Source organism: Carnobacterium divergens DSM 20623 (genome assembly GCF_000744255.1).
Classification (GTDB): Bacteria; Bacillota; Bacilli; order Lactobacillales; family Carnobacteriaceae; genus Carnobacterium; species Carnobacterium divergens.
Genome location: NZ_JQLO01000001.1, coordinates 1,672,231 through 1,729,901 on the forward strand (window position 1 = coordinate 1,672,231; position 57,671 = coordinate 1,729,901).

52 protein-coding genes and 1 tRNA gene (2 of these 53 only partly in view) are annotated in these 57,671 nt (G+C 35.5%); 7 read left to right on the forward strand and 46 right to left on the reverse strand.

Annotated features, from left to right (window positions below; all coding sequences use genetic code 11):
* From rnr to rpoN, 18 genes are all read right to left on the reverse strand, one after another.
* Window positions 1-521, reverse strand: partial view of a ribonuclease R gene (gene rnr / locus BR52_RS08145; RefSeq protein WP_034571292.1) — the start only. Its footprint begins 1,894 nt before the window's first position; only the first 521 of its 2,415 coding nucleotides appear in the window; the start codon lies at window positions 519-521; its stop codon lies off the left edge, out of view.
* Between the two features lie 5 nt (window positions 522-526).
* Entirely contained in the window at window positions 527-1,282 is a 756-nt protein-coding gene (locus BR52_RS08150) for an alpha/beta hydrolase (RefSeq protein ID WP_034571295.1), read from the reverse strand.
* A 149-nt stretch (window positions 1,283-1,431) separates the two neighbouring features.
* Window positions 1,432-1,668 (reverse strand): preprotein translocase subunit SecG, encoded by a 237-nt coding sequence (gene secG, locus BR52_RS08155; protein WP_034571298.1) that lies wholly within the window; start codon window positions 1,666-1,668, stop codon window positions 1,432-1,434.
* A gap of 103 nt (window positions 1,669-1,771) precedes the next feature.
* Window positions 1,772-3,457 (reverse strand): peptide ABC transporter substrate-binding protein, encoded by a 1,686-nt coding sequence (locus BR52_RS08160; RefSeq protein WP_034571301.1) that lies wholly within the window; start codon window positions 3,455-3,457, stop codon window positions 1,772-1,774.
* Window positions 3,458-3,599: 142 nt separating this feature from the next.
* Window positions 3,600-4,202, reverse strand: a complete 603-nt coding sequence (locus tag BR52_RS08165; protein ID WP_034571304.1) for a short chain dehydrogenase — start codon at window positions 4,200-4,202, stop codon at window positions 3,600-3,602.
* A 127-nt stretch (window positions 4,203-4,329) separates the two neighbouring features.
* The gene (locus BR52_RS08170; protein ID WP_034571307.1) at window positions 4,330-5,574 is read right to left on the reverse strand and encodes a DUF1015 domain-containing protein; all 1,245 of its coding nucleotides are present in this window, start codon (window positions 5,572-5,574) and stop codon (window positions 4,330-4,332) included.
* Between the two features lie 15 nt (window positions 5,575-5,589).
* Window positions 5,590-6,774, reverse strand: a complete 1,185-nt coding sequence (locus BR52_RS08175) for a 3-phosphoglycerate dehydrogenase family protein (RefSeq protein ID WP_034571310.1) — start codon at window positions 6,772-6,774, stop codon at window positions 5,590-5,592.
* Window positions 6,761-7,861, reverse strand: a complete 1,101-nt coding sequence (gene serC / locus BR52_RS08180; RefSeq protein WP_034571311.1) for a 3-phosphoserine/phosphohydroxythreonine transaminase — start codon at window positions 7,859-7,861, stop codon at window positions 6,761-6,763. The genes BR52_RS08175 and serC overlap by 14 nt, the downstream gene beginning before the upstream one ends.
* Before the next feature lie 258 nt (window positions 7,862-8,119).
* Window positions 8,120-10,957: a sigma-54-dependent transcriptional regulator gene (locus tag BR52_RS08185; protein ID WP_034571315.1), complete on the reverse strand. Its 2,838-nt coding sequence runs from the start codon at window positions 10,955-10,957 to the stop codon at window positions 8,120-8,122.
* A 151-nt stretch (window positions 10,958-11,108) separates the two neighbouring features.
* The gene (locus tag BR52_RS08190; RefSeq protein WP_034571318.1) at window positions 11,109-11,309 is read right to left on the reverse strand and encodes a cold-shock protein; all 201 of its coding nucleotides are present in this window, start codon (window positions 11,307-11,309) and stop codon (window positions 11,109-11,111) included.
* 296 nt (window positions 11,310-11,605) lie between these two features.
* Window positions 11,606-13,585 carry an LPXTG cell wall anchor domain-containing protein gene (locus tag BR52_RS08195; RefSeq protein WP_034571321.1) on the reverse strand — a complete coding sequence of 660 codons (1,980 nt, stop codon included), beginning with the start codon at window positions 13,583-13,585 and terminating at the stop codon, window positions 11,606-11,608.
* Between the two features lie 349 nt (window positions 13,586-13,934).
* Entirely contained in the window at window positions 13,935-15,230 is a 1,296-nt protein-coding gene (gene eno, locus BR52_RS08200; RefSeq protein WP_034571324.1) for a phosphopyruvate hydratase, read from the reverse strand.
* A 125-nt stretch (window positions 15,231-15,355) separates the two neighbouring features.
* The gene (gene gpmI / locus BR52_RS08205) at window positions 15,356-16,885 is read right to left on the reverse strand and encodes a 2,3-bisphosphoglycerate-independent phosphoglycerate mutase (protein ID WP_034571327.1); all 1,530 of its coding nucleotides are present in this window, start codon (window positions 16,883-16,885) and stop codon (window positions 15,356-15,358) included.
* Window positions 16,885-17,640, reverse strand: a complete 756-nt coding sequence (tpiA, locus tag BR52_RS08210; protein ID WP_034571330.1) for a triose-phosphate isomerase — start codon at window positions 17,638-17,640, stop codon at window positions 16,885-16,887. The genes gpmI and tpiA overlap by 1 nt, the downstream gene beginning before the upstream one ends.
* A gap of 267 nt (window positions 17,641-17,907) precedes the next feature.
* Entirely contained in the window at window positions 17,908-19,092 is a 1,185-nt protein-coding gene (locus BR52_RS08215; protein WP_034571333.1) for a phosphoglycerate kinase, read from the reverse strand.
* A gap of 108 nt (window positions 19,093-19,200) precedes the next feature.
* Entirely contained in the window at window positions 19,201-20,205 is a 1,005-nt protein-coding gene (gene gap / locus BR52_RS08220) for a type I glyceraldehyde-3-phosphate dehydrogenase (protein WP_034571336.1), read from the reverse strand.
* 43 nt (window positions 20,206-20,248) lie between these two features.
* Window positions 20,249-21,289: a sugar-binding transcriptional regulator gene (locus BR52_RS08225; RefSeq protein ID WP_034571339.1), complete on the reverse strand. Its 1,041-nt coding sequence runs from the start codon at window positions 21,287-21,289 to the stop codon at window positions 20,249-20,251.
* A 374-nt stretch (window positions 21,290-21,663) separates the two neighbouring features.
* Window positions 21,664-23,025, reverse strand: coding sequence for an RNA polymerase factor sigma-54 (rpoN, locus tag BR52_RS08230; protein WP_034571341.1), 1,362 nt, complete (start codon window positions 23,023-23,025; stop codon window positions 21,664-21,666).
* Between the two features lie 147 nt (window positions 23,026-23,172).
* Here rpoN and BR52_RS08235 point away from each other — a divergent pair.
* From BR52_RS08235 to BR52_RS08255, 5 genes are all read left to right on the forward strand, one after another.
* A tRNA-Arg gene (locus BR52_RS08235) sits at window positions 23,173-23,244 on the forward strand.
* 68 nt (window positions 23,245-23,312) lie between these two features.
* Window positions 23,313-23,816, forward strand: a complete 504-nt coding sequence (locus BR52_RS08240; protein ID WP_034571344.1) for an NINE protein — start codon at window positions 23,313-23,315, stop codon at window positions 23,814-23,816.
* 78 nt (window positions 23,817-23,894) lie between these two features.
* Complete coding sequence (locus BR52_RS08245; protein WP_034571347.1) at window positions 23,895-24,401, forward strand: P-loop NTPase family protein; 507 nt, start codon at window positions 23,895-23,897, stop codon at window positions 24,399-24,401.
* Between the two features lie 145 nt (window positions 24,402-24,546).
* Window positions 24,547-25,140, forward strand: coding sequence for an ATP-dependent Clp endopeptidase proteolytic subunit ClpP (gene clpP / locus BR52_RS08250; protein ID WP_034571350.1), 594 nt, complete (start codon window positions 24,547-24,549; stop codon window positions 25,138-25,140).
* A 110-nt stretch (window positions 25,141-25,250) separates the two neighbouring features.
* The gene (locus tag BR52_RS08255; protein ID WP_034571353.1) at window positions 25,251-25,781 is read left to right on the forward strand and encodes a DsbA family protein; all 531 of its coding nucleotides are present in this window, start codon (window positions 25,251-25,253) and stop codon (window positions 25,779-25,781) included.
* A gap of 38 nt (window positions 25,782-25,819) precedes the next feature.
* On the opposite strand, the gene namA is transcribed toward BR52_RS08255, so the two are convergent.
* The 7 genes from namA to BR52_RS08290 all read right to left on the reverse strand — a co-directional run bounded on the left by namA (window position 25,820) and on the right by BR52_RS08290 (window position 33,265).
* On the reverse strand, window positions 25,820-26,848 hold the full coding sequence (gene namA, locus BR52_RS08260) for an NADPH dehydrogenase NamA (protein WP_034571355.1): 1,029 nt from the start codon (window positions 26,846-26,848) through the stop codon (window positions 25,820-25,822).
* 20 nt (window positions 26,849-26,868) lie between these two features.
* Window positions 26,869-27,816 (reverse strand): DNA-binding protein WhiA, encoded by a 948-nt coding sequence (gene whiA / locus BR52_RS08265; protein ID WP_034571358.1) that lies wholly within the window; start codon window positions 27,814-27,816, stop codon window positions 26,869-26,871.
* Window positions 27,817-27,847: 31 nt separating this feature from the next.
* A complete protein-coding gene (locus tag BR52_RS08270; protein ID WP_034571360.1) occupies window positions 27,848-28,843 on the reverse strand; it encodes a gluconeogenesis factor YvcK family protein in 996 nt (331 codons plus the stop codon).
* A complete protein-coding gene (gene rapZ, locus BR52_RS08275; RefSeq protein ID WP_034571364.1) occupies window positions 28,840-29,727 on the reverse strand; it encodes an RNase adapter RapZ in 888 nt (295 codons plus the stop codon). The genes BR52_RS08270 and rapZ overlap by 4 nt, the downstream gene beginning before the upstream one ends.
* Before the next feature lie 151 nt (window positions 29,728-29,878).
* On the reverse strand, window positions 29,879-31,603 hold the full coding sequence (locus BR52_RS08280) for a phospho-sugar mutase (RefSeq protein WP_034571367.1): 1,725 nt from the start codon (window positions 31,601-31,603) through the stop codon (window positions 29,879-29,881).
* A 191-nt stretch (window positions 31,604-31,794) separates the two neighbouring features.
* Complete coding sequence (gene trxB, locus BR52_RS08285) at window positions 31,795-32,742, reverse strand: thioredoxin-disulfide reductase (RefSeq protein ID WP_034571370.1); 948 nt, start codon at window positions 32,740-32,742, stop codon at window positions 31,795-31,797.
* Window positions 32,743-32,833: 91 nt separating this feature from the next.
* Window positions 32,834-33,265, reverse strand: coding sequence for a tetratricopeptide repeat protein (locus BR52_RS08290; protein ID WP_034571373.1), 432 nt, complete (start codon window positions 33,263-33,265; stop codon window positions 32,834-32,836).
* A gap of 252 nt (window positions 33,266-33,517) precedes the next feature.
* Here BR52_RS08290 and BR52_RS08295 point away from each other — a divergent pair, with 252 nt between their 5' ends.
* On the forward strand, window positions 33,518-34,867 hold the full coding sequence (locus BR52_RS08295; RefSeq protein ID WP_034571376.1) for an MATE family efflux transporter: 1,350 nt from the start codon (window positions 33,518-33,520) through the stop codon (window positions 34,865-34,867).
* A gap of 57 nt (window positions 34,868-34,924) precedes the next feature.
* Here BR52_RS08295 and galU read toward each other — a convergent pair whose 3' ends face one another.
* The 19 genes from galU to BR52_RS08390 all read right to left on the reverse strand — a co-directional run bounded on the left by galU (window position 34,925) and on the right by BR52_RS08390 (window position 54,723).
* Complete coding sequence (gene galU, locus BR52_RS08300) at window positions 34,925-35,851, reverse strand: UTP--glucose-1-phosphate uridylyltransferase GalU (RefSeq protein WP_034571379.1); 927 nt, start codon at window positions 35,849-35,851, stop codon at window positions 34,925-34,927.
* A gap of 33 nt (window positions 35,852-35,884) precedes the next feature.
* Window positions 35,885-36,889 carry an NAD(P)H-dependent glycerol-3-phosphate dehydrogenase gene (locus BR52_RS08305; RefSeq protein ID WP_034571382.1) on the reverse strand — a complete coding sequence of 335 codons (1,005 nt, stop codon included), beginning with the start codon at window positions 36,887-36,889 and terminating at the stop codon, window positions 35,885-35,887.
* A 23-nt stretch (window positions 36,890-36,912) separates the two neighbouring features.
* On the reverse strand, window positions 36,913-37,557 hold the full coding sequence (ppaX, locus tag BR52_RS08310) for a pyrophosphatase PpaX (protein WP_034571385.1): 645 nt from the start codon (window positions 37,555-37,557) through the stop codon (window positions 36,913-36,915).
* Window positions 37,558-37,578: 21 nt separating this feature from the next.
* Window positions 37,579-38,409, reverse strand: coding sequence for a prolipoprotein diacylglyceryl transferase (gene lgt, locus BR52_RS08315; RefSeq protein ID WP_034571388.1), 831 nt, complete (start codon window positions 38,407-38,409; stop codon window positions 37,579-37,581).
* Window positions 38,410-38,425: 16 nt separating this feature from the next.
* Window positions 38,426-39,361 (reverse strand): HPr(Ser) kinase/phosphatase, encoded by a 936-nt coding sequence (gene hprK, locus BR52_RS08320; protein ID WP_034571391.1) that lies wholly within the window; start codon window positions 39,359-39,361, stop codon window positions 38,426-38,428.
* Window positions 39,362-39,527: 166 nt separating this feature from the next.
* Entirely contained in the window at window positions 39,528-39,875 is a 348-nt protein-coding gene (locus tag BR52_RS08325) for a phage holin family protein (protein ID WP_034571394.1), read from the reverse strand.
* A complete protein-coding gene (locus tag BR52_RS08330) occupies window positions 39,875-40,195 on the reverse strand; it encodes a PspC domain-containing protein (protein WP_034571397.1) in 321 nt (106 codons plus the stop codon). The genes BR52_RS08325 and BR52_RS08330 overlap by 1 nt, the downstream gene beginning before the upstream one ends.
* Window positions 40,196-40,253: 58 nt before the next feature.
* A complete protein-coding gene (gene liaX / locus BR52_RS08335; RefSeq protein ID WP_034571400.1) occupies window positions 40,254-41,825 on the reverse strand; it encodes a daptomycin-sensing surface protein LiaX in 1,572 nt (523 codons plus the stop codon).
* Window positions 41,826-42,145: 320 nt separating this feature from the next.
* The gene (uvrA, locus tag BR52_RS08340; RefSeq protein WP_034571403.1) at window positions 42,146-44,989 is read right to left on the reverse strand and encodes an excinuclease ABC subunit UvrA; all 2,844 of its coding nucleotides are present in this window, start codon (window positions 44,987-44,989) and stop codon (window positions 42,146-42,148) included.
* 130 nt (window positions 44,990-45,119) lie between these two features.
* Window positions 45,120-45,761, reverse strand: a complete 642-nt coding sequence (locus BR52_RS08345) for an HD domain-containing protein (RefSeq protein WP_034571406.1) — start codon at window positions 45,759-45,761, stop codon at window positions 45,120-45,122.
* Between the two features lie 147 nt (window positions 45,762-45,908).
* Window positions 45,909-48,032, reverse strand: coding sequence for a heavy metal translocating P-type ATPase (locus BR52_RS08350; protein ID WP_034571409.1), 2,124 nt, complete (start codon window positions 48,030-48,032; stop codon window positions 45,909-45,911).
* 14 nt (window positions 48,033-48,046) lie between these two features.
* The gene (locus BR52_RS08355; protein WP_034571412.1) at window positions 48,047-48,355 is read right to left on the reverse strand and encodes an ArsR/SmtB family transcription factor; all 309 of its coding nucleotides are present in this window, start codon (window positions 48,353-48,355) and stop codon (window positions 48,047-48,049) included.
* Between the two features lie 121 nt (window positions 48,356-48,476).
* Window positions 48,477-49,145, reverse strand: a complete 669-nt coding sequence (phoU, locus tag BR52_RS08360) for a phosphate signaling complex protein PhoU (RefSeq protein ID WP_034571415.1) — start codon at window positions 49,143-49,145, stop codon at window positions 48,477-48,479.
* Between the two features lie 26 nt (window positions 49,146-49,171).
* Window positions 49,172-49,936, reverse strand: a complete 765-nt coding sequence (gene pstB / locus BR52_RS08365) for a phosphate ABC transporter ATP-binding protein PstB (protein WP_034571417.1) — start codon at window positions 49,934-49,936, stop codon at window positions 49,172-49,174.
* Between the two features lie 12 nt (window positions 49,937-49,948).
* A complete protein-coding gene (pstB, locus tag BR52_RS08370) occupies window positions 49,949-50,716 on the reverse strand; it encodes a phosphate ABC transporter ATP-binding protein PstB (RefSeq protein WP_051915747.1) in 768 nt (255 codons plus the stop codon).
* A gap of 80 nt (window positions 50,717-50,796) precedes the next feature.
* Window positions 50,797-51,681 (reverse strand): phosphate ABC transporter permease PstA, encoded by an 885-nt coding sequence (pstA, locus tag BR52_RS08375; protein ID WP_034571421.1) that lies wholly within the window; start codon window positions 51,679-51,681, stop codon window positions 50,797-50,799.
* Entirely contained in the window at window positions 51,682-52,602 is a 921-nt protein-coding gene (gene pstC, locus BR52_RS08380) for a phosphate ABC transporter permease subunit PstC (RefSeq protein WP_034571423.1), read from the reverse strand.
* 200 nt (window positions 52,603-52,802) lie between these two features.
* A complete protein-coding gene (locus BR52_RS08385; RefSeq protein WP_034571425.1) occupies window positions 52,803-53,702 on the reverse strand; it encodes a phosphate ABC transporter substrate-binding protein PstS family protein in 900 nt (299 codons plus the stop codon).
* A gap of 154 nt (window positions 53,703-53,856) precedes the next feature.
* Window positions 53,857-54,723, reverse strand: coding sequence for a phosphate ABC transporter substrate-binding protein PstS family protein (locus BR52_RS08390; protein ID WP_034571427.1), 867 nt, complete (start codon window positions 54,721-54,723; stop codon window positions 53,857-53,859).
* Window positions 54,724-54,999: 276 nt separating this feature from the next.
* Here BR52_RS08390 and BR52_RS13140 point away from each other — a divergent pair, with 276 nt between their 5' ends.
* Window positions 55,000-55,131, forward strand: a complete 132-nt coding sequence (locus BR52_RS13140; protein ID WP_255309860.1) for a hypothetical protein — start codon at window positions 55,000-55,002, stop codon at window positions 55,129-55,131.
* 322 nt (window positions 55,132-55,453) lie between these two features.
* On the opposite strand, the gene pnpS is transcribed toward BR52_RS13140, so the two are convergent.
* Window positions 55,454-57,229: a two-component system histidine kinase PnpS gene (gene pnpS, locus BR52_RS08395; RefSeq protein WP_236707162.1), complete on the reverse strand. Its 1,776-nt coding sequence runs from the start codon at window positions 57,227-57,229 to the stop codon at window positions 55,454-55,456.
* On the reverse strand, window positions 57,226-57,671 hold the 3' portion of the coding sequence (locus BR52_RS08400) for a response regulator transcription factor (protein ID WP_034571429.1). 271 nt of this gene lie beyond the right edge of the window; the window shows 446 of its 717 coding nt (coding positions 272-717); the start codon falls outside the window, past its right edge; its stop codon occupies window positions 57,226-57,228. The genes pnpS and BR52_RS08400 overlap by 4 nt, the downstream gene beginning before the upstream one ends.

The window sequence follows — 57,671 nt, forward strand, 5'->3', positions numbered from 1 at the left end:
TAGTTGCTTAACTTTTTATCTTGAGGCACTACGTAACCATATAAATCCGTTTCTTCAATTCCCTCTTCACTATAGGCATAAAATTCGCCTACAAATTGATGAAATTTACGCTCGATAATCGCTTCAACGGATCCTTCTGCTCCACGATCACGCCAAGGCTCTGCTACGCGACTAATGTCGATTTTTACAATATCGCCATCTAACGCAAAGTTCGTATGGCCTTGTGGAATGTAAACATCGTCATCCTCATCTTCAATTGAAACAAAACCAAAGCCTCGATCATTTGCACGAAAGATACCTTCTAATCCTGGTTTTTCTTTTGGTAACTTAAAATGACCTTTTTTATTCAACTCAACGGCCCCTTCTTGCTCCATTTTAGCTAAGGCTCCTACTAACAATTTAAAATCAGCCGCATTCGTTAGGCCTAAACTTTCACTAATATCTTTGACTGAAAAAGATTTTTTCTTACTATTTTCAAGGTAGACTAAAATCGTGTCCTTGATTGTTTTTTTATTTTCCATTTAATTTATCCCTCATTCCAAGATAACTGGTTTAAAAAGGCTAGCACATCTTTTTCAAGTTCGTGGTGAGCCTTTCCAACCGTTATCACATGACTACTATTTTCATACCAATGAAATGTTACAGCTGCATTGGTTAAAGCTTCTTTTAGTTGATAAGCGGCGTTTGCATCAATCAATTCATCTTTACCTGCTTGAGCAATGAAGAAGGCTTCTGTAATCGTTGAAAGCTTTTGTTGGATGCTTCGCGTGAATTCTTGAATCTCTTGTAGCTGCTGTTCGACTTCTTTTTGAATCGTAGGCAATTTTACATTGATTTCATCAGCTGATTCTCCAGCAATTTTTTTTACCGTTTTAACATAATTTAAAAATGATTTTAAAACCAGTGAATAGTCTCCCATAAATATTGGCGAGCAAAGAGTTCCACCACCAAGAACCCGTTCTTCTTCTATGGCTTTCGTTGCAAAAATACCACCTAGCGACAACCCCATAACGGCAATTTCTTGATAGCCTTTTTCGCGTAAAAAAGCGAGGGCTTTCTTAGTATCTTCCCACCAATCCAGAGGTGTTGCTGCTAAAATATCTTCTGGATTAAGCGTTCCGTGACCTGTAAAGTGCGGTGCGTACACCGTATAATTTTCTTTTTCTAACGCTCTACCTAGCATCCGCATATCTGCTGAACTGCCTGTATAGGCGTGTAATAAGAGCACCGCTCTTGGGCCATTTTCAAAGAAAAAAGGTTTTGGCAAGACAATCTTTGGCATGAAACTTCCTCCTACTCAACTCATTCTATCTTCTATTTTACTGTATTTTTCTTTAATTGTATAAAATTATTGTTTTAAAATCGATAAATTTCTCATTTTTACTAAAAAGAAAACCACCTGTTTAAAATACAGGTGGCTCATTAATTTGTTTATTTTGCTGTTAAAAAGGCAAGTGCGATGGTAAGAACGAAAAATACAATTCCTAACACAACTGTCACACGTTGTAATACGGCTTCAAATCCGCGTGCTTTTTGTTTTCCAAATAATTGTTCAGCTCCACCAGTTAAAGCACTGGACGCGCTGTTTGTTTTAGTTGGTTGCATTGTAACGACAATAATTAACAAAACTGAAACTACTAACATAGCAATTAAAAGTGCATTATACAAATTTATTGCCCTCCCGTCTGTTCTAAACATTTCATATATCTTAACTTTAGCATAGTTTTCAGAATATTACTAGTAAAGTTCGCTATTTTTTTACACCCTGTTATTATTTCTCTGTTACGTAGGCCCATTTATAAGAATAGTTCGCTCCAACAAGGTGACTGACGATTCCTTTCACATATGATTTTTCTAAAACAGCTCGGGAACGCTGGTAAATTGGCGCAATATTATAGTCATCTAACAGAATTTTTTCTGCTTCTTCCATATCACTCCATCTTTTGTCTACCTGAGCTAAATCAGTTGATCCAATTGCATCAACTAACGCATCATACTCCTTGTTAGAATAACTTGTTGTATTATAACTTTTACCTGTTTGGAAAATATCTAAATACGCCATTGGATCACTATAATCCGCACTCCAACCAGATAATTGAATGTCGTAGTCTTGTTTTGAATCTAGTTCTAACCGAACTTTAAATGGAACATTTTTTAAGCTAACTTTAAGTCCAGTTAAGTTTGACTCCCATTGACCTTGCATAAATTCAGAAGATTTTTTAGCACTGTCTGTATCACCAGAAAGTAACTCTATTGTTAACGTCTCTACTCCTAGTTCTTTTAAGCCTTTTTTCCAAGCCGCTTGTGCTTCTTTTTTATTAAACGTTTGAAGATCACCACTGGATTTTCTAAAATCAATTTTCCCATCAGGTGATTTTACTAAACCGGCTGGTATTAATCCATTCGCTACAATAGAATCATTTTGTAAAACGGTATCCACATAGGCTTTTTTATCGTAAGACAAAGCCAATGCTTTTCGAATATTTTGATTAGCTAATGGTGTTTTATTTCCAGCTTTTTCTTGATTGAATTGAAAATAAAAAACAGAAGATTCTGGAATAGATTTTAGATTAAGATCTTCCTGATAGTTAGCTAAATAGTCTCCATCAATCGTAGTGATATCTGTAGCATCACTATCAAATAAATTAATCCGAGCTGAATTTTCTTTGACAACATCGACATTAATTGTATCTAATTTAACAGTCTCCTTATCCCAATACATTTGATTTTTTTGATAGACCCACGTTAAACCCGTTCCGTCCCATTTTGTCAAAGTAAAAGGACCATTATAAATCATAGATTCACTTGTTGTTGAATACCGATTTCCTTTTTCAGCAACGTATTTTTGATTTTGTGGAAAAAAAGTTGGTGTTGTTAATAATCCTTTAAAATAAGGAACATTCGCAACTAACTGGATTTCTAACGTTTGATCATCTAACGCTTTAACACCGAGTTCATCAATCGATTTTTCGCCTTTTTGAATTTCGATTGCATTTGCTAAAACGCCCTCAAATAAGTAAGCAAATGCCGCTCCTGAAGCTGGATCAACTGTTTTTTTCCAAGCATAAACAAAATCATTAGCCGTAACTAGATCGCCATTAGACCATTTTGCCTCTTTTTTTAGTTTGAATGTATAGGTTAACCCGTCCTTGCTAATTGTTGGCTCTGCTGAAGCCATCCCTAATTCGACTTCTCCATCTTTAGTTGCTCGATAAAGCCCTTCAAAAACATTATTCATTACAACAGAACTCACTCCATCAACATTTAAGGCGGTATCCATCGAAGGAATTTCTGCTGTTTCAATAATGGTTAACTCCTGTTTTTTTGCTAGTGTTTCCTTTTTCACTTGTTTTGTTGACTGATTGCTGACCTCTTCTTTTTGATTCCCACCACAAGCTACTAAAATCGTCATTACTAACACTGTACTTGACACCATTCCCAGTTTTTTAACGTTCATCCAAGCACCTCTTTTTAATCTTATTTTAATCTAATTCTAATTTTAACAAAACCATTATTTAATTACAAACATTTTTTTATTATTAAAAAAAAGAAACTGACACGTTATCAAATTAATGAATGCCAGTTTCTTTTAATTTACTTTAATAAACTTCGTAACTTTCACCAGTTTGCAAACCTCGTACACTTTTAACAAATGCATTGGCTACCTTTTCAGCACTCACTGGATTGAATCCTACAAAGAAGTCTTGGTATTTATCCCAGGATTCTTTCAATACATTTGGACTAACCGTGTTGATGCGAATTCCTCTTGGCAATTCAAGCGCTGCTGATTTGGCAAAGGCTCTGACACCCCCATTGGCTAATGCAGCGGATGCCCCTTGATAAATAGGATCATCCATCATAATTCCAGTAACTAATGTAAAACTGCCTTTATCCTTAACAAAATCAGTTCCTAATAAAACAATATTTACTTGTCCTAACAGTTTATTTGTCACACTTACTAAATTGTCTTCAACTGTCATTTCTTTTAAGGGTCCAAAATGAGCAGCTCCTGCAGTCACAATCACAGCATCTATCTTGCCAGTTTTTTCAAACAACGACTGAATACTGTCTACTGAACTGATATCTACTGGGTATTCTTTCGAATGACGGCTAGCAATTAACACTTCGTAATGTTTTTCTAATTTCTTAGCTACTGCGGTACCGATGGTTCCTGTTCCACCAATAATCAAAGCTTTTTTCATCTGACAACGCCTCTTTTCTTTCAATAAAATTCTTCATTACTCAGTGTACGCCACTTTATTTTTTTGAACAACTTTTTTTACTCGTAAAAAAATAGGACTTAGACGGGAAAATCTAAGTCCTATCTTTTTAATGACTAGCTAAATCATGGATGAATAATCCACTTAACAATTTGGGTTCAAACCAAGTTGATTTAGGTGGCATAATTTTCCCACTATCCGCAACTTGAAGCAATTGCTCCATCGTCGTTGGAAACATAGCAAAGGCAACTGTAAAAGTACCGGCGTCAACTAAGCGTTCTAACTCCTCTAAGCCTCGGATTCCACCAACAAAATCAATCCGCTTATCTGTTCGGATATCTTCAATTCCAAATAACGGCGTCAACACTTCGTTTTGTAAAATCGACACATCAAGACGAGCCACCTCATCCGTTGGAATTGCTTCAGGCTTCACAGTGAGTTGATACCAAACCCCTGCCAAATACATGCCTATTGTTTTTTCTTTAGCTGGTTTAAAAACTTCCGTACCAACTCGACTCACGATAAATGATTTTTTCAATTCCTCTATAAAATCAGTTTTTATTGGAACATTTATCACTCGATTATAATCTAGAATTGCTAATTGCTCCTTCGGAAATAAAACAGATAAAAAAGAATTAAATTCTGCATCGTCTTTTGCATTTGGAAATGCTTCACGACGTTTGATTCCTACTTTCACTGCAGATTCCGTACGGTGATGACCATCAGCAATATACAAAGCATCGATGTCAGTAGCAAATAGTGTTGTCAAACGAGTAATCATGGCTTCTTCGTTGATAACCCAGATCTCATGAGTTACCTGATGAAAGCTTTCAAATTTATAGATGGGAGTATGTTTTTGCTGCCAGTCGGCAATCAAATCATTTACCGTTTCATTTTCACGATACGTTAAAAAAATAGGACTGGTATTGGCATCACACGCATCAACATGGCGAATGCGATCTAATTCCTTTTCTTCTCTAGTAAATTCATGTTTTTTTATTTTTCCAGCTATATAGTCATCGATAGACGTACACACCACTAATCCAGTTTGACTACGCCCGTTCATGGTTAGACGGTACAAGTAATAGTGTTCCTGCGAGTCTTGTGTCAGCCACTGCTTTAAAATAAATTCTTTTAAATTTGCTGCTGCTTTTTGATAGACGACTTCGGCATAGGGAGAGCTTTCTTTTGCCAAATCTACTTCGGCTTTATCTATGTGTAAATAAGAATAAGGATTTTCGCTGGCCAGTACTCTTGCCTCTTCCGTGTTTAACACATCATAAGGCAACGAAGCAATTTGTTTGGCGTAATCAGGATTCGGACGAATCCCTTTAAACGGTTTAATTTTAACCATAATTTCCTCCTAATTTCAAAAAGTGGGTTGCTGATTTTCTAATACTCTAATTTTAATAATATTTTCAACGGTTTTCAGTTTAGCTACAATTTTTTCTAATTGATCCGCTGATGTACCTTCTAAATCAATCAAAGTGTATGCATGTTCTCCCTTGCTTCGATTAATCATATTTACAATATTAATTCCATGATTAGCCAGTTCAATCGTCATCGTTCCTACCATACTCGGTACATTTAAATGAATCAAGGCTAACCGAATCGGTGCTTGAAAATCCATCTCAACCGTTGGGAAATTGACTGAACGTTTAATATTTCCAGTTTCTAAGAAGTACTTCAACGTTCTAGCAGCCATTTTTGCACAATTCACTTCAGCTTCAATGGTAGATGCTCCCAAATGAGGCAAGACTAGAACCTTCTCATTGCCGATAAACTGCTCGTCAGCAAAATCTGTAATATATTGCTTCAAATGACCATCAACTAATGCCGTCGCTACTGCTTTATTGTCTACTAATTCACCCCGAGAAAAATTCAATAAAACAGCCTCTTTTTTCATTAAAGCTAACTTCTCATGATTAATCAACTGTTTTGTTTGAGGCAACAAAGGAACATGAATGGTAATATAATCACAGGTTCTTAATACTTCCTCAATTGTTAGAGCACGCTTCACTCGACTTGAAATTGTCCATGCTGTATCCACTGAAACATAAGGATCATATCCTACCACATTCATTCCAATTCGGTAAGCATCATTGGCAACCATTGCTCCAATCGCACCTAAACCGATGACACCTAATTTTTTATCTTGCAATTCAGTTCCAGCAAATCGTTTTTTCTCGCCTTCAACAATTTCCTCAATATTGCTGCCCGTTACGGTTTTCACCCAATTGGCCCCTTCTAAAATCGGTCTAGCAGCTAATAATAAATTAGCTAAAACCAGTTCTTTCACGGCATTGGCATTCGCTCCTGGCGTATTAAAGACAACTATTCCTTTTTCAGTACATGCCTCAACGGGAACATTATTGACTCCCGCTCCTGCTCTACCTATTGCAAGAACGCTATTTGGCAACTCTTCTTCCGTAATTTTATGACTACGAATTAATAAGGCATCTGGTGTTTCACTTTGATTTAATTGGTAATGCTCCTCATTAAATTTTTTTAAACCGGCTTTAGCAATCGCATTATAAGTTTTAATTTGAAACATGTAGCGGCGCCTCCTCTGTTTTTTTAGTAAATGTATCCATAAATTCAATTAACGCCGTGACACCCTCAATTGGGAAGGCATTGTATAAACTTGCTCTCATTCCACCGACTGAGCGATGACCTTTTAAGTTCACAAAACCTGCTTTTTCTGCTTCTTCAACAAATTGTTTATCGATGGCAGCATCTCCTGTTACAAAGGGAATATTTGTCAACGACCGAGACCCACGCTCAACTGGTGATGAAAACAAAGACGATTGGTCTAAGTAATCATAAAGAAGCTGCGCTTTTTTTCGGTTGATAGCTTCAATTGATTTTACTCCACCCAGTTCTTTTAGCCATTCGAACACTAATTTTGCCACATAGATCGCAAAAGTTGGAGGTGTATTGTACATTGAATTATTTTTTTCTTGAACAGAATAATCTAACATCGCCGGCAGATTGTCAACTAAACGAATCAAATCCTTTCGAATAATTACTACTGTTAAACCAGCAGGTCCAATATTTTTTTGAGCTCCTGCATAAATAAGGCCAAAATCAGATACATCATATTCACTTGAAAGAATATTGGATGACATATCTGCAATAACAGGAATTTCTATCCCTGTTGGAACTTCAAAATAAGTCGTTCCTTCTATTGTATTGTTTGTTGTAATGTGTAAATAATCATAATCAGCTGTTACTGCTGGAATAGTTGGAACTTTTTTAAATTGATCTTGCTGTGAGCTTGCAATCACATCTACTGTTAAATCAGGTATTTTAAGTGCTTCTTCGATTGCTTTTTCAGACCAAGAACCACTATTTACATACGCTACTTTTTTATTTTGCGCAAGATTCATCGGTATCATTGAAAACTGCAAGCTCGCTCCACCTTGTAAAAAGAGCACACTGTAATGATCTGGTATTGACATTAATTCACGTAAAAGACATTCAGCATCATCAATAATTGCTTGAAAAAGGGAGGATCTATGACTCAATTCCATCACGGACATGCCACTGTCAGCATAATCCAACATTTCGTCTTGAACTTTTTTTAACACAGAACTTGGTAAAACAGCCGGTCCTGCAGAAAAATTGTACACTTTCTTCATCTTATCTTCCCCTTTATCCCTTTTTACATCCTCATTATTTTCTAACCAAAAAGAATGTATTTCTCATTATATCAGAAAAATACGAATAAAAAACAATAAAACGATAATTAATTACATACTTTAACAATTTAAACGGTTTTTTTAAATAAAAAAAGTAGCTATAACACGAAATACACGAATGATAAAACTATACCTTTTCTCATTTAATCAAAAAAACTGCTAAATCAAAAGAATGTTTCCTTTGATTTAGCAGTCTGCTTATTTTTGTTTTTCAGTTTCAAATATTTGTAAAATATAATAATTTTCGGCTTCTGGAATGTCAATATTCAACTTGGTTTTAATCGATTGATTGGCTTTTATGACAGCATCATAATAATCAGAAGCTTGATTGTCCATCTCGTCAACCACCGCCATTGTATCATTTAAAAGCGTTCGCTCAATTGCACCCGCAATGTGCATGACCAATCCAATAATAAAGCTATTACTAAAAGTCTGATTTTTTTCCTCTGCTACAATTTGGCAATAATCCCATAGCACATCAATCACTTTATGTGGATTAATAAAAGTGAAGTAGCCTTTCATATAATCTTCGCAAAGCTCTTTCGTTAATATTGGTACCACCTGTGTTGATTCTAAAGCTAGATTGGCTCCCACCAAATCACGAATTCGATCTGCACCTCCCCCTTGAATCAATTCATCCAATGGAATAAACGGAACATCCAGTGTTGGTTTCACCACTCCAGTAGTAGCAATAATTTGATATTCTTGGGCTAAGTTTTGAATTGTCTGATCGACATCAATTAGCGATAGCGGAATCACTGTAATCGAATCATCCATCAAACTCTCTAGCGCCGCTTCGATAATTTCTTTAATTTGCTTAGCCGTTCCCTCGCCTGTTGAACAAATCGTAATAATAGCTTTAGGCTTGTTAAATTCCAATAAGTCTTTTTCTGGAAGCTCTTCTGGATCAAAATCTAAAAACGTACTATATCCTCTAAATTGTTTCAATGAGTCAAAAATACTGATCAAATCGTTATCAATTAACGATGTTTTTCTAGCCGCCTCTAGTACCACAGGAGTAGTCACCATATCAATCGTCCGCACTTGTATACCCGTTTCTTCTGTAATCCTTGGGCCAAATGTGCTAAGTGAGCCCATATCGACTAATAACATCACGCCATTTCCTTCATCAACGGCTATTACTTGATCCTTAACTAAATCAAAAGCTGTATGAGGATTCATTTCAAGTGGCATATCTACCGAATGGATATTATTTGCACTTAATAATTTTGAGACGACCTGTACCATACTTGAAGCTGTGCTTTTTCCATGGGCAGCAACGACAATTCCAACTCGACCAGCTGTATTCTCTTGTTTTAAAGATGCCAATAACATTGTCAAATACCAACACTCTACCTCGGGTACATCCATTTGATATTTTTGATAAATGTGTTCTTTAATCATCAATGCCACTTGATATTCATCTTGATACTCGACAATTAGCTCTTCCAAATTATCGTTTTTGCTAATAGGTAGATCCCCTTCTTTTGCACGTTTAATAAACGAACTTAAGTGAAGACTCATAGCATAAAGAAAATTATCTTGAAATTGGTAATTTAATTTTTTTTCGGCTAATTTTCGAATTTCTTTTGTTAAGGTAATCACCTCGTCATCCACAATATCCGTCAAATTGCTTTCTTTATTATAAGACATTTGATTTTGTTTATAGAATGATTTTAAATGTAAATTGATATCTGTCGTAATAAAATTATTAATATGCTCTTTGTCTAAGCCTTCAGCCTTCAACAGGGCAGCTTTATCTCCAATAATTTCATAGAGGTTATAAGGCAATTCATAAGCATCTTCATGATTCACAAAGATCGAATCCTTTGGCAAAATTTTAATACGTGGTTCAAGGTATTTTGAAATTTCATTTAATTCGGTACGATTTTTGGCTAAATGAACTAAGCCTTCTTTTATACTAGCTGTCAAAGCTTCCATAGTAATATGAATCTCATTACTATTATCCATGCTATTTAAAAAACCTTTCGCGCAAGCCAGTTGAATATTTGATTTTAATTGCCCAATATTTCCATAAGTGACACTACCTAAAAGGGATTTTACTGCGTCTTCATCAATAATTATTTCTTTATTAATCCGTTTTGCTTCAATTGAAAGCAAGAGCTTTAATAACTGAATTTTTTCTTTGGCTGGACGTTCACTAAAAGCAGGCAATTGAATCGTAATTGGAATTCGTCTAACAAAGGTGGATAACAATGCTGATTCAGGATTTTCTGTGGTTGCGCAAACAATTCGCACATTTGAAGATACTTTTTCACCAGTATCTCCCATTTTTTGAAAAGTGCCATTATCCATAAAATAAAACAGCATTTCTTGACCTTCTGGTGGTAAGCGATGGATTTCATCAAGAAAGAGCATGTTGTTATTTGCTTTCATCAATAGACCGTCTTTAGCTTCACTTGCACCTGTAAATGCACCTTTGACATGACCAAATAAATGCGACATTAGCAATTGTGGATTTTGTGAATAGTCTGCACAGTTAAAGACAATCATAGCTTGATTTTCTTCAATAATTTCCTTATTTTGTGAGTATTGATACATAGCATTAGCAAAGAAAGTTTTCCCAGACCCCGTTGGTCCGATGATTAGACTATTTAATCCTTTAGGAGGATAAAATAATGCCGCTTTTGCTTGCTCCACTTGATTTTTCAAACTGCCCTTAGAGCCAATCATATAGTCAAATAGATCTTTATCATTAGACGATTTTGGTATTGAAATTTGTTTTTCTTTGTTTTTAGAAAGTAAATTGGTTTCTTTATAGGATACTACTTTCTTAGTTAAGGGCTTCCATTGTTGTGTTCCTTTATCAACATAGCGAACCGGGCGCCCCTCTAGCTTTATGATGTGTCCTTCACGAACAAGTAAATTAAGCTCTTTACTAACATTCGTCCGAACAATTTCTAACGCTTCTGATATCTCACTAGTTGTTAAGCCGCCCCCAAATTCAAGCTCTTCTTGACTGAGGTCTTCAGTGTTATCTTTTACATACTGATAAATACGATCCTTACGTTTCATTTCATCACCAGCCCCTACATTCAATTGTTCTAGTTATTATTTTAGATGAATTTTAATAAATGAGCAAGCTTTTAATGTTATTTAAAAAATTGTACAAAAAAAGAGCTTAGTAATAAATTACTAAGCTCTTTGAACAATTAAGTTTTAAAGCTTACGCTTTTTCAACGTTAGCTGCTTGAGGTCCACGGTTACCTTCTTCAACTTCGAAAGAAACTGCTTGTCCTTCTTCTAAAGTTTTGAATCCGTCTCCACCGATAGCTGAGAAATGTACGAATACATCGTCACCATTTTCGCGTTCGATAAAACCAAAACCTTTTTCTGCGTTAAACCATTTTACTGTACCTTGTTCCATAATAAAATTCCTCCTCATGCGCCGTATAGGCACTTAATTTATTCTTGCTTAACGGTATGAATCGGAATGTTCTGAAACAATTCTTTTCTTTACCTAACAAAAACACTAAAGTAAGTATAGCATGGATTTATTTATAATACAAGCGATTTTAACTACTTTTTGTAAAATAATAAAAAAAATAGTGGATTTTTTTATTTAAATGGAATTTTGATTATAATATTTAATTATGAAAGAGTATTATTTAAGAATAAAAAAGAAAGCCTTCCTTTTACAGAACAGGCTTTCTATCTATTTTATTATGAACGCTTTTTAACTCCTACTAGTCCAATCATCCCAATGAATGAACTAATTGCCAACCAAAAACTAGACTTGCTCTTAGTTTCTCCTGTTTGAGGGAGCGTTTCTGTTTTAGAAGTTGTTGCCTCTGGAAGAACATTTGGTTTTTGATTTGCTATCGGCGTTCCTTGATCCGCTGGTTTTTTTGGATTAATCGGTGCCACTGGTTGCGTTGGATCTTCTGGTTTAGGCTCTGCTTTTTTATTTATTGAAAATTTACCTTTGGAAGTATCCGTTAAGCCTTCTGGAGTAGTCTCTGTAAACGCAACCGTATAGTCACCATCGGCTAAGGCATCCATTTCTGATTGCGGAACTTTCCCACCTGTTCCTGAAGCTACTGGTTTGCCTTCTTTATCATAAATCACCCAGCCTAAGCTTGATTCAGGATGTTTTTGTGTTCCTGTTATGGATTCTGGGTTGACTGTTTTATCAACAGTCGTTGTTGTTTCTGGATGACGCAATTTAAATTCGTCTGATGAAGAATGCGTTAAGCCTTCTGGGCTTGTTTCAGTAAATTTAACTTTATAGTCACCATCTTTTAAACCTTCAATTTCGGATAAAGGGACTTCATTCCCCACTCCAGATGCTACTGTCTTACCGTCACTATCATAAATGACCCACTCAAGACTTGATTCCGGTAATTTTTGTGTACCCGTTACGGATGCTGGATTTACTGGTTTATCAACTATTGTTGTTGTTTCTGGTCGACGAATTTCAAATGTATCAGATGAACTATGAGTATCACCATCTGTACTTGTTTCGGTAAACTCAATTTTATAATCGCCATTTTCTAACTCTTTCATTTCTGATGACGAGACTTCGCTTCCTATTCCAGACGCTATCGGTTTCCCGTCCTTATCATAAATGACCCAACCTAAGCTTGAGTCTGGTAATTTTTGAGTACCAGTTAGTGATTCTGGATTAATTGGCTTATCGACTGTTGTAGTTGATTCTGGACGACGAATTTTAAATTCACCAGAAGAGGTATCTGATATTGCTTCTGGGCTCATTTCAGTGAATTTAACTGTATACTCCCCATCTGCTAAAGCATTAATTTCGGCAAATGGTACTTCATTACCTGAACCTGTTGCTATCGGCTGATTATTTTTGTCGTAGATAGTCCATGTTAACTCTGAATTCTCTATTTTTTTTGTCCCAGTTAATGATTCTGGATTAATTGGTCGATCCACAAGCGTCGTTGATTCTGGATGACGAAGCTCAAAATTGTCATTGGTTTTATTTGTTAAAGGATTGCCATGCATGGTTTTACCTGTAACCGTTGTTTCAATCGTATACTTGCCATCCCCTAAAGTTTGCATCTGTTCAGGCGTTACATCACCCGTTCCTTCTAAAATGAAGCCATTCTCACCTTTAATCACCCACTCAATAACTGCTCCTTCTTTCGCTGAGGAATGATCAACTGAGATTGGGTTGTACTTTCCATGAATTCCATTAATGGTTAAATTAATGTCGATAGATTCTTTGTTGACTTGAACAAGAGTTGTATTTGGTCTAACCGGAGCACCTATAAATTTTTCTATAGATACCTCAACATAGTAAATACCATCTGAATAAGTAGATAAGTCAATTACTGTATTATTTGTGTAATCTCCTGTATAAATAGCTGGTACCGAAAAATGCTCATCATAAATCGCGTAACTCATTGGTCCAGTATTATCTCCCTTATAATCAACTTGAAGAGAGTTTCCTTGATCTACTATAAACATCGCGTTACTAAATGACATGTAATATCCATCATTAGCTGTCAAAAACCATTCTCCAAAAGTATCAAGTCCACTACCACCTATACCTTCATATAGTAATGGATATGAACTTGAATTTGAACCAGATTCTCCTTCAGCATCTACTTGATTAGGAATATTTAACCCTATCAGCAGTCCACTAAATAAAACTAAACTCCCTAAATATTGCTTTTTCATAAAATTATATTCTCCTTCATTAAGTGATTTTTTACAGACATTTTTTGTCTACAAATTCATTTCGTAAAGAAAATTATAACACATTGAATTTAATTTTTATTTTTTACTTTTTCTTTAGTTACAGGCATAAGTTGAACATTATCTTTACTCGTAAAATCTTTTTTATACGCGGTAAGAACACTAATAATGGGAATTAATATGTTTTAAAATACAACTCACATTATAGTAAACTTTGAGGTCTACTCATCATTTAAATATCTTTTTTTAGCTAAAAAAAGATCCACCTTGTTTAATTAAACAAAGTGGATCTTTTCAAATTGCAATGAATGTTCATTACAATGAATAAAAATTATTTATTTTTTAAGTTGTAGAAAGAATCTAAACCTTGATAAACAGCTAAGTCGCCTAATTGGTCTTCAATTCTTAATAATTGGTTGTATTTAGCAATACGGTCTGTACGGCTCATTGAACCAGTTTTGATTTGTCCAGCATTTGTTGCAACAGCGATATCCGCAATTGTTGCATCTTCAGTTTCACCAGAACGGTGAGAAACTACTGCTGTATAACCAGCACGTTTAGCCATTTCGATAGCATCAAATGTTTCTGTTAATGTACCAATTTGGTTAACTTTGATTAAGATTGAGTTTGCAATACCGTTTTCGATACCACGAGCAAGTTTTTCAGTGTTTGTAACGAATAAATCGTCACCAACTAATTGAACTTTTTCGCCTAAGACTTCTGTTAAGTGTTTGAAACCTTCCCAGTCGTTTTCGTCAAGTCCATCTTCGATTGAGATGATTGGGTATTTAGAAACTAAATCTTCATAAAGTTTAACCATACCTTCAGCATCTAATTTACGTCCTTCAGAAGCTAAGTCATAAAGACCAGTTTCTTTGTCGTAGAATTCTGATGATGCAACGTCCATTGCGATTTTAACGTCAGAACCAGCTTTGTAGCCAGCTTTTTCGATAGCTTCGATGATAACAACGATTGCTTCTTCGTTTGATGATAAATCAGGAGCGAAACCACCTTCGTCACCTACAGCTGTGTTTAAACCTTTTGATTTTAATACTGCTGCTAAGCTGTGGAATACTTCTGCACCCATACGGATAGCTTCTTTAAATGATGGAGCTCCAACTGGCATAATCATGAATTCTTGGAAATCCACTTTGTTGTCAGCATGTGATCCACCGTTGATGATGTTCATCATTGGAGTTGGCAATACTTTAGTATTGAATCCGCCTAAATATTGATATAAAGGAACATCTAGGTAATCAGCAGCAGCACGAGCTACAGCGATTGAAACACCAAGAATAGCGTTTGCGCCTAATTTACCTTTGTTAGGAGTACCATCTAATTCGATCATAGTTTTGTCAATCGCCATTTGGTCGCGAACGTCAAAGCCTAAGATTGCTTCAGAGATAACTGTGTTTACATTTTCAACTGCTTTAAGAACACCTTTGCCTAGGTAACGAGATTTGTCTCCGTCACGTAATTCAACCGCTTCGTGTTCACCAGTAGAAGCACCAGATGGAACCATACCGCGTCCAAAAGCACCGCTTTCTGTGTAAACTTCAACTTCGATTGTTGGGTTTCCGCGTGAGTCTAAGACTTCACGAGCTAAAATATCTGTAATAAATGGCATTTTATTTCTCTCCTTTGAGTTTCAATAATTTTTTAGTGCCAAGGCGCATTCGTCCTTAGCTACATTTTAGTCAATTTTATCAATAGTTGCAATGAATTTCGTCAAATTCAAGGCAATCTTATCAATTATTTTTGAATTAAGCTTTCGCCAGTCATTTCTGCTGGTTTTTTAACGCCTAATAAGTCTAACATTGTTGGTGCTACGTCTGCTAAGCGGCCGCCTTCACGTAATGTAACACCTTTTTTAGTAACGATTACAGGAACCGGTACAGTTGTGTGAGCTGTATGCGGTTTGCCTTCTGGCGTTGTCATTGTTTCTGAGTTTCCATGATCGGCAAAGATGATTGCATAACCGCCTTTAGCAGTAATTGCATCCACTACGCGTCCTAAGTTTTCATCAACGGCTTCAATCGCTTTAATCGTTGGCTCTACCATACCAGAATGTCCTACCATGTCTGGGTTAGCAAAGTTTAAAATAATCGCATCATGCTTATCTGCTTCAATATCAGCTACTAAAGCATCGGTTACTTCGTAAGCACTCATTTCAGGTTGTAAATCGTAGGTTTCAACTTTAGGTGAGTTGATTAAAATACGATTTTCTCCTGGAAACTCTTCATTACGTCCACCGTTCATAAAGAACGTTACATGTGGATATTTTTCAGTTTCAGCGATACGTAATTGAGAAAGACCTTCGTTTGAAAGGACTTCACCAATCACATTTTTCATTTCGATTGGAGGAAATGCTACGTCTGCAACAATACTTGGATTGTATAAAGTCATCGTTACAAATTTAACGTTTTCCGCACGAGCGCCACGTTCAAAGAATGTCCATTCTTGATCTGTAAACGCATTTGACAATTGAATGGCACGGTCTGGACGGAAGTTAAAGAATACAACAGCATCGTTGTCTTCAATTTTCCCAACCGGTTGTCCGTCATTTCCAATAATTGCTGGAACAACGAATTCATCCATTTTGCCTGCTGCATAAGAGTCTTCAATGACTGCTTCTGCTGAATCGAACATTTTACCAGTTCCGTGTGCAATTGCGTTATACGCTTGCTCCACACGTTCCCAACGTTTGTCACGATCCATTGCATAGAAACGGCCAGATACTGTAGCGATTTCGCCATAGTTCAAGTCATTCATTGCATGTTGTAGTGTTTGAATATAACCTTTCGCTGAATCTGGTGCGACGTCACGACCATCTAAGAAAGCATGAACGTAAACATTTTTAACACCTTTTTCTTTAGCTGTTTTGATCAATGAAATTAAATGATTGATGTGGCTATGAACCCCACCATCAGATAAAAGACCAAATAAGTGTAAGCTAGAGTTATTTTCTTTTGTATGATCAAATGCACTGTTAATCGCTTTATTTTCTTGAAATTCACCGTCAACAATTGCTTTATCAATACGAGTTAAACTTTGATAAACGATACGTCCAGCACCAATATTGGTATGACCAACTTCTGAGTTTCCCATTTGTCCTTCTGGTAATCCAACATCAAGACCAGCAGCCTTAAGTTGACCATGCGGATAAGTTTCCCAGTAACGATCAAAGTTTGGTTTGTTCGCTAAAGCAACGGCATTTCCCACAGTTTCGTTACGCAACCCAAATCCATCAAGGATAATGATTGCAACAGGTGATTTACTCATTATTTAACGGCCTCCAATAATGCTAAGAAAGATTCTGCTTCTAAGCTGGCTCCTCCTACTAAAGCACCATCAATATCAGACTGTGCCATGTATTCTGCAATGTTTTCTGGTTTAACAGAACCACCGTATTGAATACGAACAGCTTCAGCTACTTCTTTTGAGTATAATTTTTCAACTGTTTGACGAACAACTGCACATGTATCGTTAGCATCTGTTGAAGTTGAAGATTTACCCGTTCCGATTGCCCAGATTGGTTCGTAAGCAAGTACAGAAACTGAAACTTGTTCAGCTGATAAGCCTTTTAAAGCTCCTTCAATTTGTCCAGCAACCCATGCATTTGTTTCGCCAGCTTCACGTTGTTCTAACGTTTCGCCACAACAAATAATTGGTGTCATACCATTTTTGAAAATAGCATGAGCTTTTTTGTTGATGTCTTCATCTGTTTCGTGGAAATACTCACGACGTTCAGAGTGACCAATGATTACATAGTCAACACCTAAATCATTTAATGCAGCTGGACTTGTTTCACCAGTAAAGGCGCCTGATTCTTCAAAATAACAGTTTTGTGCTGAAATTTTTAAATCTGTTCCTTTTGCTGCAGTTACTAATTCTTGTAAAAACAATGTTGGTGATCCGATTACTGAATCAACAGCTGAATTTGCAGGGATTTTAGTTTTAACAGCTTCTGCAAAAGCTAAAGCTTCTGATGCTGTTTTGTTCATTTTCCAGTTACCAGCGATAATTGGTTTACGCATAATGTGTTTGCCCCTTTAATTTTAATTTAAAATCAACAATAGGTCTTCTTTCTGACCGAATGTGAATCATGCTTCTAAAGCGCTGAGGCGCCAAGAATCAAAACTTCTTTTCGAAAGCCACAGTTCGTTCTTTTAGACCGAATGTGAATCATGTTTCTAAGGCGCTGAAGCGCCAAGAATCAAAACTTCTTTTCGGAAGTCACAGTTCGTTCTTTCGGAACGAATGTGAATCATGCTTCTAAGGTGCTGAGGCGCCAAGAATCATGATTATTTATCAGAAATAGAATCCACGCCAGGTAATACTTTACCTTCTAGGTATTCTAGAGAAGCTCCGCCACCTGTTGAAATGTGTGTAAAGTCATCCGCAAAGCCTAATTGCATAGCTGCTGCTGCTGAATCTCCACCACCAATGATTGTTGTTGCGTCTTTTAATTTTGCAATTGCTTCACATACGCCGATGGTACCTTTAGCAAAGTTGCTCATTTCAAATACGCCCATTGGTCCGTTCCATACAACTGTTTTAGCGCCTTGTAATTCTTTTGTAAATAATTCAACTGTTTTTGGTCCTACGTCAAGTCCCATCATGTTAGCAGGAATTGCTTCGTGGATTTCAGTTGGAATATCATTACTGAATTCTGTCGCACATACAGAGTCAACTGGTAAAATCAATTTGCCGTTAGCAGATTCTAATAATGATTTTGCTAAGTCGATTTTATCTGTTTCTACTAATGATTTACCAATTTCTTTTCCTTGAGCAGCGTAGAATGTATAAGTCATTCCTCCACCAACAAGAACTTTGTCAGCAACCTTTAATAGATTTTCGATAACGCCAATTTTATCAGAAACTTTTGCGCCACCAAGAATTGCCACTAAAGGACGATCTGGGTTTTCAACAACGCCACCGATAAATTTGATTTCTTTTTCCATTAGGAAACCAGCTGCTGATTCTAAGTTAGAAGCAATTCCAACGTTAGAAGCATGAGCGCGGTGAGCTGTACCAAATGCGTCATTTACAAAAACGTCGCCTAGTGAAGCCCAATATTTACCTAATTCTGAATCATTTTTACTTTCTTTCTTGCCATCAATGTCTTCAAAGCGAGTGTTTTCAAACATAACCACTTCGCCATCTTTCATATCAGCAATAGCTTTTTCTAATTCAGCTCCACGAGTTTCAGGAACGAATGTTACAGGTTTGCCTAATAATTCGCTTAGACGTTCTGCAACTGGACGCAATGTTTTGTCTGCTTTGTCTTCTTCTGTTTTAACTTTACCTAAATGAGAGAAAACAATGACTTTACCATTTTTTTCAAGAATGTATTCAAGTGTTGGAAGTGCAGCAACGATACGGTTGTCGTTAGTAATAACGCCATCTTTCATTGGTACGTTAAAATCAGCACGAACTAGTACTTTTTTATCTTTTAAATCTAAATCAGTAACAACTTTTTTAGCCATGAGAGAAGCCTCCTATTGTTTATTAAAGACATAAAGAAAAGCGGGAAGCGCGAAGCTCCCCGCTTTTCAAAAATGTCAGAATATGCACATTTTAAAATTAAGAAATAATTAACCTAATTTTGCAAAGTATTCTAAAGTACGGATAAGTTGTGCAGTGTATGACATTTCGTTGTCATACCAAGCAACAGTTTTAACTAATTGGTGATCTCCAACAGTCATAACTTTAGTTTGAGTTTCGTCAAATAATGAACCGAAAGTCATACCAACGATATCAGAAGAAACGATTGCATCAGTATTGTAACCAAATGATTCATTTGCAGCAGCTTTCATTGCAGCATTTACTTCTTCAACTGTAACTTTTTTGTCTAATACAGTTACTAATTCAGTTAATGAACCAGTAGCAACAGGAACACGTTGAGCAGCTCCGTCTAATTTACCTTGTAATGAAGGTAATACTAAACCGATTGCTTTAGCAGCACCAGTTGTATTAGGAACGATGTTTTCTGCAGCAGCACGTGCACGACGGAAATCTCCACCTGGGTGAGGACCATCAAGAGTCATTTGGTCACCTGTGTAAGCGTGGATTGTAGTCATAAGACCTTCAACAACACCAAATTTTTCTTCTAATACTTGTGCCATTGGAGCTAAACAGTTAGTAGTACATGAAGCACCTGAGATAACTGTTTCAGAACCATCTAAGATTTCATGGTTTACGTTGTAAACGATTGTTTTCATGTCGCCTGATGCAGGAGCAGAAATAACAACACGTTTAGCGCCAGCTTTTAAGTGTAATTCAGCTTTTTCTTGAGTTGTAAAGAAACCAGTACATTCAAGAACAATCTCAACACCAAGTTCGCCCCATGGAAGTTCTTCAGGGTTACGGTTAGCAAGAACTTTTACTTCTTTACCGTTAACATTGAAATAACCATCATGAACTTCAACGTCACCGTCGAAACGTCCTTGAGTTGTATCATATTTTAATAAATGAGCCAACATTTTTGCGTCTGTTAAGTCATTGATTGCAACAACTTCAATACCTTCTACTGCTTGGATGCGACGGAAAGCTAAACGTCCAATACGTCCAAAACCATTAATACCTACTTTTACTGTCATAACTAGATTTCCTCCTTTAGGAATTCTTGATTTATTATTTATTTTAAAGGGTTACCCCTTTTAAAATCTGGTTAGCTGCACCTTCGTCTGTAATCAACCATGTTTGACTTGGTGCGTTTTTCATATAAGCTTCTATTGCTGTTGCTTTTGACCTTCCACCAGCGATTGCCAGTACACAAGGAATCTTGGCTAAATCTTTCAATTGTAACCCGATGCGTGGAATTTTATAGACCACTTCACCAGCCTTGTTAAAGAAATATCCAAAAGCTTCACCAACTGCAGCTTGTTCTTTAATCAGAGCTAGAGCTTCTTCACTCATTCCTCTGCGTTCTGCCATTAGTTTGGCATCTCCAATACTGTGTAACACACATTTAGCCTTTGTGACCATTTTTAAAGTGTTGAAAACAGCTGGTTCTTGGAGTAATGGTTTATACGTTTCTTCACTGACTTGTTCTGGCACGTATAAAACTCGATTTTCGCCACCTGTATTTTCAGCCATTTGAGAACTTATCGTATTCGCTTGAATATTCACAGCTTCTCCAATGCCTCCTCTTGCAGGGACAAAGATCAGATGTCGATCGTTGGACAAAGCTTTTGTCATTTGGTCTGCAACCTTTGCCATTGTCGTTCCACCCATAACGGCAATAATATTGTCGCCACTTGGCAGTAGAAAATCCAATGATTCTGATGTTGCATGCCCTAATTCTTCCATGACTTTCCTTTGTTCTTCACTATCGCCTGAGACAATTATGCAATGTTCTATTTGGAAATAAGTAGCCAATTCCTTTTCTTTTTCCCGCATTCCTAAAAGTTGTCCCATCATTTGATCTAACTCATGATAGACGTCTTCCCCAGTAACGGTTAACTCCATTCCTACCTTTGAAGTTTTAATAATGTTTTGCTTTTTTAAAAAATCTGTTTCAGTACGTAAAACACGTTCTGTTACATTCATTTTCCCAGCTAAAACACGTCTACCGACTGGCCCCAACAAATAGATATTGCGCAAAATCTGATACCGTTCTCTAAGAGTCTCCATAATATCAGGTGCTACTTTTTCAATAATAGATAATACATCTTGCTGCATAAGAGTGCCTCTTTCTTCCTTGGTCGTTTAATGACCATGTAAGTCGTTTCGCGACCCTGAGTGCTTAAAAAAATGAAGAGATCCTTAATGAAACAAAAACATTCATTTGACTGTCTGTAGGTTTGTTGTCATTTGTCGCAGTATTTCGCCTACCGCTTCCATCTCTTACACTAATCATTTTAACAGCTTACAAGCTATCTTTCAACTATAAAGTGCTTATTTTTCTATTCCTAAAAAAAATATTAATTTTTGTGTCTATCTTGTGACTAAATTATTTTGTTTCTTTATAACTTAATTCTTGTTTTGTAATTAAGTCTAAAATAAAAACCTGTTTCTTCTTATAACATAGAATAAAAAAATCCACAGGTTTTTTATTAATCAAATCGTTTTCTTTTAGATGAAGAAGGAATGCCTAGAATATCCCGATATTTCGCAATCGTTCTTCTAGAAACGTCAATTCCTTCTTCTTTTAATTGTTCCACTATTTTTTGATCTGACAGAGGTTTATGTTTATCTTCATTTTCTACACAAAATGCGACTCTTTTCCGAACAGAATCTCCTGAAATTTCCAATTCGTCTTCAGAATTTTGTATTTTTGATTGTTGCGTTTTTAATGAATTTGTGAAGAAACTTTTTAATTCGAAAATACCAAAACTAGTCTCTAAATATTTGCCATTAATGGAGCGACTTACTGTCGATTCATGAATATCAAGTTTTTCGGATATCTCTTTTAAAGTTAATGATTTGATTGGATGTGCTGGGTTTAAGAAAAATTCCTTTTGGCGCTCAACAATCGCAGTCCCAACTCGAACAATGGTTTCTCCTCTTTGTTGCAAGCTTTTTTGAATCCACTCGTACTCATTAAATTTATCCTTCATAAATCGTCGTACATCTTTGTCTTCAAATTGAGACATTTCTTGATAATAATCCTTTTGAAAATGAACGACTGGCAAGCCTGTTTTAGCTGATAATACTTTGATTTCATTCTCTTTTGTGACACGTATAATTAAGTCAGGACGGATGTATTGTTCTTTTGTACCGTCATATAAAGCGCCTGGGCGTGGATTCAAGGTCTGAATATAATCTGAAATTTCTTGAATCTCAGCCAAACTAATATCGAATTTTTTCGTAATTTCTTTCCATTTACGATTTGCAAAATTTTCAAATTCTTCCTCTACTATCACATACGCCATATTAGGAGCAAAATCATCTCGCTCTATTTGCAACATTAGGCATTCTTGTAAATTTCTAGCGCCTACTCCTGCAGGATCTAATTGTTGTAATAACGTTAAGGCATCTAGCATTTGGATATCTTGTGCCCCCGTTGTTTTTGCAGCTTCCGATAATTCTATTTTTAAATAGCCATTATCATCAATATTTTCAGTTAAAAAGAAAACCAATTCTCTTAAATAAGTATCTCTCATTGTCAGATGAATTTGCTCCAACAAAAATTCAAATAAGGAAATGCTAGTATCTGGTACTTGATTCAAATAATTAAACTCTTCGTTATGTTGATAGTTCATTGTACTTTTTACGGGTTGAATAGCTGCCTCAGCATCATAATCCCGTTCAACGGTTACTTCGATTAAAGGATTTTCTAGCGCCTTTTGCTCTAAAAAGCTGGCCAGTTCTTCTGTATTATATTGTAGCATTTGAATGGATTGCTGTAATTGTTGTGTCATCGCCATTTTTTGGACTTGTCTTTGTTGTTGGCTAAACTTTTGTTCAAAATTCACAATCATTCCTCCTTCATATCCTTTCAAAATCTTCACTGCTATCATACCATATTTTGAAATTGAAAAGGAATTCATCTTTTTATAGCGTGCTTATAATTAAATCTTGTCTTTTCAACTAAATTCAGCTAAACTATAGTAGTTGATTTAGTCTCCTTAGTGTAATGGATATCACGTAAGATTCCGGTTCTTGAGATGAGGGTTCGATTCCCCCAGGAGACATAAAAACAGAGAACAGATTCATGTTCTTTTTTTGTGTCATTAACTATTTAGCAAAAAGGAGTTTTAAAATGAATAAAATTATCAAGTTAGAAGCTGATTATTTAGTCGTTGCAAAAGAAGATGGCACTACCATTCGTGTTCCATTAGAAACAATCGATTTTGACGCAGCTGTTGGGGACTTAGTTGAAATTTATTATGATGGTCCAAATGTCATTCTACATAGGCCTGAACAAAAAAAAGAAACCGTTCAAGACCGTATTAATATCAACATTGTGAATGAAACTTCTCAAGCGCAAACCCAAGCTCAAGAGCAGGGTCAACAACATACTCAAGTTCAACAAACTCCACAGTATAGCCAAGTTGGCAAATGGGTCAATAAATGGATTTATGTTCTTTTAGCTATTTTCCTTGGTGGATTTGGTGTTCATAAGTTTTATGCTGGAAAATCTGGAGCTGGAATTACATTTTTAATTTTCTGTTGGACTGGTATCCCTGCTATAATTGCTTTTTTTGAAGGTATCTTTGCCGCTTTCAAACCAGAAGATGCAAATGGAAATATTTTTATTCAATAATTTAATGGTTTTATAAATAGCTTATTTAAAGGATTTTCTTTAAATAAGCTATTTTACTTAGTAAAGGAGGTTAGTTTCATGACAAAAATTACGATTATTGGCCCTTCTGGGTCAGGAAAATCAACCTTAGCTAAACAACTAGGGGATTTTTATGAGGTTCCTGTCATTCATTTAGATTCACTTTATTTTAATCCAAACTGGCAAGAAATTGGCAAAAGAGCTCTTCTAGAAAAAGTAGCACCTCTTATTCATTCAAATCAGCATTGGATTATTGAAGGCAACTACTCAATCACTTGGCCTATCCGTTTCAACAATAGTGATACTATTATTTTTCTAGACTTCTCAAGATCTGTTTACATTCGCCGAATTTTAAAACGCTCCTTTATCTATCATGGAAAAGTAAGACCTGATATGGCAGATGGTTGTCCTGAACGTTTTAATTTAGACTTCTTAAAATTTGCATGGAATTATCCTACAAGACGAAAAGAAACACTAAAACAATTAGCCATGATTCCAAAAGAAAAAATCTTAACCTTTCATCATCCAACTGAATTAAAACACTACCTAGCTTCTTTAATGAATTGATTTCTACCTCATTTTAGCAACTAATAATTAATCGAACAAAACATTTGACCTTAATTGACCATTAGAGTAAAATACAACTAGTAACAGTTTTACTTTTTATGTTACAATAACCATGATTTGAAACCTTTAAAGGAGGAAATATAATATGAATTTAGTACCTACAGTCATTGAACAATCATCTAGAGGAGAACGCGCATACGATATTTATTCTCGTCTATTAAAAGACCGTATCATTATGTTAAGTGGACAAATTGATGATAACGTAGCAAATGCAGTTATCGCGCAATTGTTATTCTTAGATGCACAAGATTCTGAAAAAGATATTTACATTTACGTCAACTCACCAGGTGGTAGCGTTACTGCTGGACTAGCAATTTACGATACAATGAACTTCATCAAAGCAGATGTTCAAACAATCGCAATGGGAATGGCTGCTTCAATGGGAAGCTTCTTGTTAACAGCTGGTGCAAAAGGCAAACGTTATGCATTGCCAAATGCAGAAATTATGATTCATCAACCCCTAGGTGGTGCTCAAGGTCAAGCAACTGAAATTGAAATTGCTGCGCGTCACATATTAAAAACTCGTGAACGTTTAAATAAAATCTTGGCAGATCAAACTGGTCAACCAATTGAAGTCATCGAACGCGATACAGACCGTGATAACTTTATGAGTGCTGAAGAAGCAAAAGCTTATGGCTTAATCGATGAAATTATGGTTAACAGCTCTTCATTAAAATAATTTTTAACAAGGCTTGTAAAACGATTTTGTTTTACAGGCTTTTTTGCTACCCTTGTGTGTCCATCCGCGGTATAATTAAATTATGGAACTATTGAAGGAGGAATTTATTTATGGATATCAGTAAAATTAAAGCAAGCGAAGTTGGAACCGAGTTTGGTTTTAAAATTGGAGCAAAAGAAGCTCCTGTTAAAGTAATCGAATTTATCAATATTCGTTGTCCTTATTGCAAGAAATGGCACGAAGAATCAAAAGATGTGTTAACAAAATTTGTTGAAGAAGGAAAAGTTCAACGAATTATTAAACATTTTGATAAAGAAAAACCCTCTTTACAAAAAGGAAATGTTTGTCATCATCATTTAGACTATCAAAACCCTGAAAAAGCGCTAAAAGATATTGACTTCCTTTTTGAACATCAACACCAATGGGGTGACCTAACCAATGAAGAAGTCGCAACTTATGTTGAAGAGAAATTAGGTCTTAAAAATCAACCTAATGAAGCTCAAATCAACGGAATTATTGCTGAAGCTGAAGCAGCAAATATCTTCTTTGTTCCAACAGTTATTGTGGGGGATCATATTTTTGATGAACATATCACACCGGATGAATTGACCAATTTAATTGAAGAAGAACTTAAAAAATAAAAAAGAATCAAGCGATTACTCAATCGCTTGATTCTTTTTTATCTCCAACCACGTAAATATTGAACGGGTGTTTTGAGTTGATCTTTTGCATTCAATTCAATGGCAACCTCTCGAACCCAAAAAGGATTACGTAATAATTCTCGTCCAATAACCACCAAATCTGCTCGACCATTTCCAATTACTTCTTCTGCTTGTGCTCCATTTGTAATTAGGCCTACTGCTCCTGTCGCAATGCCAACTACTTTACGAATTTCTTCTGCATAATGCACTTGATACCCAGGAAATATGTTTGTCGGTTGAACATTTACTAAGCCTCCTGTAGAGACATCGATCAAATCAATACCTGCATCTCGCATCCATTTTCCAATCATTAAATAATCTTCAAGGTGAGCGCCATCTGCTTGGTAATCTTCTGCAGAAATTCGAACAAATAAAGGTTTCTCCCATAACGCTCGAACTTCAGCAATGATTTGACTTAAAAAACGATACCGGTTGCCAATCGGTCCACCATACTGATCTGTTCGCTTGTTCGTCAACGGGGATAAAAATTGATTAATCAAATAACCATGTGCTCCATGAAGTTCAATAACGTCAAATCCTGCTTTTTGACACCGGATAACGGCATCTTTAAAGGCTTTTACAATCTCTGTAATTTCATTTTCAGATAATGCTTCTGGTTGCTGATAGGCTTCACTATAGGTAATACTTGATGGTGCTACAATTGAATCAGGCACATCTGCTTTTCGTCCTGCATGATTTAATTGAATCCCTATTTTTGCACCCATTTCATGAACATGATCAACTAATTTTGTTAAACCTGCAATATGATCATCTGACCAAATACCTAAATCCTCCTGTGAAATTCGACCATTCGGCAATATCGCTGTTGATTCAACCATAATTAACCCTACTTGACCAAGAGCTCTTGTTCCATAGTGAGTTAAGTGAAAATCAGTCACTTTTCCATCTTGTTCAAAAACAGAATACATACACATCGGTGACATCATTACTCGGTTTTTAAATTCTACTGATTTTATTGTATAGGGCGCTAATAATTGTGACTTCATGATTGATTTCCACCTTTCTTTTATCCTTTGCTAACTGTGCTTTTTGCTTTTAAATTTTCTGCTACTTCATTTAACTTACGCAATCGATGGTTGATACCCGATTTGCTGATGGCACCACTTGGAATCATTTCTCCTAATTCCTTTAAGGTTACTTCTGGATACTCTAAACGAACCAAAGCAATTTCTCTTAATTTTTCTGGAAGTTTATCTAATCCCATCATCTCATCAATAAAATGTATACTTTCAATCTGCTTTCCTGCTGCATCAATTGTTTTATTTAAATTTGCATTTTCGCAATTCACTAAACGATTGACAGAATTCCGCATATCTCGAACAATTCGTACGTCTTCAAACTTTAACATGCCTGTAGTTGCACCAATCAACGCAAGAAAATCTGCTATTTTTTCAGCTTCTTTCAAATACGTGATATATCCATTTCGGCGTTCTAACGTTCGCGCATTTAACTCAAAATAGTTCATCATTTGACAAATATCATTGTTGTGTTCTTCATAGATGGAATAGATTTCTAAATGATACCGGCTTGTTTCAGGATTATTAACCGAACCACCTGCCAGAAATGCACCCCTTAAATAAGAACGAATTTTTTGAGGGTTTGTGATAATTTCATCTGCAATATGAGCATGAAAAAGTAGACCATCCATAATATTTAAGTCTGATAAAACTTTTTTTGTTCCTTGCTTTAAGCGCACAATATAGACATTATTTTTTTTTAATTTCATTTTGCGGCGAACCAATAGTTCACTTTCCACTTCAAAATGATCTTTTAATAAGACATAAATTCGCCTTGCAATCGCTGCATTTTCAGTTTGAACATTTAAAATAAATTTTTGATTCACTAAACTAACCGCACCATTCATGCGAATCAATGCTGCCAATTCAGCTTTTGCATGCTCTTTGTGAACTTCTAATGTAGTTAGTTCTTTTTTGACATCTGAGGCATAGGACATACTAGACAGCCTCCTTTCTTTAAACGACCTTTTAATTTTTAGCGCCAAATACAAGACGCAGTAATTCTTCTACAACTTTTTCTCCATCATGAAAGACTCCCTGATCTCTGAGTTTCAAGAAGTCAGCCGAAATTACGCGACAATTTTCATTTCGCAAGCCTTCAAAATCATGCGTGACTTGAACGAGGTATTCGTCATAGCGCTCTTTGTCCATATAATCTTCTGGAACATGTTCGGTATTTACTAAAATCGTATCAATAAACTGATTGCCTAAATGTTTGTGCAATACCCTGATATGATCCGCATCGGAAAAATTTTCTGTTTCTCCTAATTGCGTCATAATGTTACAGATGTAGACAACTTCTGCTTTTGTATTTACAACAGCTTCACCTAAATCTTGAATCATTAAATTGGGTAAAATACTCGTAAATAAGCTACCTGGACCTAATACCACCATATCCGCTTCTAAAATTGCATCGATTACTTGTCTAGCAGCTTTAGCATCATGGTTAGTTTCAGTTGGTGTTACATATACTCGATTAATGGTTTTACGATCGTGAGCAATTTTAGATTCTCCAGAAACCCTAGTTCCATCTTCAAACTCCGCATGTAAAATTAGCGGCTCCTCTGAGGCTGGATACACTTGACCATCAACACGCATCATTTCCGCTAATAGTTGAATCGCTTCAAAGACATTTCCTTTCATCTCTGTAATTGCTGCAATAATCAAATTTCCAATCGCATGTCCCGCTAAAAAATGATCGTTACTATCAAAACGATATTGGAAAATTTCTTCTTGCAATCGAGGTAAATCAGACAATGAAACTAAAACATTCCGAATATCTCCAGGAGGCACTACATTCACATAATCTCTAATCGTCCCACTACTCCCACCATCATCAGCAACTGTCACGATTGCAGTGATATCAGCAGATTGCGCTTTTAAATTTTTCAAAATAACTGGTAGGCCCGTTCCGCCTCCAAGTACAACAATTTTAGGTCTTCGATTGCGTTTAGGAACCATCATGAACGATTGATACTTTCTTTACGTTTATCTTTATCTCGGTGTGTAATATTGACTTTATAGTCATCGGCAATTAGTTGACGACCTACTCTTTCAGTTAAAGCAACGGAACGGTGTTGCCCTCCCGTACATCCAATCGCTATCGTTACATTATTTTTACCTTCTTTTTTATAACCTGGCAAAACATATAATAATAAATCGATAAATTTACGATAAAATTGTTCTGTTTCTGGCTGCTGCATCACGTAATCATATACTGGTTTATCTAAACCAGTTAAAGGACGTAGCGTATCGATATAGTGAGGATTTGGTAAGAAACGGACATCCATTACAACATCGGCATCAATCGGTAGCCCATATTTAAAGCCAAATGAAATGACCTCAACTCTAAATAAATTGGTGTCTTCTGTTTTAAAACTTGAAATAATTTCTTCACGTAATTGACGTGGCGTTAAATGTGATGTATCGATCACTAACTGCGCTCTACCTTTAATTTCATTAAGTAGCTCTCGCTCACTACGAATTCCATCCATAACTCGACCATCGCGTGCCAACGGATGAGCGCGTCTTGTTTCTTTATATCTTGAAACTAAAACTGCATCCTCTGCTTCTAAAAACAAAATTTTCGTTGTAATAAAGGACGTATTGTCCATACTTCCAATTGCAGTTAAAATTTCATCAAAAAAAGCTCTTGAACGAAGGTCAATTACTAAGGCAATTTTTGTTAATTTTCCTGATTCTTTTACTAATTCCCAAAATTTAGGTAATAAACTGGGTGGCATATTGTCAACACAAAAATACCCCATGTCTTCAAAACTCTGCATTGCCACAGTTTTACCTGCGCCACTCATTCCTGTAATAATTACTAATTGAAGACTATCTACCATCATCAGTCACTCCTTTTCAAAACGATTACTCGTTTATTCTTTAATTTCTATTATAACATACCGGGTGTATCACGTATACTTAAGAAGTCTTTTCATTTCGTTAAAAGAAGCGTAGTCTTTAAAAGACTACGCTTCTTAATGTATTTCTTTATTATGCAATAATAGCTTGAATACTTGCTTCAAAATCTGCTACCTTATTCGCTACTTTTTCAGCTGTATCTGCTACTGCACCAATATAAAACTTAATTTTCGGTTCTGTTCCAGATGGACGAATCGCAATCCAACTGCCATCTTCTAATTGATATTTTAAAACGTTAGATGTCGGCATGTCAATTGGCTCTACTCTTCCGTCTTGGAATGTTCTTGTTTGATTGCCAAAGTCCTCAGAACTTACAACAGAAATACCTGCAAATTCTTTTGGTACTTCTGCACGACATTTTGTCATCAAGTCTTGAATTTTAGCTGTTCCTTCAATTCCCGCCATTGTAACTGAGATTGTTTTCTCTTCAAAATAGCCATATGTTTGGTAAATCTCTTGTAAGCCATCATACATTGTTTTTCCTTGTTTTTTATAGAACGCAGCAACTTCTGCTACCAATACTAAAGCTTGAATGGCATCTTTATCGCGAACAAAAGGTTTTACTAGATAACCATAGCTTTCTTCAAATCCAAATAAAAAGATTTGACTATGATCTTCTTCATATTGTTTGATTTTTTCTGCAATAAATTTAAACCCTGTTAAAACATTGATCATTTTAATTTCAAAGCTTTCTGCAATTTTCGTTGCTAACTCACTTGAAACGATTGACTTTAATACAGTACCATTAGTAGGCAATGTTCCGGCTTCTTTTTGAGCTGTTAATAAATAGTGCAACATTAATGACGCAATTTGATTTCCTGATAACACTTCATAATTTCCAGCAGGCATTTTCACTGCAATCCCAAGACGGTCTGCGTCTGGATCTGTTGCAACTAAAACATCTGCCCCTTCTTTTTCACCTAAGCGAATCGCATATTCAAAGGCACTATGTTCCTCTGGATTTGGTGATTTGATGGTAGGAAAACTAGGGTCAGGAATCGCTTGTTCTGGAACTACCGTAATGCCTTCAAATCCAGCATTTTTTAGTGCGCGCTCTCCTAGCATTTGACCAGTTCCATGAAGCGGAGTGAAAACAAGCTTCATTTCTTTGCTCATTTCTTTTACTAATTCAGGATTCACTGTCACTGTTTTCACTAATTCAAGATAAGGTGCATCAATGTCTTCACCAAGTATGGTTAATAAACCAGAATTTTTCAACTCTGTTTCACTTAATACCTCAATTTCTAAGCTATTGTCAATTTCACGAACAAATGTTGTTAAAGCATCCGCTTCTTTAGGTGGCATTTGCCCCCCGTCTTCACCGTAAACTTTGTACCCATTGTATTCAGCAGGATTGTGACTTGCTGTAATCATAATTCCCGCATAGGTTTTCAATTCACGAACTGCAAAAGAAAGTTCTGGCGTTGGACGTAAGCTTTCAAATACAAACGCTGGAATGCCATGCTTGCCTAATGTTTTAGCTGCCTCCATTGCAAATTCAGGTGATTGATGACGTGAGTCATAAGCAATAGCTACTCCTCTTTTTTTCGTCTCCTCACCTAAGCTGTCCATAAATGAAGCCAAACCTTCCGTTGCTTGACGAATGGTATAGATGTTCATACGATTAATTCCTACTCCTAAAACACCTCGCATGCCCGCTGTTCCAAATTCTAAAGGCGCGTAGAAAGCATCTTCTAAGACTGCTTCATTATTTGCTAATTCATTTAATTCTGCTTTTAAATTATCTTCTAATGTTTTATGATTTTTCCAAGTTTCATAAGTATTCTTCCAAGTCATTTTTGAAATCATCCTTTTTCCATATTTTTTTAATTATTTCCTTCAATAACAGTTAATCATTTTGATTATATCACTTCTTGCATAGGCTTTCACTCATTTTAAATAACTTTCAATAATCTTATGTTTTAATTGTCATCTTAATTACAAAAAAAGAACCTTTATAAAAATAAAGATTCTTTGTGTCGTTATTATTATTTTTCTAGACTTTCTTTTAATTCTTCTACGTATTTAAAGACAGCTTGTCCTGCTTGACCGCCATCGCCAACAGCGGTAGTAACTTGACGTAATGTTTTTTGACGAACATCTCCAACAGCAAAAATACCTGGAATTGCTGTTTCCATCTCATCATTTGTAATAATCCAACCTTCTTCATCTGTAATCCCTAAATCTTTAAAAGAATTCGTTTGAGGTAAAATACCTACATAGATAAACGCTCCATCAGCGGCAATTTCTTTCGTTGAACCATCTTTTGTATCAACCAAAGTCGCTCCCGTTACTTTCATGTCATCTCCATGAATTTCTGATACTGTTGCATTCCATATAAAGTCAACTTTTTCATTTTTAAACGCACGGTCTTGCAATATTTTTTGAGCACGTAATTCACCGCGACGATGAATAATTGTTACTTTACTAGCAAATTGAGTTAAATACGTTCCTTCTTCAACTGCTGAATCTCCGCCACCAATTACAATCAATTCTTTATTTCTAAAGAAGGCCCCATCACATACTGCACAATAAGACACACCGCGTCCATTGTATTCATTTTCTCCAGCAACTCCCAATTTACGATGCTCTGCTCCAGTTGCGATAATGATTGCACGCGTTTTATATTCGTTACCACCTGCTGTAATGGTTTTATATTCTTTACCGTCCTCTATTTTTTGAACATCTCCATACGCATATTCTGCTCCAAATTGTTTTGATCCTTCAAACATTTTGTCTGATAATTCAGGACCTAAAATACTTAGAAACCCAGGATAATTTTCAATTTCAGCTGTATTAATCATTTGACCACCTGGAACGCCTCTTTCAAGCATTAAGGTTGATAAGTTTGATCTTGATGCATATAACGCTGCTGTCATTCCTGCTGGACCTGATCCAATAATGACAACATCATAAATTTTTTCATTTGATTCCATGTTTTCGCTCCCTTTATTTCTCAATTCTCAGTGCTATTTATCTACTTTAATATGAATGGAGACATTCGTCTACTAATTTGCTTACAAAAAATTAGTATCCTTTCAATTCCATTTCTAAAGTTTGTTTTAATTCAGTTGCTTCTTCAATAAAATCACCGGTAGGATCTTCTTTTAAATACATTTTTACTAACTCCAACGCTTCCTCTAAGTCCTCTAAAAAAGCATAATTGTTTGCTTGAAAATAATAAGCTTCGCTAAAAATGTCCCCACTTTCTTCAATCAATGTATCTAAAATAGTAATAGATTCATTAAATTCACCGGCATGCTGATGGCAAATTGCTAGCTGGCAAAGAGCAAAAATTTTTTCTTCCTCTGTTTTACAAAGTGTCGCTGCACGATTCAAATATTTTTTAGCCTTGAGGATATCGTTTTTTTGAAACGCTGCAATTCCTAAACTAAAGTAATATTCACTTGATGGGAAAAACTCAATAATCGGTGCTCGCTTATTTTCAGAATCAGACATCTTTTCGCCTCCTTTTTTGAACTTTGTCTTTAAGTATAACACAGACATTTCAGGTGGGATAGCTCCTATTTTGGATTCCTGTATTCATGATGGAGAAAATTATTTTATAAAAAAAAGAAAAATGTCCATTGTTTCTTTTTCGCATTTAACATACACTTAAAAAATATTGTTTTTAAAGTAATTCTACTCGTAATTTTACTTAAATTCAGCTATTATATCTGCAAGTCAATTAAAATCATAAAGGAGGTCCCTATGGTCAAAAAGAAGCGTCTTCATTCAGATAATGAGCTCATTAGTTTAAGTTGGCCAATTTTTGTGGAACTTTTTTTAAGGGTTATTATTGGAAATATTAACGTACTAATGATTTCAAAATATTCAGAAAGTGCTGTGGCTGCTGTTGGTGCATCCAATCAAATCTTGAATTTAACCGTATTTATTTTCGGATTTGTAAGTGTCGGAACTCAAATTATCATTGCCCAATTAATTGGTGCAAAAAGAAGAGAACGAATCCAATCGGTGATTACTACGTCTTTAACTGCTGCTTTGGTTCTTGGTTTTTTAATCAGTGCTATTTTTATCTTCTTTTCAACCTATTTCCTCCAATGGATGCAACTAAGTCCTGAATTAGTTGAAATAGGGGCTAGCTATTTAAAAATATTTGGTGGTGGAATGTTTTTAACTTCTCTGACAACTACTATGATTGCGATTATGCGTAGTCATGGTTTTACAAAACCCGCTTTACTTGTCCCTCTATTTGCAAGTATTATTGCAGTTATTGGAAATTTCTTTGCTTTGTATGGCCCCTTTGGTTTACCTGTTTTCGGTGTTACTGGCATGGCTGTTTCCAGTATTGTTGGGAATTCTGTAGGTTTAGTTATCGCAATTTATTTGCTACACCGCCATGTTCGTTATCGCATTTCATTTACAAATTTTAAAGATTTTTCTTTTAAAAATTTAAAATCTGTTTTAAGTTATGGTCTTCCTTCTTCTGGAGAAGCTCTTTCTTACCAAGCGGCACAAGTTGTTGTAACCACAATTGTTGCGACCTTAGGACAAGATGCGTTAGTAGCGAAATCTTACGTTAATGCAATCACTCAGTTTGTTTCACTTGCCGCTGCTTCATTGAGCCAAGGAACGCAGATTATGATTGGTCGACATGTTGGAGCTGGAGAAATTGATCGTGCGTACCACCGAGGAATTCGTAGTGTGAAAATCGGCGTTATCCTTTCTGTTGTTATTACCTTTTTAATTTGGTTATTCATTACACCAATTATGGGGGTTTTCACTTCCAGTCTGACGGTTCTATTGATTGCTAAACAGGTTTTCTTAGTCGACATCTTCTTAGAAGCAGGACGAGCTGTCAATATGATTTTGGTTGGCGCTTTAAATGCGAGTGGCGACGTGAAATATCCATTGATTTGCAGTATTATTGTCCTTTGGATTATTAGCTTGCCTTTCTCTTATTTACTAGCTATCAAATTTGGGCTTGGTCTAGTTGGCGTTTGGTTAGCCTATGCAATCGATGAAATTTTGCGAAGTTTATTGATGCTTTATCGTTGGAAATCTGATATTTGGAAAAGTAAATTTAAATTATCCGATTAAAAAAAGGACTGGCTAATTGATTAAATTAGCTAGTCCTCTTTTAGTTAACGCTGTTTATTATTTTTTCTTCGGTGTTTTATCTACTTTATCAGCTTCTTTAGCGTCTTCACTAGCTAATTCGCTACCTAATTGAATAATGTATTCACGTAATGAATTTTTCACTTCAGGATGTTTTAGACCATATTGGATGCTTGTTTTTAAGAAACCAAATTTATCACCAACGTCATATCTTGTGCCTTTAAATTCATGTGCAAAAACGCGTTGTGTTTTATTTAATGTGTCAATGGCATCGGTTAATTGAATTTCATTTCCCGCTCCAGGAGCTTGGTTTTCTAAAATATCAAAAATTTCTGGCGTTAATAAATAACGACCAATAATAGCTAAATCACTTGGTGCATCTTTTGGGTCTGGTTTTTCAACAAATTTACGTACATGGAATAATCCTTTTTCTACTTCCATTTCAGGATCAATAATACCGTATTTTGAAGTATCCTCATGTGGAACTTTCATCACAGCAATGTTTGAAGCATGAGTTTTTTCGTAACCATCCATTAATTGTTTCGTTAATGGGACAGTATCCTCCATCAAGTCATCACCTAGCATCACGACAAAAGGCTCATTGCCAACAAATGCCTTCGCTTGTAAAACAGCATGACCTAATCCTTTTGGATAAGATTGACGAACAAAGTAAAGGTTTAAACCAGTGGTTTCTTCTACTAATTTTAATAGTTCAAGTTTATCTTTTTCTTTTAAATTCGCTTCTAGTTCTGGGTTTGAGTCAAAATGGTCTTCAATTGGACGTTTGCTCTTTCCTGTCACAATTAGAATATCTTCAATCCCTGAATTAATCGCTTCTTCCACAATAAATTGAATGGTTGGTTTATCAACGATTGGCAACATTTCTTTTGCCATTGCTTTTGTTGCTGGTAAAAATCGTGTTCCTAATCCAGCTGCCGGAATGACAGCTTTTCTTACTTTTTGCATTTTGTATCCTCCTAATGATAGTGTCGTATCAGTTTAACTTTCTGCTTTTCCATCTCTAGTCATTAAATGAGAGACAACTTCTTTTACGTCTGTTTTATTGTACAAAACATCATAAATTGCTTCCGTAATCGGCATCTCAATATTTTTTTGTTTTGCTAATTCGTAAGCCGCTTTCGTTGTTGAAACTCCTTCAACAATCATGCCCATATTATCTAGTACTTCTTGTAAATTATGACCTTTTCCAAGTAAATCACCGGCACGCCAGTTTCTTGAATGAACACTCGTACACGTAACAATCAAATCACCCACACCACTTAAACCAATAAAGGTTAAAGGCTGGGCACCAAAAGCAACACCTAATCGACTAATTTCGGCAAGTCCTCGAGTCATTAAAGCCGCTTTTGCATTGTCTCCATAACCTAAGCCATGGAGTGCACCTGCTCCAACTGCAATAATATTTTTCAAGGCCGCTCCCATTTCAACACCGATAATATCTTCATTGGTGTACACTCGGAAATAACGATTCATAAATAACGACTGAATCAATTCTGCGCCCGCCAAATTAGTAGATGCTGACGTTATAGTTGTAATGTCTTTAACTGCAACTTCTTCTGCGTGACTAGGACCTGATAAAACAACAACTGCTTTCCTTAATTCCTCTGGGATTTCCTCTTCTAATACCTCTGAAATTCGTTTATGCGTTTCTTGTTCTAACCCTTTACTAGCATGAGCAATTACAGCTGGTGAAGTTAAGACAGAGGCTACTTGATGTGCAACTGATCGCATTGCTTTTGTTGGAACTACGAAAAGTACAACATCAACAGCTTCAACTGCTAATTTTAAATCTGTAAAGCCTTTAATGCTTTTAGATAATTGAATTTCCGGTAAATAGCGAGCATTGCAATGATCGTTATTGATTTCACTCATTTGTTCAACATTATTTCCCCATAAACGAACATCATGACCATTTTCATCTAATACCATTGCTAGGGCCGTACCCCATGAACCTGCACCAAGTACAGCAATTTTCTTCGACATATTCAAACTCCTTTAAATCTTGCTTATTTATTTCTAATAACATAATCAGTTAAATCAGTCATTGATGTAACTATTACATCTGGTTTGAAAGGATCAATTTCTGCTCGTGTCTTTTCTGACCATTCGACAAAAACCGATATAATTCCAGCGTTATTAGCCGACTCAATATCATGAGAATTATCTCCCACCATGATGGCCTTTGCTGGATCAACTTTCAATTGTTGAAGTGCTACATAAATAGGTTCTGGATCTGGCTTTGCTTTTTGATAGTCTAAACCACCTATAATCACTTCAAAATAATCGGTCAAATGTAAAAGTTTCAATCCCCGTAATAAAACATCATTTCGCTTACTTGAAACAATTGCTAATCGAATGCCAATTGACTTTAAACGTTCTAAATTTTCAGTAACGCCTTCAAACACCGTTACCATTTCATCATGATGAGCTTCATTAAATTGTCTATACTTAGCAATCATCGTCTCTTTCTCAAGAGGATTCAACTTGCCGTATACCATCTCTAACGTAGGTCCGTTAAACGCTCGAACAGCTTCTAAGTCATATTCTCCTGGAAAATACTCTTCTAGGACTGCCAAATGTGACTGACTAATCAAAGCATTGGTATTCGCTAAGGTACCATCAAAATCAAATAACACTGTTTCAATTGACACATCTAACACTACTTTCTTTTATTAATTCGAAATAACACCATCTAAATAATAAGGATTTTCTGGGTATTTTTTTCTCCGATAGTACCATATAACAATAGCACCTATAAATAAAACAACAGACAATAACTGTGAAACACGAATCGTTTGCAGCAACATCAAACTATCTGTTCTCAAACCTTCGATAAAGAATCGACCAAATGAATACCATAGAACATAGCTCAAAGCTACTTCTCCACGTTTTAATAAATGGAATCTTCTTCTAAGAATCAATAGTAGCACAAATCCAATCACATTCCATAAGGATTCATAAAAAAAGGTCGGTTGATAATAGATTCCGTCAATTTTCATATTATTAATAATAAAAGTAGGTAAATGTAGATTTTCTAAAAAAGCTCTTGATGTTTCTTCACCATGGGCTTCTTGATTGATAAAGTTTCCCCAACGTCCAATTGCTTGTGCGATTAAAACACTAGGTGCTGCAATATCTAATACTAGCCAAAATGGCAAGCCTCTTTTTTTAGTAAACCAGTAAACCGTCAAACCTCCAGCAATCAAGCCTCCATAAATGGCGATCCCACCATTCCAAATCGCAATAATTTCTGAAGGATGCGCAACATAGTAACGCCATTCAAACGCAACATAATAGATTCTAGCCCCTATAATCGAAATTGGCAATGCCCACAACATCATATCAATCAAGTCGTCGCCTTTAATCCCTAATTTTTCCGACTCATGAGTGCTCATAAAAATAGCCAATAAGACAGCCGATGCAATAATAACACCATACCAATGAACTTCTAACCCGCCTAGTGAAAAGGCAATTGGATTAATTGCACCTAATAATAGATTCATGCTCTAATCTCCATTCTTAATTGTCCTGAGAGTTTTTCTCAATCAAAATTTCTAGATTTTTTTCAAAGGTTTTCGTAGCATCATAGCCCATACTCTTCGCTCTAAAATTCATTGCTGCTACTTCAATAATAATCGCTAAATTGCGACCCGTTTTAACTGGAATCGATATTTTAGGCACATCTACGTCAAAAATACGTGTGATTTCTTCTCCGCCACCAAGACGATCAAATTTCTTTTCTTTAGTCCACGTTTCTAAATTCACGATCACTTGAATCGTTTTACTACTTCTAACAGCACCTGCACCAAATAAGTTCATCACATCAATAATGCCAATACCTCGAATTTCAATTAAGTGACGTAAAATATCTGGTGATTCCCCGACAACAGTTTGTTCATCTTGTTGATGAATTTCAACTCGATCATCTGCTACAAGACGATGTCCACGTTGAATTAGTTCCAATGCAGTTTCACTTTTCCCAACACCACTATCACCTGTAATTAAGACTCCTAGTCCATAAACATCAATCAAGACCCCGTGCATAGAAATCCGTTCAGCTAACTTACCTTCTAAGAAATTTGTTACATTACTGGATAATCGAGTTGTTGTTAATCGTGACATAATCAAAGGAATTCCAGCTTCTGTAGTCGCTTGAACCAATTCCTTTGGTGGAACTAAGTCTCTTGACAAAATAAATGCAGGAGTATTCGGTTGACACATTCTTCTCATCACAATTAAACGTTCTTCACTAGTCATTCGTTCAGAAAAAGACGTTTCAGTTTTACCAAACAACTGAACTCGTTCTTGTGGATAATAATTAAAATAGCCTGTTAATTCTAAACCTGGTCGTGAAACATCACTGGTCGTAATCAAACGATCCAAATGTTCTTCTCCGTTATGTACATCTAAACGAAGTGTATCCACTAATTCTCTTACCGTTACACTACTAGTCATAGTTTTTTCTCCTCTTCGCAAATAAGCTTGTTTCTGTCTATCTTCCATTTTAACATTATATTGAATTTCTTTAAAGGTTTATCAATACTGATTTAATGAACCTTTAAATATTTTTTATTATCAATAAAAAAGCATCGAATTCAATCGATGCTTTTTAGTCGTAATTCTATTCTGTTGAAACGCGATTTGAAATAAATAGATTTGCAAGGGACAATAAAATTGCCACCCACATCGCTGTGCCAAATGTAGCAAAATGAAATCCGCTACCAACAATAGCCGCTGTTAATTTCAACATGAATGCATTGATAACAATACTAAAGAATCCTAATGTTAAAAAAGTAATTGGCAAGGATAGAATGCTTAAAACTGGTTTAATCGACATATTTAAAACAGCCAAAACTAAACTTGCTGCTAACGCTATCCAAATACTTTCAACATAAAATGTTGCTCTGAAAAAACCTGATAATGCTAAGAATAACAAAGCATTAATCAAAACACCCTGCCAAAATTTCATTAGAAATCACTCCAGTCATCATCTTCAACTTTCTCTGCTTCTTTACGTTTATCTTGTTTAGCTTTTTTTTTGCCATTATAGTCTTCATAATTCGTTGAATAGTAACGATTTCCATAATTAGAATCTGTTGTATCTCGTTTTGGTTCAGGAATACAGATTGCTAAGATGATGTACAAAATCACTGGGGAACCAAAGCCAAAGAATGCAGCTACAACAAAAATTATTCTTAAAATTGTTGCATCAATTCCAAAATACTCTGCAATCCCACCTAATACACCACTTAAAACTCTATCTTGTCTTGATTTTGTTAATTTTTTCATTTATGCCACCCTCTTTAAATTTTAAGTTAAAAATTGGGGAAGAGAATCCCCAATTCTTTTACTGGTCCGTATCTTTAATTAAAATACTACCAGTAGTTGTTGATAATTTTACAACCAACGTATCTTCATTTGCCACACGTCTAAATTCTAGCAATTGATTTGTGCGATCTTTTTTCTCTTTGATTACTTCAACGTTTTCTAAACGATTTTGAATTGAACCTAAATTGCTCTTCGCATTGCCTTCAATGCTGATTGCTCTTGGCAAAGCAACTTTAACTGTTCCATTTACAGAACTGGCTTCAAGACGTTTTAGTTCCTCTCCTGATAACGTTACTTTGATAGCTCCGTTAACTGTTGATAAATTGCCACTTTTTACATCTCCGCGCGTAACTATCTCACCATTGATACTGTGTACTAGTAAATCACGAACACTACTATCAACTACAGAAACATTGCCATTAACACCTTCTGTTTCAAGCATCGTAGCTGTCAAACGATCAAATGTAATATTACCATTTGTACATTTAACATAGATGTCTTTACCTTCAAATTCTTCAAACTTTACATTCCCATTTAATAATTTCAACGCTGTATGGTCGTAGGTTCTTTCTGGTAGATAGAAAACTAAATCACAACGAATGCGTTTATTTGGTACATGGAAGAGTAAACTCTCATCATTGACTTCAATTGTGCTTCTTTCTAAGAATGCTTCAAAGGGATTTTCAACATCCATTTTTCCATAAATTTTAATAGATGCTTCAACTTTGATGTCTTGACTATCCCAGTTTTTAAAGACTACATCGCCATTTGCTACTTTAACATCAATGATAGAAGCTGCACTTTCTGGATAGTTAAATTCATGATCAAACTTCGTAGCTGCAATTCCTGGTACGCGAATATTCACGTCTTTCCAGTCAATATTTTCCATCACGGTATTAAAGGTGTCTTTCATAAATTTACCAAATTGTGTACTAGCTTCAGTTACTTTTTCACCTACTTGATTCATTGTTTCAGTAGCGGATTCTTTCCAATCATCTGGCAATTCAAATTTGTCAGTAATTGTTTTTTTATGTGTTCCCCACTGTTTTCTTTTAATATTTTTAAGTTTATCTTCAAGAATCGTTTTTTCTTCTTCTAGTGATGTTGCTTCTTCTTCTAATGCTGTAATTTCATCTTCGAGGATAGTCATTCTTGCTTGATCTGCTTCAGTCAATGTTTCTAATTCTTCTTTTGTTTCTATGACCATCATTTCTTCTTTTTTCAATTTAATTTGATCGGTCAATTCTTTAATTGTTTGATTCGTTTGATCTAGCTCTACTGAATATCCAGAGGCTTCATTTGCCAACTCTTCGAGAATTGCTTCTAATCGTTCGTGATCTTCCTTTTGTTCTTTTTCTAAACGTGCACGCCCTTCTTCTACTGATTCAGCTGCATCAGATAACACTGGTTCAGGGTTTTCTATTTTTGCTTCTGGTTCAGTTGGTGGAATTGGTTTTTGAACATTTGACTGATCTTTTTTCACCGCTTCTTTGCCTTCTCTTTTAGCTGCACTTTCCAATAAGACTAATGCTTCTTCTGTTGAGATGATTCCTTGTTTCACTAATTCTAAAATTCTTTCTCTTTCTTTCATGTTGATTTCCTCCTTCATTCTTTCCTATCTATTTATCATTTGCGGACGATTGAAATACTGATGCAAGATTCATTTGTCTTGCTATACTCATATTATGCCTTTCTTTTGGTAAATTGTCATAGGACTTAAGAACGATTTATCATTCAACACATAGTCTGAACTTCTATTATTTAACCTTTTCTACACTAATTAGTTTACCATTTTACCTTTAAAAAATAAAAAATTCAGTTTATAAATGAAAGAACTCTTCATTTGCGAATACTCTTAATACAACAAAAAAACTTCTTTAAAGCTACAAAGGCTTTAAAGAAGTCTCTTGATTAATTTTTCATACGAGCTTTGTCTCGTTCTAAAATTGCTGCTAAATACTTTCCAGTATAGCTTTCTTTTACTTTAATGACCTCTTCAGGAGTTCCCTTAGCAACTAATGTTCCACCACCAGCACCACCTTCTGGGCCCAAATCAATCAAGTAATCTGCTGTTTTAATAACATCTAAGTTATGTTCGATTACAAGCACCGTATTACCTGATTCAACTAAGCGGTTCAAGACGACTAAAAGACGCGCGATATCATCGGTGTGTAACCCTGTTGTTGGTTCATCTAAAATATAGAAGCTTTTGCCATTTGATTTTTTATGCAATTCACTGGCAAGTTTCATTCGTTGTGCTTCCCCACCCGAAAGCGTCGTTGCAGGCTGCCCCAAAGTAACATAACCTAACCCAACATCTACAATTGTTGCTAGTTTACGATGGATTTTTGGAATATGCTCAAAAAATTTCACCGCTTCTTCAACTGTCATATTTAAAATTTCAGAGATATTCTTGCCTTTGTAGTGAACTTCTAACGTTTCAGAGTTGTATCTTGTTCCATGACAAACTTCACAGGGAACATAAACGTCTGGTAAAAAGTGCATCTCAATTTTTAAAATCCCATCTCCACGACAAGCCTCACAGCGGCCACCTTTTACATTAAAACTAAAACGTCCTTTTTTATAGCCCCGAATTTTAGCTTCATTCGTTTGTGCAAATAAATCACGAATATCATCAAATACACTTGTATAAGTCGCTGGATTACTTCTTGGCGTACGCCCGATTGGACTTTGATCGATATCAATTACTTTTTCTAGCTCTTCATAGCCTGTTATTTTTTTGAACTTACCTGGTTTCGCTTTTGTTCGTGTCAGCTCTTTTGACAAAGCCTTCTTCAAAATACTATTTACTAGTGTACTTTTTCCTGATCCTGACACACCAGTAACCGCAACAAAACGACCAATTGGAAAGTCAACGGTTAAGTTTTTCAAGTTATTTTCCGTAGCGCCAGTAACTCGTATTTTCCCTTTATTTTCTTTCCGTCTTTTTTCTGGGATCGGAATAAATTTCTTACCAGATAAATACTCACCTGTTAAAGAATTGGGGTTTCTTTCGACTTCTGCTGGTGTCCCGGCAGCCATAATCTCCCCACCACGTTCTCCAGCACCAGGACCGATATCAATTAAATAGTCTGCTTCACGCATTGTATCTTCATCATGTTCTACAACAATTAGTGTATTCCCTAAATCTCGCATTTTTTTCAAGGAACCAATCAAGCGATCGTTGTCCCGTTGGTGTAGACCAATAGAGGGTTCATCAAGAATATAAAGAACACCTGACAAATTTGAGCCAATTTGTGTAGCCAACCGGATCCTTTGAGCTTCTCCACCAGATAATGTGCCCGCGGTTCTACTTAACGTTAAATAGTCTAATCCGACATTTTCCAGAAATCTTAATCGTGAATGAACTTCTTTCAAGATGGGTTTTGCAATCATTTCTTCTTGATTGGACAATGTTAAATGGTCAAAGAATTCAACAGCATCTCCAATTGCGTATTCACAAACTTGTCCGATATCCGTTCCATTGACTTTAACAGACAACGCTTGGCGATTTAAACGATAACCGTTACAAGTTTGACAAGGCAACTCTGTCATATAGGTACGCATTTGCTCCCTTGTAAAATCACTATTGGTTTCATCATGTCTTCGAGAGATATTGCGAACAACGCCTTCAAAAGGAACATCCACGTCACGAATCCCACCAAAATCATTTTCATAATGGAAGTGAAATAACTTACCATCTGAACCATTCAGAATCAACTCTTTTGCTGATTCTGGCAATTTTTCAAAAGGTGTGTCTAAATCAATTTTGAAATGAAGACAGGCTTGTTCTAGCATTTGAGGGTAATAATTAGAACTAATTGGATTCCAAGGAGCAATTGCACCTTCTCTAAGTGTTTTCTTTTTATCGGGAATAACTAAATCCAAATCAACTTCTAATTTCATTCCTAAGCCATCACATTCTGGGCAAGCTCCAAATGGTGCGTTAAAAGAGAATAAACGAGGCTCTAATTCTCCAACTGTAAAGCCACAATAAGGACATGCGTAGTGTTCACTAAATAAAATTTCTTCTTTGCCTATCACGTCTGCAACGGCGTAGCCTTCTGCCAAACGCAATGCTGCTTCAAATGAATCAAATAAACGTGAACGAATGCCTTCTTTAACAACAATACGGTCAATGACAATATCAATATCATGTTTTTTGGTTTTTTCAAGCTCGATTTCATCAGAGATATCATACATTTCTTTATCGACACGAAGACGAACATAACCTTCTCGTTTAATCATATCGAATACTTTTTTATGTTGTCCTTTTTTTCCTACAACAACAGGAGCTAATATTTGAATCTTTGTTTTTTCAGGTAGCTCTAACACACGATCAACCATCTGTTCAACGGTTTGACTAGTAATCTCGGTTCCATCATTTGGACAAATCGGATGCCCTACTCGAGCATAAAGTAAACGAAGATAATCGTTGATTTCAGTGACTGTTCCAACAGTCGAACGCGGATTTCGACTAGTGGTTTTTTGATCGATTGAAATAGCCGGGCTCAATCCATCAATGCTATCTACATCTGGTTTATCCATTTGGCCTAAAAATTGTCGTGCATATGCAGATAAGCTTTCAACATAGCGTCTTTGTCCTTCTGCATACAAAGTATCAAATGCCAGTGAGCTTTTTCCAGATCCTGAAAGGCCAGTTAGAACGACTAGCTTATCACGAGGAATCGTAACGTCAATGTTTTTTAAATTATGAGAACGTGCGCCATGAACGGTAATTTTATCATTTGCCATTTGTTTACTTCCTTTGTTTTTTATTTAAGTTTTTTTGGAAAAATTTGTTCATAAAAAATAGGAAGCTTTAGACTTCCTATTTTAGTTACTTCTATCATATCACAAAACAATTCATTTAGGGAACGTTTGTTCATAATTTTGTTTTATTTAAAATTCTTTTTGATATTTTTTGGAGCTGCTCTTGATTCGTAAAATTGCCACTCAACAAATCTGGGAGTACTTCTTCTAAGAAATAGTTTACACTGGCTAAATGGTCAAATTCCAAAATTGTTTTCAATGACTCTTCATAAATCTCTGTAAATACACTTTCTGGATTTCCTTTCTGAATCTCGCCAAATGATTCATATAATAAATCCACTTTATCTGCAACAGATAAAATTTGCCCTTCTAATGAGGAGTCTTTTCCTTCTTTTAAGCGTTCTAAATAGACAGTTTGAAACTCTTCAGGAATTTCCTTTTTCACAAAATTCTCCATCATTGAATCTTCTACGTCAGCTAGCATTTCTCTTAACGCAGGCGTTGCATATTTGACTGGAGTCTTAATATCTCCGATAAACAACTCGGTATAATCATGATTCAAGGCTTTTTCATATAGCGAGCGCCAATTGATTTCTTGCCCTGCTTGCTCTTCTACAGTACCTAAAAATTGAGCAATTTGGGTTACTTTAAATGAATGTGACGCAACTGAATGATCTTCGTATTTAAACTTCCCTGGACACCGAATTATATTTTCTAAATCGCTTAAACTTTTAATGTATTGATGCATTCCCATTCTCACATCATCCTTTCTTTTTGGTAAATTTTTATTATCCTATCATATTTTACTGATTCTGTATAGTTTCACTTATTTATCATAGCAAGTCTATCGACAAAATACCAAAAGGACCACTCACTAAAATAAGTGAGTGATCGAATTTGTTTATTTTTTGCCTAGTTTTCTCATCGGTAATAAAATAGTCAAACTAATTAACGTAACCAATATTGTTGCACCCATATCAGCTAAAATCGCAAACCATAGTGTCAACCAGCCTGGAATGGTTAATAGCAAAGCAATTACTTTTAACCCTAAGGCAATCGAAATGTTGATTCGAATAATTTTTTTCACTAATTTTGCAATTCGAATCGCATCTGGCAAGCGCCCTAAATGATCTTGCATCAAAACAACATCAGCTACTTCAATTGCGCTATCTGTTCCTTTACCCATCGCAATTCCTAAATCGCTTTTTACTAAGGCTGGTGAATCATTCACACCATCTCCAACCATTGCTGTAATCCCTTTTGTTGATAGTTCATCAATTAATTCAAGCTTTTGTTCTGGTAATAATGAACTATGAACTTCATCGATTCCTAGTTCATTTGCAACACTTTCTGCAATTTTTTCGTGATCGCCTGTGAGCATTACAACTTTTTTCATTCCTAATTGATGCAACTCTGAAATGATTTCTTTACTTTCATTTCTGATTTTGTCGGTTAAACCAAAGATACCTAAAACTTCTGTTTCACTGGCTGTAATCACTAAGGTACGTCCATTTTCTTTAAAATATTCAATGTCTTTTTTGATTTCTTTTGTTAAAAGCTCTTCCGGTATTTGACGTTCATTTCCCAGGAAATAATGCTTCTCATTAATTTTACCAGTTAAACCACTACCTGCAACTGTTACCAAGTCTTCCACTTGTAACAAACCAGCTTCTGGTTGTATTTGGTTTTCCAGAGTATATCCAACAATTGCTTTAGCAATTGGATGCATCGATTCTTGTTCCATTAAACGACTAATTTGATAAAATTCAGGACGATATACTTTGACATCACTCACAGCCAGTTTTCCTTCTGTTAAAGTTCCTGTTTTATCAAATGCAATTGTTTCTAAGCGACCAAGTGTTTCTAAATGATTGCCTCCTTTAATCAAAATACCAATGCGAGCTGATTTTGTAATACCTGCTACTAAAGCAATTGGAGAAGAAAGGACTAGTGCACATGGACAACCGATAATTAAAACTGCCAAGCCTTCATATAACCATGGCATCCACTCAGCTCCTAAGAATAAAGGTGGAACAATCATTACGAGCACTGCTAGGAGCATAATCAATGGTGTGTAATATTTAGCAAATTTGTTAATGAATAGCTCAGTTTGTGTTTTTGTTTCCTGTGCTTCATAAACTAAATTTAAAATTTTGGCTAATGCTGAGTCTTGATACGCTTTTGTTAACGTAATAAATAACGTTCCATCATTGTTAATGCTTCCGCCGAAAACCGTTGCATCGATTTGTTTTTCAACCGGGACAGACTCTCCTGTAATGGCACTTTCATTGACAGAACTCGTCCCTTTAAGGACAATCCCATCAGAAGGAATTTGTTCACCAGCAACGACTTTTACCACATCTCCAATTGCTAATTGATCGATAGAAACTTTTTCTTCAATTCCATTTTTTACTCGCATTGCGAATTTAGGTTGTACATTCAAAAGGCTCTCCATTGATTTTCGAGCTTGCATCATTCCCAAGCCTTCAAGCCATTCGTTTACACCGAAAAGGATTGCAACCAAGGTTCCTTCTCGATACTCACCAATAGCAAACGCACCAATTAATGCAATGGTCATTAAAGTATCAATGTTAAAGGTAAAACGTGTGAGATTTTTTGCTCCTTGTTTGAAAGTTGGCCATCCACTTAGAACGGTTGCTACAAAATACAAAGCTAGTGAAAAATAGGTTTGCCCATTATCTTCTACAAAAATTCCAATTAGTAGGAGAATAACTGAAATAATGACTTTTGTGATAACCATCTTCGTGTTACCATCTTCGTGATTATGCTCGTGATCTCCATGATTGCCTTCTTCTTGATTGTTTTTAACCGATGCTACTAATCGAGCATTTTCAGTTGCTAGTATTTTTTCAACAGCTTTTAAGTCTAAGTTTTCTGAAGCCACTAAAGTACTTGTTGTGTAGTTTAATTTCGCATCTGTCCCATTTTCTAAACGATTGATCTGGGTTTCTAACCTCAATGTGCAATCTGCACAATCTAATCCTTTGACTGGATATCTTTTCATCTTCCTCACCCTTTCTATTGAATATGTTTGGTATGTTTTACTGCTTGAGTTAGTAGGTCTAATACGTGCTCATCATCTTGACTGTAGTAAATTGTTTTGCCTTCACGTCTTGATTTGACCAAATTAGCTGTTCTCAGAGTTCTAAGTTGATGTGAAACAGCTGATTGTTCCATTCCTAAACATTGGGCAATCGCTCCTACATTAAGTTCTTGCTTTTCTAATAAGTATAAAATTGAAATTCGAGTAGGATCACTCAATACTTTGAAAATTTGACTTACGCGTTGAATCGTTTGATCCGTTAATTTTTTATTTTCAAAAGTCATTTATTTCCCTCTTTTCAAATGTTTGATTGTTCATATGTTTATATTATCATATGTTTATTTTTATTTCAAGTCAAAACAAAAAAATGACAAAAGTTAAACTTGCTAACTTTTGCCATTCATTTTATTTTTTATTTGTTGTATTTAATTCAGATACTTTTCCAGTAGAAAGGTAAACAATCCACTCACAAATATTGGTAACATAATCACCAATACGTTCTAAGTAACCTGCAACTAACATATAATCTGAAGCTCCCACAACGATTTCTGAGTTGGCTTTCATTTCTTCAATACAGCTTTTATAAATTTGCTTGAAGTATAAATCAACTTCTCCATCCATTTTTGCGATTTTTTTGGCTTTCTTAGAATCATTTTTTACGTAAGCTTCTAAAACTTCCTCCACCATCACTTTTACTTTATCTGCCATATCTGCAATTTCTGCTTCAATTTCAGGGATGCGTTTGTTTCCTTTTACTCGAATAGTTGATTTTGCAATACTTACTGCATGATCCGCCATTCTCTCTAAATCTGAGCTTGCCTTCATTACCGTTACAATAATTCTCAAATCTGTTGTAACCGGTTGTTGTAAAGCTATCATTTCAAAACTTCTTTTTTCTAAATCTAATTCACGTTCATTAATGAAATGGTCATTAGCAATAACCTCTTTTGCTAACTCTTTATCGTGATTGATAAAAGCTTTAACCGATTTATAGATGGCTTCATTTACCATCATGCCCATCTCAGAAAAACGCAAGTGTAAGTCATTTAATTCCTCTTCAAAAACTCGTCTCACGGATAATTCCTCCTCATTATTTTTAATTAACCAAAGCGTCCAGAAATATAGTCATCGGTTTCTTTTTCGTGTGGATTTGTAAAGATTTGTCTTGTATCTCCAAATTCAATTAAATCTCCTTGTAAAAAGAATGCTGTCTTATCTGAAATACGTGACGCTTGTTGCATATTGTGGGTTACCATTATCATGGTATAATATTCTTTCAATTCTAGCAACATATTTTCAATTTTCCCACTTGAAACGGGATCTAAAGCACTTGTTGGTTCATCTAATAGAATGACTTCTGGTTCTACTGCCAATACTCTTGCAATACACACACGCTGTTGCTGTCCACCAGATAATGAGAGCGCACTTTTATTCAGCTTATCCTTAACATCTTCCCAAACTGCCGCTTTTTTTAAACTCTCTTCTACAATAGCATCCATCTTCGCTTTGTCCTTCATGCCTGCAATCTTTAACCCATAGGCAACATTGTCATAAATTGAGAATGGAAAAGGATTTGGCTGTTGAAAAACCATTCCAACTTGCTTTCTTAACTTAACCGTATCCATCTTAGGACCGTAGATATCTTCGCCTTTTAACAGCACCGTTCCATTGATTGTAACGTTTGGAATCAAATCATTCATTCGATTTAAAGTTCTTAGATACGTTGATTTCCCGCAACCACTTGGACCAATCAAAGCAGTAATTCCCTTAGGTTCAAAATCTAATGAAATGCCTTTTAAGGCTTCATTTTTTCCATAGTATAAATGAACATTTCGTGACTCAATTACATAATTTTTTTCACTCACCTTTGATTCCTCCTATCCAAAGTGTCCTGATACATAGTCTTCTGTCGACTGAATCTTAGGTCGTGTAAAGACTTTTCTAGTTTCATCGTATTCAATCACATTTCCCATGTAGAAAAAGGCTGTATAGTCACTGATACGAGCAGCTTGTTGCATATTATGCGTCACAATTACAATTGTGTAATGTTCTTTTAAAGAAAGTAACGTATCTTCTACCTTGCTTGTTGAAATTGGGTCTAATGCACTTGCGGGCTCATCTAGTAACAGTATATCAGGTTTCATTGCAATGGCTCTAGCAATACACAAACGTTGTTGTTGGCCACCTGATAACGCTAATGCACTTTTATGCAAATTATCTTTGACTTGGTCCCATAGTGCTGCTTGTTTTAAACTGGTTTCGACAATTTCATCTAATTCATTTTTATCTTTCATGCCATGACGTTTTAATGCAAATGTAATATTTTCATAAATTGATTTACTAAATGGGTTGGGACGTTGAAAAACCATGCCGATATTTTTACGCATTTCATACACATCAATATTATCGGCATTAACGTCAATTCCTTGATACATGATCTCACCCGTTACTTTAGTACCCGAAATTTCATCATTCATACGGTTCAACGCACGTAAGTAAGTTGATTTCCCACAGCCACTTGGACCAATTAATGAAGCAATTTTATTTTTTTCAAATTCTAAAGAAACACCTTTAATGGCTTCATTTTGACCATACCATACATGAAGATCATTGGTTTTTAAAGCGACATCTTGACCACGATCCATTTTAAAAATATTGGTTTCAAGCTGATTTTGTTGTTCTAACAAGTTATTCACTCCTTAATCGTAGCTTTTCTAGTTAACTATTAAGCGGATGTTGCTTTTTTATGGATCCATTTACCTAAGAAACGAGCAAGGAAATTGAATAGTAGCACCGCGATAATCAAAACAGCTGATGCTCCTGCTGAAACGGCTGCCGCGTCAGGCATGATTCCTTCACTATTTACTTTCCAAATATGAACAGCTAACGTTTCTGCTGGACGCAATGGATTTAATGGACTTGCAATATATAGTGGATTCCAATTTGTAAAATCCAATGCTGGTGCACTTTGACCCGCTGTATAAATTAACGCCGCTGCTTCACCAAAAACACGTCCGGCTGCTAAAATCATCCCAGTTAAAATACCAGGCAACGCAGCAGGTGTAATAATGCGCGTGACAGTCTCCCAGCGTGACAAACCAAGTGCTAGACCAGCTTCTCTTTGAGTAGAAGGAATCGCACGTAAAGAGTCTTCTACAGTTCTAGTTAATAGTGGAAGATTAAATAATGTTAATGCAAGGGCACCTGATAAAATTGAAAAACCAAACCCCAATTGTACAACAAAAATTAAAAAACCAAAAAGTCCGACTACAATTGAAGGCAGTGAACTTAATACTTCAATTGCTGTTCTAACAAAATCAGTAATCCAATTTTTCTTCGCGTATTCTGAGAGATAAATTCCTGCTCCTAATGAGATAGGAATACTGATCATCATTGTTAAAATCAAAAGATAGAAGGAATTGAATAATTGAATCCCTATTCCGCCACCTTTTTCAAATGTTTTTGCTGGTTTTGTTAAAAAGTCCCATGAAAGATGAGGAATTCCGCGCCATAAAATAAACGCTAATAAACTGAATAAAATCAATACAATTATTCCAGAAATAATATATAAAATGCTAACTGCAAGTTTATCTGCTCTTTTGGCATTCATCTATTTAACAGCTCCTTTTTTACCAATCATACGGATGGCAATATTGAAAATCAATGACATCACTAACAAAATAAGTGCTAATGACCATAGGACATTGTTTTCTAATGATCCCATGACCGTATTTCCCATTCCCATTGTTAAAATACTTGTTAAAGTTGATGCCGGTGATACTAAATCTTTTGGCATTAAAGCTGCATTCCCTACAACCATTTGAATGGCTAAGGCTTCACCAAAAGCGCGAGCCATCCCGAAAACAACTGAAGTTAAAATACCGGGTACCGCAGCACGCAAAACAACTTTATAAATCGTTTGCCATCTTGTAGCACCTAGTGCCAATGATGCTTCTCGATAATGAGTTGGAACTGAATTTAGTGCATCCACAGTCATACTTGTTACCGTTGGTAAAATCATAACGAATAAGACAAAGGTTCCTGCTAAAATACCAAACCCACTCCCACCAAATGTATTTCGTACAAATGGAACGATCACTGTTAAGCCAATAAAACCATAAACAACAGAAGGAATCCCCACCAACAATTCAATCACAGGCTGTAAAACCTTTTTGCCTGTCTTTGGAGAAATCTCTGTCATAAAAATAGCTGCTCCTAAAGCAAATGGGGTTGCCACAATTGCTGACAGCAATGTTACAACAAAGGAACCTGTAATCATTGGTAACGCGCCAACAAGTGGTTGACCGTCTGCTCCCTTAGCACTTGGATTCCAAACGGTTCCCGTTAGAAACGCCCAAAGGGACACTTTATTAGTAGTAAACGTAGCAATTCCCTTACTTGCTACAAAATATAAAATCGATGCAACAACTAACACGATAAAGGCAATACAGATAAAGCTAATACTTTTACCAATTGTTTCTAATTTTGACTTCTTTGATTTTTTTAACAGTCGTTCATGAATTTCTTCCAAAAGAAACCCTCCTTTATTGAATGTCTCACAACGTAACGGTCTTGCTATCAAACAGCCTTTTTTATTGACCTTAAGGCTCTCACTTAAGTAAATAATACTGGAAATCTCTTTAAATTACGACTTTAAACTTTTTTAATCAATGGAAAAGGCGACTGCTAAAACCCTCAGCCGCCTTTTCTCATTAAACTAAATTTCTTAGTCTATTTGATTACTCCATCATGACTGCGTTCAACTTTCATTGAACTGATAGGAAGGTAACCTAATTTTTTAACAACGCCTTTTTGAACCTCATCTGTTAGCATGTAGTCTAAGAATGCTTGAACATCTTCAGATGGTTTGCCTTTTGTATACATATGCTCGTAAGACCAAATTGTCCAAGAGTTGTCTGCTACATTTTTTTCAGTTGGTTCTACATTATCAACGGATAACGCTAAAAGACTGTCGTCAAAATAAGAGAATGCCAAGTAACTGATTGCTCCAGGTGTTTCAGAAACAATTTTACGAACAGCACCCGATGAATCTTGCTCTTGAGCTTGGATTGCTTTTTGTCCATCTAATGCCCATTTTTCAAAAGACGCTCGTGTTCCACTTCCGCTTGCACGATTTAAAACAACGATACTTTGATCTTTCCCCCCCACTTCGTTCCAGTTGGTAATTTTTCCAGTAAAGATATCAATCAGTTGTTGTTTAGAGATTGATTTAACGCCTACATTCTTATTCACAACAGGTCCCATGCCTACAACGGCAACCTTATGATCAACAAGAGCCTTAGCATCTACGCCTTCTTTTTCTTCAGCAAATACATCTGAGTTTCCAATTGTAACGGAGCCGTTTGATACTTGGCTTAATCCAGTTCCACTTCCGCCACCTTGAACGGTAATCGTGTTCCCTGGGTTGGCTGTTGAATATTCTTCTGCAGCAGCTTCTACTAGTGGTTGTAAAGCCGTTGAACCCACTGCAGTAATTGTTTCTGTTGGTGCACTATTTTTTTCGCTTGATTGTGAGCTTGCTGATGAATCTGTTTTATTTCCTCCACAAGCTACTAATGTTAAACCTAAACCTACTGTGAAAACAACTTTTGCTAAGTTATTAACTTTCATCATTATCCATCCTTTTCCAAAGCAATGTTAGACGTCCTTTATTTTTCTCTCGTCCACAACTTTATCTTAAGGTTTGAATATTAATTTTGATTTCTTTTTGTGTAAGCTTTGTGTATCTCTTTGTAAAGTTTCGTTTCGCTTTGTAAGGAAACGGCTACTCAATTGGACTAACGGCTCCATCAACTGTTCTTGTTACTTTCATATCAGCAGAAGGTAGATACCCTAATTTTTTTACAACTGTTTTTTGAATATCAGGTGATAAAATGAATTCAATAAAATCTTTTGTTAATCCTGTTGGCTCTCCTTTTGTATACATATGCTCGTAAGACCAAATCGTCCATTTATTCGTTGTTACATTTTTATCTGTTGGTTCCACGCCATCAATTGATAGAGCCTTAACCGTATCATTGACGTATGAAAATGCCACATAACTGATAGCCCCTGGTGTATCTCCTACAATTTGGCGAACCATTCCTGTTGAATCTTGTTCTTGGGCTTGGATACTTTCTTTCCCGTCTAAGGCCCATTTTTCAAAAGTAGAGCGTGTTCCACTTCCTGTTGCACGATTTAAAATAACTATTTTTAAATCTTTTCCGCCTACTTCTTTCCAATTCTTGATTTTTCCAGTAAAAATATCTTGTAATTCTTTTTTAGTTAATTCTTTTACTCCTACGCCTTTATTCACGATTGGTGTAATCCCAACAACCGCTACTCTGTGATCTACTAGTGCAGTCGCGTCAATGCCTTCTTTTTCTTCAGCAAACACATCTGAATTTCCAATATTTACCGCACCACTTGCAACCTGACTTAAGCCTGTTCCACTTCCGCCACCTTGAACATTGATAAATTTACCTAAATGAGCAGTTGCAAATTCTTCACCTGCTGCCTCCACGAGGGGCTGTAAAGCTGAAGAACCAACTACAGTAATTGATTCGCCGCGGTCAACACCTTTTCCTCCACATGCTGCTACTAAAAATAGGGAAGAAAGAAATACTAGAAGGGCAGTTTTTTTTAATTTCATCTAAATAAAACCTCCTTTTTATCATAATCAGACAATTCATCTCTATCATACCTTAACATTGTAAAATCTATTCTCTCCTTTTGTAAATTTTATGTAAAGGCAATTTGTAAGGTGATTTCTTATTTGTCATTTTTATTAATAAAAAGTGATTATTATCTTGCTTTTCTATTGATTTATGATTGGCTTTTTTATTTTGTTTTTTTAATTTTTTTATGTTATTCTAAGTTACACAACTGATAGATGCTTTAATCTTTTTCTTAAGGAGGAATCATGAGCATGGAAAAAAATCAAAGTTTTGTTGATGGGTTGATTGAATCGATTGTGAAAAAGGCGCCCCTTTACGCTAAAAACACAACAGATCATTCAAGTAAAACTGACAACAAGAAAGATTCATCGAAAAAAAAATAAATACTTATACAATTATTGTAACTTATTTATTTAACTCCCCTTTAAAAAGACTCTCTTAAAAAAGAAAGTCTTTTTTATTTTAAAAAAATGTTATTTTATACTATTTGAATATTCCATTCATCCCCATGAATATATTATTTAATTGATTATTTTATTTATCTTGTTAAAAATCTATCGAAGTTCCTTTAAATCAACTGAAAAGGGCTTTTTTTTTAAGTCTAAATTTTTTAGTTCCATTTTATTTGAAAATATATTTTCATTCTATTGTTATTTTATAAAGAAAAAACCCATCAAAATAGATAACTATTTTGATGGGTTTTTCTCAATCTTGAAATGGCAATCGAACAGTAAAAATAGTTCCTAAACCAAGTTTGCTAGTTACTTCAATAGTGCCATTAAAATTTTCAACTAAATATTTTACAATAGATAAACCTAAGCCTGTTCCACCTGAATTTCGACTACGAGCTTTATCAACCCTGTAAAAACGTTCAAAAATCCGATCCAATTCATCTTCTGGAATGCCCATTCCATTATCTTTAACTTCAATAATCGCTTCAGTTAGAGTTTGAGTAACGGTCACTTCAATTTTTCCACCTATTCCTGTATAGGCAATGGCATTACTAATTAAATTGGTAAGAATCTGTTTTAAACGACTAATATCACCATTTAAATAGGTAATTTCTGTATCAGTTAAAATTAAGGTCATTTTTTTGTGTTCTGCTTCTTTTTTTACTAATCTAAAGCTTGATAAAATCGCCTCTTGGATATTGATACGCTCAATTTTTAAAGGGACTTGTTTTTGTTCTAATTTTGACAGCTCTAAAATATCGTTAACTAAAAGATCCAAGCGACTGCTCTCTGTGTACATAATCTCTAAAAACTGTTTTAATACAGTTTTATCTTCCATAGCACCGTCTAATAAAGTTTCAGAAAATCCTTTTAAAGCAGTAACCGGTGTTCTTAATTCATGGGAAGCATTTGTAACAAAATCACTTTTAACTTTCTCCAGTTTTCTAATCTCAGTAATGTCATATAATAAAACAATCATATTCAATTCACCTTTAATTTTACCAGTAATTGGCACAATATTAGCATCTACAATATGTTCTTCTGGATAGTAAAAATAAATTTCATTATTTTGTGGTTTTTTTTGTCTGTAGCCTTGTTCAATAATTTGACTTAAACCATAGCTTTTAGTAGCTTCTACATAGGATTTACCTAACAAATCAGTTAATTTTTCACCTAAAATCCCTTCCATTGCAGGATTCATTAATTGAACTTTACGCTCGTCATCTAACAGCATAACTCCAATGACTAAGTGATTGATTAAACTATTTATTCGCTCGTCATTTTGCGCAATCTCAAACATTTGATCTTCAAGACTGTTCGCTAAATGGTTGATAACAGATCCTAGTTCGGCAATTTCACCGTATCCTTTTCCATTGTAGCGATTATGATAGCGATTTTCAGATAAATCGGTTGCAACACTCATCACTTCTTCAATAGGCTTTACAATTCTTTTAGTTGTAACTAAAGTTAAAACAATTCCTAAAATCATGACACCAATAACAAAAATTAATAAAGACAACTTAATTTGTTTATTTAGTTGTGTCATTTCAGCAATTGGTTTGGACAAACGTAAGACACTCACTAATTGGCCTGATGCGTTCTTCAATGGTACTGCAACATAATAGAGGGTTGTTTTAGAGGTTGTACTTGAACGTTCTGAAATAGCCTCTGATTTGCCCTTTAGGACCTCTTTTATTTCAGGCCTTTCTAGGTGATTCTCTATTACTTTTTTAGAATTATCAGATTCATATTCCACGGTACCGTCAATACTTATCAATGTAATTCGCTCTTTGTCATTTTTTTCTACATTCTTTAATTGTTCTTTTATTTTTCCAAAATCAAGATTATCTAAATTTTTCTGGTCAATTAAGCTGCGAATCGTTTTAGCATTTTCAACCAACTGACTGCTTTGTGTTTCAAGAGCATATTCTTTTAATAATGAACTCGAGAAAATTCCAATACATAAACTTAGCAAACTAAATATTAAAATAAAAATTGCTAAAATACGAAATTGTAATTTTTTCATCATTTAGGAACCTCAAATTTATAACCGAAACCACGAACCGTTCGAATATAAGCAGGATTTTTTGTATCTAACTCGATTTTTTCTCTTAAGTGACTGATATGAACATCTACAATTCGAGTTTCTCCTGCATAATCAAAGTTCCAAATTGCATCTAGTAATTGTTCGCGACTTAAAATACGATTGACTCGTTTCATCATATATAGAAGCAATTCAAACTCTTTTGGTGTTACTTCTATCGGATTGTCTCGTACGATTACTTCGTATAATTCAGGAAAAATTTTAATTTCACCAATTGTAACTTCAACTAGTTCTTCTCTCGAATTTTCCTTTTCATCTTCCGCTTTTCCTCTTGAATTCACTCGTCGCATAATGGCCTTCATACGTGCTAAAACTTCTCGTGGGCTAAAGGGTTTTGTCATATAATCATCAGCACCTAGCTCTAACC

Coding starts and splice junctions, on each gene's coding strand:
- BR52_RS08150 (WP_034571295.1), bottom strand. CDS start 1,282: ATGCCAAAGATTGTCTTGCCAAAACCTTTTTTCTTTGAAAATGGCCCA.
- BR52_RS08160 (WP_034571301.1), bottom strand. CDS start 3,457: ATGAACGTTAAAAAACTGGGAATGGTGTCAAGTACAGTGTTAGTAATG.
- BR52_RS08165 (WP_034571304.1), bottom strand. CDS start 4,202: ATGAAAAAAGCTTTGATTATTGGTGGAACAGGAACCATCGGTACCGCA.
- BR52_RS08170 (WP_034571307.1), bottom strand. CDS start 5,574: ATGGTTAAAATTAAACCGTTTAAAGGGATTCGTCCGAATCCTGATTAC.
- BR52_RS08175 (WP_034571310.1), bottom strand. CDS start 6,774: ATGTTTCAAATTAAAACTTATAATGCGATTGCTAAAGCCGGTTTAAAA.
- serC (WP_034571311.1), bottom strand. CDS start 7,861: ATGAAGAAAGTGTACAATTTTTCTGCAGGACCGGCTGTTTTACCAAGT.
- BR52_RS08185 (WP_034571315.1), bottom strand. CDS start 10,957: ATGAAACGTAAGGATCGTATTTATCAGTATGTAAAAGATAACACTGAA.
- BR52_RS08190 (WP_034571318.1), bottom strand. CDS start 11,309: ATGGAACAAGGTACAGTAAAATGGTTTAACGCAGAAAAAGGTTTTGGT.
- BR52_RS08195 (WP_034571321.1), bottom strand. CDS start 13,585: ATGAAAAAGCAATATTTAGGGAGTTTAGTTTTATTTAGTGGACTGCTG.
- eno (WP_034571324.1), bottom strand. CDS start 15,230: ATGCCATTTATTACAGATATTTTAGCTCGTGAAGTCTTAGACTCACGC.
- gpmI (WP_034571327.1), bottom strand. CDS start 16,885: ATGAGTAAATCACCTGTTGCAATCATTATCCTTGATGGATTTGGGTTG.
- tpiA (WP_034571330.1), bottom strand. CDS start 17,640: ATGCGTAAACCAATTATCGCTGGTAACTGGAAAATGAACAAAACAGCA.
- BR52_RS08215 (WP_034571333.1), bottom strand. CDS start 19,092: ATGGCTAAAAAAGTTGTTACTGATTTAGATTTAAAAGATAAAAAAGTA.
- gap (WP_034571336.1), bottom strand. CDS start 20,205: ATGACAGTAAAAGTAGGTATTAATGGTTTTGGACGTATTGGACGTTTA.
- BR52_RS08225 (WP_034571339.1), bottom strand. CDS start 21,289: ATGCAGCAAGATGTATTATCTATTATTGAAAAAGTAGCACCTGATATT.
- BR52_RS08240 (WP_034571344.1), top strand. CDS start 23,313: ATGAATAAAATTATCAAGTTAGAAGCTGATTATTTAGTCGTTGCAAAA.
- BR52_RS08245 (WP_034571347.1), top strand. CDS start 23,895: ATGACAAAAATTACGATTATTGGCCCTTCTGGGTCAGGAAAATCAACC.
- clpP (WP_034571350.1), top strand. CDS start 24,547: ATGAATTTAGTACCTACAGTCATTGAACAATCATCTAGAGGAGAACGC.
- BR52_RS08255 (WP_034571353.1), top strand. CDS start 25,251: ATGGATATCAGTAAAATTAAAGCAAGCGAAGTTGGAACCGAGTTTGGT.
- namA (WP_034571355.1), bottom strand. CDS start 26,848: ATGAAGTCACAATTATTAGCGCCCTATACAATAAAATCAGTAGAATTT.
- whiA (WP_034571358.1), bottom strand. CDS start 27,816: ATGTCCTATGCCTCAGATGTCAAAAAAGAACTAACTACATTAGAAGTT.
- BR52_RS08270 (WP_034571360.1), bottom strand. CDS start 28,843: ATGATGGTTCCTAAACGCAATCGAAGACCTAAAATTGTTGTACTTGGA.
- rapZ (WP_034571364.1), bottom strand. CDS start 29,727: ATGGTAGATAGTCTTCAATTAGTAATTATTACAGGAATGAGTGGCGCA.
- BR52_RS08280 (WP_034571367.1), bottom strand. CDS start 31,603: ATGACTTGGAAGAATACTTATGAAACTTGGAAAAATCATAAAACATTA.
- trxB (WP_034571370.1), bottom strand. CDS start 32,742: ATGGAATCAAATGAAAAAATTTATGATGTTGTCATTATTGGATCAGGT.
- BR52_RS08290 (WP_034571373.1), bottom strand. CDS start 33,265: ATGTCTGATTCTGAAAATAAGCGAGCACCGATTATTGAGTTTTTCCCA.
- BR52_RS08295 (WP_034571376.1), top strand. CDS start 33,518: ATGGTCAAAAAGAAGCGTCTTCATTCAGATAATGAGCTCATTAGTTTA.
- galU (WP_034571379.1), bottom strand. CDS start 35,851: ATGCAAAAAGTAAGAAAAGCTGTCATTCCGGCAGCTGGATTAGGAACA.
- BR52_RS08305 (WP_034571382.1), bottom strand. CDS start 36,889: ATGTCGAAGAAAATTGCTGTACTTGGTGCAGGTTCATGGGGTACGGCC.
- lgt (WP_034571388.1), bottom strand. CDS start 38,409: ATGAATCTATTATTAGGTGCAATTAATCCAATTGCCTTTTCACTAGGC.
- hprK (WP_034571391.1), bottom strand. CDS start 39,361: ATGACTAGTAGTGTAACGGTAAGAGAATTAGTGGATACACTTCGTTTA.
- BR52_RS08325 (WP_034571394.1), bottom strand. CDS start 39,875: ATGAAATTTTGGCAGGGTGTTTTGATTAATGCTTTGTTATTCTTAGCA.
- BR52_RS08330 (WP_034571397.1), bottom strand. CDS start 40,195: ATGAAAAAATTAACAAAATCAAGACAAGATAGAGTTTTAAGTGGTGTA.
- liaX (WP_034571400.1), bottom strand. CDS start 41,825: ATGAAAGAAAGAGAAAGAATTTTAGAATTAGTGAAACAAGGAATCATC.
- uvrA (WP_034571403.1), bottom strand. CDS start 44,989: ATGGCAAATGATAAAATTACCGTTCATGGCGCACGTTCTCATAATTTA.
- BR52_RS08345 (WP_034571406.1), bottom strand. CDS start 45,761: ATGGGAATGCATCAATACATTAAAAGTTTAAGCGATTTAGAAAATATA.
- BR52_RS08350 (WP_034571409.1), bottom strand. CDS start 48,032: ATGAAAAGATATCCAGTCAAAGGATTAGATTGTGCAGATTGCACATTG.
- BR52_RS08355 (WP_034571412.1), bottom strand. CDS start 48,355: ATGACTTTTGAAAATAAAAAATTAACGGATCAAACGATTCAACGCGTA.
- pstB (WP_051915747.1), bottom strand. CDS start 50,716: ATGGATCGTGGTCAAGATGTCGCTTTAAAAACCAATGATCTTCATGTA.
- pstA (WP_034571421.1), bottom strand. CDS start 51,681: ATGAATGCCAAAAGAGCAGATAAACTTGCAGTTAGCATTTTATATATT.
- BR52_RS08385 (WP_034571425.1), bottom strand. CDS start 53,702: ATGAAAGTTAATAACTTAGCAAAAGTTGTTTTCACAGTAGGTTTAGGT.
- BR52_RS08390 (WP_034571427.1), bottom strand. CDS start 54,723: ATGAAATTAAAAAAAACTGCCCTTCTAGTATTTCTTTCTTCCCTATTT.
- BR52_RS13140 (WP_255309860.1), top strand. CDS start 55,000: ATGGAAAAAAATCAAAGTTTTGTTGATGGGTTGATTGAATCGATTGTG.
- pnpS (WP_236707162.1), bottom strand. CDS start 57,229: ATGATGAAAAAATTACAATTTCGTATTTTAGCAATTTTTATTTTAATA.